Here is a 57,531-nt window from a genome sequence, read left to right as displayed (position 1 = left end):
GAGCAGGTTCGCGGTGGCCTCCGCGAACCGGGCGCGCCACTCCCGCGACATCGACGGGACCGTGCGCGCCCACAGGTCGGCGAGGCCCGCCTCGACCGGGTTCTCCGGCTCCGGTACGGGGGCGGCGGGGTCGAGCGGCATGAACAGGGGCAGCCGGTCGAGGTGGGCCCGGCCGCCGGCGCGGTCCCGGCCGCGCTTGAATGCCTCCAGGAAGTGGTCGTCGAAGAAGAAGACCCACACGTACCAGTCGGTGATCAGGGAGAGCGCCGGGCCGTCGCAGTCGGGGTGCGTGTACGCGCACAGCAGCCCGTAGTCGTGCGCGTCGAGGTCGGCCCGCTCCCAGACGCCGGACCCCTCCAGCATGCCCATGCCGCACGCCCAGGCGACGGAGTGGGCGCGGGCCTCGTCCAGGTGCGGGTTGAGCCGCGCGGGGTACGGCAGGTAGAAGTGCGGCAGACGGAACGGCTGTGTCATGGCCGGGCACTACCCGGGCCCCCGCGGGCGCATCCGGATCCCCGGACGGGCTCACACCATCGCGTGAATTCACGGCGGGGGCCCGCCCCAGCGCCCCTTCCGCACGTGTCGGGCCAGGTCACGCAGCGCCTCGCCGAGCGCGGCCACCCCTTGCGCGATCGCTCCGGGCGGGGTGGCCGCGTAGCCCAGGACGAGACCGGGGCGCACCGGACCATATGCCGGGCGGGCCGGGCCGGGCCGGTCCGGCTACGGACGGACCTGGATCAGCGCGTGCGTCCCGCTCGTCCGCCAGCGGTGTCCCTCCGCGGCGTCGAGCCGGGCCTCCGTGTCCGGGGTGAGGCCGGTGATCACGTCCGACTTGAGGGTGCGCAGGGCGGCGACCGGGCCGGGGAAGTACGCCGTCACCTCCACGTACGGCGTGGTCGGCGGCCACATCCGGTCACCCACCAGACGGCGGTAGTTGAGGTCGCCCTTCATGACGGTGACGTCCGCGGCGGCGAAGTCCGCGCGCAGGTCGTCCGGCATGTCCGCGTACGGCAGCGGGCCGCAGGAGAAGGGGTGGGCGCGCAGGGTGATCCGGCCGTCGGCCAGCGCGGACCACAGGCGGCGGCCCTGCTCCGTACCGGCGTCGGTCAGGTGCCGTACGGCGTCGACGACGTCGGCGGTCGTGGCGTCGGACACGTAGTAGGGGTACGGCTTCAGGTGCAGCACGGCCCGCCGGACGTGGCCGTGGAGCAGGAGGTGGTCGACGAGGAGCAGGTCGGGGACGAGTTCGCGGCCCGCGTTGTCGGCGACGAGGACCAGCGTCCCGGCCCCGTCGAGCAGCCGCCACAGCGTCCCGGCGTCGTCGGCGACGAGTTCGGCGGCGTTCGTCCCGTCGTCGTCCGCGTCGTCCTCGTCGGCCTGCTGGAGGCGGAAGCCGAGGTCGGCGCGGTTGCCCCAGAGCGAGCCGTGCAGCAGGGCCGTGCGCTGCTCCGCGGGGGCCGCGGCGGACAGCCGGTCCAGGGCGGCGATCTCCGCGCGGGCCTCGGGGCCGGCGAGTTCGGCGAGCTTGAAGGGCCGGAACGGGTCCACGCCCTGCCACGGGGAGGGCCCGAAGAAGCCGACGGCGTGCAGCAGCCGGCGGTAGAACCAGCTCTCGGACCAGAGGAAGGGCACCTCGAACCAGGACCGGCCGACGTACGCGTCCACACCCCACGCCCGCCACCACGCGTCACCGTCCAGTGCCTCGACCGTGCCCTCCACGGCGCTCTCCAGCAGGGCGTCCAGGGCACGGTGCCGGTCGGGGCCGTACGGGAAGGCGTCGCGCACCCGGCGGATGAGCGCGGGATGGCGTTCGGCCAGCACGCCGTACGGGAAGGACGCCGGGTCGGCGGCGGTGATCACGGGGGCGGCGGGCGCGTCAGGCATGGTCCGATACTCCCCCCGGTCGCGCCGGGCGGGCCGGAGGCAGGGCCACGTCCGCGGCCCGCTCGTCGAGTTCCTTCAGTTGCTCGTGGAACCCGGCCTCGGTCCACACGTACTTCTTGAACTGCTCGGGGGTGATCGGGTGGGGCCAGGGGTCACCGCCCGGGAAGAACACCGCCGCGCACCCGGAGCAGTAGGACGCCGAGCGCCACAGCGCGTCGGCGCGCGGCTCCCCCGCCGCCACCGCGCGCCGCTCGCGGATCTCGCCGACGACCACCTTGACCGTGACGGCGAACAGGAGCACCGCCAGCAGCGAGCCGCCGACCGTGTGCAGCGGCTTGCCGTGCTGGATGCCGTCGTGGGCGAGGGCGCCGCCCACCAGGGTCAGCAGCAGGCCCTCGACGGTGTGCAGGCCGGTGTCGAAGCGGGACGTGACGCCCGGCTGCCTCGCCAGCCGGTCGGACAGGCCGCCGCGCACCGACTCCGGGTCGGCGCAGGTCTCGGGGACCGTACGCACCTCGGCCCCGGACCCGCCGCATCCCGGACACACCGTCTCCACGGGCCCCGGGGCCCCTTCGCTCACCATGCGCCCACGCTAGCGGCCGACCGGCCGCCGGTGGCCCGCGGGAACCCCCCGGAGCGGCTCAGACCCGCTGTCCCGGGAACGCGCCCGCGGCGCTGCCCGAGCCCAGCCGTTCGAAGCGCTCCTGCACGTTGGCGGCGAACGCCTGCTGCTCGTGGCCGGCGAAGGGCTGCCCCGTGATGTTCATGGCCACGGTGAGGACGCCGCTGATGGGCGCGCCGGGCGAGGTGCGCACCGGGGTGCACAGGAAGCTGAAGTCCTGCGGCTGCGCGGAGTCGTACGTGCTGAGCTGCACCCGGGGCAGGGTGGCCGCGCGGCCGGTGTGGAAGGCCTCGTCCATGGCGTTGAAGACCCCGACGGACTCCAGACCGGGCAGCGCGACGCGGCCCGGGCTGAACTGCGGCACCATGCCGAAGGCGTTGCCCTGCTTGCCGTTGGCGTAGCGCAGCAGGTGGTTGGCGCCCTCGGTGAGCATGATGGGGAACGGGGCGCCGTCGAACACGGCGAACAGCTCCTGCTGCTGGGCGAGGAGGCTGTCGCGGAGCCTGAAGTCGGCGAGCAGGGTCTCGGAGAGCTCCTGCATGGCCTGGCGGATCTCGCGGTCCCAGACCCGCGGCTTCATGTCGGCGACGCACACGGTGCCGAGGATCATGCCGGAGTTGTCGCGCAGCGGGGTGCCCAGGTACGAGCGCACACCCATGTCGTTGACCAGCGGGTTGCCCTTGAAGCGCGGGTAGTCGAAGACGTCCTCGAGGGCGAGCTGGGACCCCTGGGCCACCACGTGGGGGCAGAACCCGTAGTCGTTGGGCGCCTCACGGGCGACGCTGCTGAGGTCGAAGACGATGCCGCCGCCCGCGGGGTCCGCCTTCTCCTCGGGCGACGCGGTGGGCACGTACATGCCGCGGAACATCTGCCGCTCGTCGTTGATGAAGTTCACCATGGCCAGCGGGGCTTGGGTGAAGCTGGCCGCAAGACGGGCGACGCGGTCGAACGTGGCCTCTGTTTCGACGCTGTTGAGGCCGAGAACCTGCAGCCGCAGCTTGCGCTGCTCGCTCGCGATGCGCGACTGCTCGGATGTCTTGAGGGGATCCATGAGGTCAGATGAAAGCAGAATATCGGACTCCGCGGATCACCCCTCCCGTGAAAACCCGTCTCGTTTCACACCCTCTGAACACCCGTACCGCGGAGCGGCCTTGATCACGTTTCCCACGTGAAGGGCCTGACGGCCACCACTTCCGCCCCATCCGTCACACGTACCCAATCTCGGAGTCTGTCTAAATATTTCCATGTTTCACATCGACCGATCACTTCCCGCCAAACCTGGGGCGGAATTCAAGCGGAAACGATTTTGCGTAGACAATCTTTCGGTGGGCTGGATTTCGGCGATCACGCGTGCGGTGCTCCTGGGAGGAAGAGCGGGGGCCGGTGTGCCAAGTGCGGTACGAGCTGCGGGCACCCCGCCGCCACGTGACACCGGGCACCGCGGCACCCCGGGCGATTTCACGCCAAGATCAACATCTTGGGCGGCTGCGAACGAGGATGACCCCGGTACGACGGCGTCCGGGGGTTCACCTCACACTCGTATCCCTGTCACCATCCGCCCCACGGGGCCTCCGACCCCCGGGCGGACGTCAAGCGCGCCACCCCCACACGCACATCGACGAAGCAGCGAAGGAGAGTTGCGTTGAAGAAGTCGGACGTGGACGCACGGTCGGTCGCGGTGATCGGCATGGCCTGCCGGCTGCCGGGCGCCTCCGGGGCCGATGAGCTGTGGTCCCTGCTGCGGGCCGGCGTCGACGCCACCAGCGAGACACCACCCGACCGGTACGGCGCCGACGCCCTCCACGACCCCCGCCCGGGTCCCGGACGGCTCGCCGGGCACCGCGCCGGACATGTCGCCGTGGCCGACTTCGACGCCGCCTTCTTCGGCATGTCCGCCACCGAGGCCGTCGAACTCGACCCGCAGCAACGGCTGTTGCTGATGACGGCCTGGGAGGCGCTGGAGGACGCCGGCCAGCGCCCCGACCTGCTCGCGGGCAGCCGCACCGGCGTCTTCGTCGGCAACGCCCGCGCGGACCACCTGGAGCTGGCGCTCCGCAGGGGACCGCAGGCGGCGACGGCGTCCCAGCTGCTCAACTTCCGTTCCCTGCTCTCCGCCCGGCTGTCGCACTTCCTCGACCTCCGCGGCCCCAGCGTCGTCGTGGACACGGCGTGCTCCTCGTCGCTCACCGCCGTGCACCAGGCGGTGCAGAGCCTGCGCGCCGGGGAGAGTCCGCTGGCCCTGGCCGCCGGGGTGAACCTCAGACTGCGCCCGGACGAAGGCGTCGTGATGACCGCGGCCGGGTCCATGTCCGCCGACGGCCGCAGCAGGTTCGGCGACGCGGGCGCCGACGGCCACGCGCCGAGCGACGCGGTCGGCGTGGTGGTGCTGAAACCGCTCCGGGCCGCCCTCGCCGACGGCGACCGGGTGCGCGCCGTCATCCAGGGCAGCGCCATCGGCAACGACGGCGGCACCAGCGACTCCGTCCTCAACCCCTCGCTCACCGGGCAGATCGAGGTGCTGCGCTGGGCGTACGAGGACGCCGGCCTCGACCCCGCCGAGGTGGACTACGTGGAGGCGCACGGGTCGGGCTCCCCCGTCCTGGACCCGCTGGAGCTGACCGCGCTCGGCGAGGTGCTGGGCGCGGGCCGTCCCGCCGACCGGCCCCTGCTGGTGGGCTCCGTGAAGACGAACGTCGGCCACGCCGAGGCCGCCGGCGGGCTCACCGGGCTGCTCAAGGCGGTGCTGTGCCTGGAGCACGGACAGGTGCCGGCCAGTCTGCACCTGCGCACCCCGAGCCCCCGGGTCGACTGGCAGCGGCTGCCGGTGGTGATCCCGCGCGCGCTCCAGGACCTGCCCGACCGGGGCCGCCCGGCCGTCGTGGGCGTCTCCGGACAGGGCTCCTCCGCGCTCAACGCCCATGTGGTGCTGCGCCAGGCCGACCCGCCGAGAGTCCGTGTCAAGGCGCTCAGGCCGCGCAGGGCGTACGTGCTCCCGTTGTCCGCCCGCACCCCCGCCGCCCTCACCGCCCTCACCCGCGCGTACGCCGAGTACCTGCGCCCCGGCGGCCCGGGCACGGCCCACGCGGTGCGCGACATCTGCTTCAGCGCGGCCACCCGCCGCCAGCACCACGCCTGCCGGCTGGCCGTCGTCGGCGCCTCGCACGAGGAGCTGGCCGCGGCGCTCACCGGTCCGCACGCCGGTCCGGTGCACACCTCGCAGGCCGCCGACCGCTACCGCGCCGGACTGGACGTGGACTGGGGCGCGGAGTTCGGCAAGCGCGGCCACTACGTGCCGCTCCCCCTCTACCCCTGGCAGACCGAGCGGTACTGGCCCGGCGACCGGCGCTCCGACGACGGCGGCGGCGACCTGTCCTCCTGGGTCCTGCGCGAGCACGCCCGCACCGGCTTCGACGACGGCTCCACCCTCACCGAGATAGGCATCGACTCGCTCGCCAGGCTGCGCATCGTGGTGGAGCTGACGAAGCGCTCCGGCCGGGAGATCGATCCCGAGGAGTTCGGCCGGCTGCGCACGGTGGGCGAACTGCGCGCGTGGACGCGGGCGCTGGGGGCCGCGGCGTGAGCAGCGGGACGCCGTCGCGCTGCGGCGAGGAGGACGGAGCCGGGGAACCGCTCGGCCCGGTGCGTCCGGGCCGGCCGCCCGAGGACCTGTACGCCTGGTTCGCCCGCTCCGCCGACGAGCTGGGCGACACCGCCGTCGCCCTGGAGATCGGCGCGGACCGGTACACCTACGCCGGGCTGCGGGACCTCGCCGAGCGGATCGCGGCCCGGCTGGCCGCGGCGGGGGCCGGTGTCCCGCCGCGGCGGATCGGCCTGCTGGCGAGCCGCTCGGTGCTCGCGTACGCGGGGTACCTGGCGATCCTGCGGGCCGGGGCGACCGTCGTCCCGCTCAACCCGGAGCACCCGGCCGGGCGGACCGCGGACATCGTGCGGGCGGCGGGCCTGGACCTGGTCCTCGCCGACACGCCGGGCCCCGCCCCGGTGGTCCCCCGGCTCGTCCTCACCCCCGACGACCTCGCGGCCCTCCCGGCCGGTCCGGTGGTCGGCGCCGACCACCCCCGGCCCGGCCCCGACGACCTCGCGTACATCATCTTCACCTCCGGCTCCACGGGCGCCCCGAAGGGGGTGCCGATCACCCACCGGAACATCGGCGCCAACATCGGCCACCTCGCCCCCCGGTACGGCATCGGACCCGGCAGCCGGCTCTCCCAGACCTTCGAGCTCACCTTCGACGCCGCGGTGCACGACCTCTTCGTGGCCTGGGCGGGCGGCGGGACGCTGGTCGTGCCGGCCCGCAGCCAGCTGCTGTCCCCGGTGCGGACGGTCAACGCGCTGGGCCTGACGCACTGGTTCTCGGTGCCGTCGCTGATCACCTTCGCCTCCCGGCTCGGCACCCTGGAGCCCGGCTCCATGCCGACGCTGCGGTGGAGCGTCTTCGGCGGCGAACCGCTCACCCTGGCCGCGGCCCGCGAATGGCGGGAAGCCGCGCCGCAGAGCGCTCTCGAAGTGCTGTACGGACCCACCGAGCTGACCGTCTCCTGCACCGCGTACCGCTTCCCCGCCGACCCGGCCGACTGGCCCGCGACCCCCAACGGCACCGCCCCCATCGGCCGCTGCCACCCGACGCTGGACTTCCTGCTGCTGGACGGGGACGGCCGGCCGGCCGACCACGGCGAACTGTGCGTGCGCGGCCCGCAGCGCTTCCCCGGCTACCTGGACCCGGTGAACAACATCGGCCGTTTCCTGGGTCTCGACGAGGCGCGCCAGCCCGACGGGACGGCCTGGTACCGCACGGGGGACCGAGTGGTCCTGCGTGAGGGCCAGTTGGTCCATCTCGGCCGCACCGACCACCAGGTGAAGATCAGGGGTCACCGGATCGAACTGGGGGAGATCGAGGCCATGCTGCGCGAACAGGACGGCGTGCGGGACGCGGTCGTCCTCCCCGTGCCCGCCCCGGACGGCGAGCCGGAGCTCCAGGCCGTGGTCAGCGGCGCCGGCTGCGTGCCCGACCGGATCTACGCGGGCCTGGGCGACCGGCTGCCGCCGTACATGCTGCCGCGCCGGATCTCCGTCCTCGACGCGCTGCCCCTGAACATCAACGGCAAGATCGACCGCCGGGCCCTGCTCAGCACGCTCTCCCGCTCCGTCTGAGCCGCCCCGCCGCGTCCCGTTCCTCCTCGTTCCCTCGCTCCTACCCGCAAGTGAGGCACTTCCCCATGTACGACGCCATCGTGGTCGGCGCGCGCTGCGCCGGGGCCCCCGTCGCCCTGTTGCTGGCCCGCGCCGGGCACCGGGTGCTCCTGCTCGACAAGGGCACGCTCGGCTCCGACGTCCTCTCCACCCACCTCGTCCACCAGCCCGGCGTCGCCGCCCTCGCCCGCTGGGGGCTGCTCGACGCCGTGCGCGCCTCCGGCTGCCCGCCCCTCACCCACGTCCGCTACGAGGTGACGGGCACGGACATCCGGCTGGAAGGGTGCGCCCGGGGCGTCGAGGGCCAGCGCGCCGGGTTCGCGCCCCGGCGGCCCGTCCTGGATCCCGTGCTGGTGCGGGCGGCGGTCGCGGCCGGCGCCGAGTACCGCGAGGGCTGCGCGGTGACCGGCCTGCTGCGCGACGACGCGGGCCGGGTCGTCGGCGTCGAGGGCAGGCACGCCGGACGGGCCTTCACCGAACGCGCCCGCCTGGTGATCGGCGCCGACGGCATGCGCTCCACCGTCGCCGGGCTGGCCGGGGCGCGGTTCACAGTGGAGGACGCCCGGCTGACCTGCGCCTACTACACGTACTGGACGGACGTCCCGGCCGGCCTCGAGCTGTACGAGGGGGTCGGGTCCTGGGTCGCGGCGGTCGCGACCAACGACGGCGCGACGCTGGTCCTCGCCTATTTCCCGCAGTCCCGGTTCGACGAGGTGCGGGCCGACGCGTTCACCGCGTACCTGGAGCAGATCCGCGTCACCGCGCCGGAGCTGTACGAACGGCTGCGGGGCAGGCAGCCGGTCGAGCGGCTGCGCGGGACGGGCGACCAGCGGAACTTCTTCCGGCAGGCCACCGGTCCCGGCTGGGTCCTGGTCGGCGACTCCGGGCACCACAAGGACTCCATCACCGCGCGCGGCATCAGCGACGGTTTCCGGCAAGCGGAATCACTCGCACAGCACACCGGACCCGTTCTGGGCGACGGTCCGGAACGGCTCGATGCGGCCCTGCGGGCGTTCGCCGACGACCGCGACACCGCGCTCGCCCCGGGCTACGAGGCCACGCTGGCGGCCGCCCGGCTCGACCCGCACGCACAGCGGTTGTCCCTGCTGAGAGCGGTACAGACGGACCCCGAACTGACATCGATCTACTTCGATGTGGTAGCCGGTATAGGGTCGGCCCAGGCACTTTACACCCCGAAACTACTGTCGCTCCTGTGATTGCCGTCAACTGGCCGGAACAGCACTTCAGTTGTGGTCAAGCGGATGCTGACGGTGAGCCGTGGGCCTGGTACGGTTCACACCGCCGCTGACATTTGCCAGGTCTGTGTCAAGGCGGCGCGCGGGGGATCTCGGGCACGCGCACCACCGCCCCTACCGTCACCAGTGTTCCGCTGTCGTACGAGGAATCAGATGCCAGGCACCCGCGACCGGCGGACACGTCATCGGTCCGCCTCTCGCAAGAATCTCCGGCTTTCGTTCGTCGTGCCGTTCGTCGTCCCCGCGGTCCTCGCCACCGGCGTGTGGGGCTACACGGCGGCCGGACTGATCGACGAACAGCTCCAGTTGCGGACCGAGTCGGACCGGGCCTCCTCGGTCGCCGGCCCGGCGCAGGAGCTCGTCACCCGGCTGCAGGAGGAGCGCCGCCACACCTCCGTCTGGCAGGGCGACCGCACCGGGGCCGCCCGCGAGGAGCTGGACGCGGCCCGGGGGGCGACGGACGATGCCGTCGCGGCGTACCGCGGCGCCGCCTCCACCGCCCTCGGCACCGCCGCGCTCAGCGGCGGCGGCGAGCGGCTCGGGCAGGCGCTGGACGAGCTCGCCGAGCGGCGTGAGGCCGTCGACGACCGCAGCCTGAACAGTGCGGACACCTTCCAGTTCTTCACCGGCGCCGTCGCCGGCGGCACCGATCTGATCGCCGCCGCGCTGCGCAGCGAGGACGCCGCCCTCGCCGGGACCGGTGCCGCCACCACCGCCCTGGTACGGCTCACCGAGATGCTCGCCCGGGAGGACGCGCTGATCTCCGGGGCGCTGCCCGCGGAGGAGATGAGCGACACCACGCGCTCCCGGTTCCTCCAGTACCTGGCGGTGCAGCAGGAGTTGCGGGCCTCACTGACCTCCCGTGACCTGCCCGCGGGCGGCGCCGCCGGCTACGGGGAGATCACCGGCAGCCGGCAGTGGACGTCCATCGGCGTCATCGAGAACGCCGTCCAGGACGCGGGCGGCACGGGTCTGCCGCTGCCCCGGCAGGCCTCGTCCTGGCCGGACGCCGCCGACAGCGTCGTGGGCGGTCTGCAGTCGCTGGGCGCGGACTCGGTGCGGGGCGTCTCCGACGAGGCCTCGGACCGGGCCGGCGACCTGCTGCTCGGCCTGCTGCTCGGCACCGCCGCCACCCTCGCCGCGCTCGTCGGCGGGGCGCTGCTGGCGCTGCGCGGCCGGCGCAGAGCCCTGGACCGCATCTGTGAGCTCCAGAAGAGGACCGAGGAGCTGTCGGGCGTCCGGCTGCCGCAGCTGATGTCCCGCATCGAGCGCGGCGAGCGCGTCGAACCGCAGCCGCTCGCCCCCGAGCAGCAGACCGCGGACGACGAACTGGCACGGCTCGGCGCGGCCATCACCCACCTGGGCAATGTCGCCGCCGACACCGCCGTACGGCAGAACCTCGGCCGCGAGGGGACCGAGAAGGTCTTCTCCCAGCTCATCCGGCGCACCCAGATCCTCATCCACCGCCTCATCTCGCTCCTGGACGACCTGGAGCGCAAGCACGAGGACTCCGACCTGCTGAAGGACATCTTCAAGGTCGACCACCTCGCCACCCGGGTCCGGCGGCACGCGGAGAACCTGGTCATCCTCTCCGGTTCGCCGCCGAGCCGCCGGATGACCGCCCCCGTCTCCATCACCGACGTGATGCGCAGCGCGGTCGCCGAGACCGAGTCGTACACCCGCGTCAAGGTGAAGAACCTGCCCGCGGACCTGCGTCTCGCGCTGACCGGCCGGGCCGTCGCCGACGTCACCCACCTGCTCGCCGAGCTCATCGAGAACGGCACCAGCTTCTCCCCGCCGGACACCCAGGTGTTCATCAGCGCCACCCGGGTGGCCAAGGGGCTGGCCGTGCACGTCGAGGACCACGGCCTCGGCATGCCGGAGGACCTGCGCGAGAAGGCCAACCACCTGCTCGCGCACCCGCCCAAGGTCGACATGACCGCGCTGGGCGAGGACCCGCGCCTCGGCCACTTCGTGGTGGCGCGGCTCGCCGAGCGGTACAAGATCAAGGTGGAGCTGCGCGAGTCGGTGTACGGCGGCACGCTCGTCGTCGTGCTGCTGCCGGCCGACCTGCTGGAGGACATCGAGTCGCCGGTCCTGGACCAGCTGCAGTCGGCGGCCGCGGCGCAGAACCGGGCCGTGCGGGAGTCCGGCGAGCGGACCGGCATACCGGCGGACGGGAGAACCGGCGCCCCGGCGGCCGCCGCGGCCTCCGCGGTGTCCGGAACGGCGCTCGCGGGCCCGGCCGTCGGTGCCGTCCCGGGTGGCGCGGGCACCGTGAGCGCGGGTACGGCCGCGCACTCCGGTACGAACGCGGGCTCCGGGGCGACCGCCCGGACGCCTGCCCCGGAGGTCCTGACGCACTCCCGGACGCCGGACCACAGCGGGTTCCCCGACTACGGGGGCGCGGGCCTGCTGCCGCCCGCGCCGGAGCACACGCCGGGCTCCCGAAACGTTTCCGCGGCCGCGTGGGCGGCGCCGCAGGAACACCCCGCGCACCGCGCCGAGTCCGGCGCGCGGGACGGCCGTACGTCCGCCCCCGCGGCGGCCCCGGGCACCTCGGCCGCACGGCCAGCCCAGGAGGCGACCGGTCCGCTGAGCACGCCCACGGTCCTGCCGCAGCGGACCCGGGGGGCCAGCCTCGCCCAGCAGTTGCGCAAGGAGGCGGACCACCAGAACGACAGCCCCGACAGGGCGAACGGCCTCTCCCCGGACGCCTCCGCCCGCACGATGCTCGCCATCCAGCAGGGGCTGAAGCGGGCCCGGTTCTCCGAGGACGGCGGGCCGGACGGCACGGACGACCGGAAGGCGCCGCGAGACCCTGGCGCTCACTGACGCGCGCCTGCGGGCGCCCTGACTCGGCGCACCTCACCCGATGCGCCGGCGGACCGGCGCACCCGCGGCGCCGACTAACTGTGAGGAAATTTCTAGGATGACTGAGCAGGTACACTCCGGTCCCCAGCTGGACTGGCTCCTGGACGGGCTGGTGGAACGGATACCGGAGATCCGCTGCGCCGTCGTGCTGTCCGGTGACGGCCTCCTCATCGGCAAGTCGAGAGACATCCGCCGGGACGACGCGGAACACCTCTCCGCGGTCGGCTCGGGCATGCACAGTCTGGCCCGGGGCGTGGCGCGGCACTTCCACGGCGGAGAGGTCCAGCAGACGGTCATCCAGATGGAGCGCGCGTTCCTCTTCGTCACCGCGGCCGGCCGGGGCGCGCGACTGGCGGCCATAGCCTCGGAGGAGGTCGACGTCGGGATGATGGCGTTCGAGATGGGCACCCTGGTCAAGCAGGTCGGCAAGTACCTGTCCGCCGAGCCGCGCGTGGGGACGCCGGCCGGGTACGCCCAGGATGCGTGAGCCTCGCTGGCTCGACGATGAGCAGGCCGGGCGCCACGTCCGGCCGTACGCCATCACCGGCGGCCGGACCCGGCACAGCCGGCACCACTTCACGCTGATCACGCTGGTCGTCTCGCGGCAGGAGCGCGCGTACGAACAGGACAATCTGGAACCGGAGTCGATGGCGATCCTCGCCCTGTGCCGCGATCGCGCGGTGGCGGTGGCCGAGATCGCCGGTCAGTTAGACCTGCCGGTCAGCGTGGTGAAGGTGCTCTGCGGCGACCTGCTCAACGCCGAGCTGATCATTGTCCAGTCCCCGCCCGAGCTGAGTGAGCAGCCGAGCGTGGAACTCATCGAAAGGGTGATGGATGGTATCCGTCAGCTCTGAACCGCTCCTGCCGACCGCCTTGAAGATCCTCATCGCGGGCGGGTTCGGCGTGGGCAAGACCACCATGGTGGGGTCGGTGAGCGAGGTGGCGCCGCTGGAGACCGAGGAGCGGATCACCGCGGCGAGCGTCGGTGTGGACGACCTGGCGGGCGTGGAGAAGAAGACGGCCACCACCGTCGCCATGGACTTCGGGCGCATCACGATCGCGCCCGAACTGGTGCTCTACCTGTTCGGCACGCCCGGCCAGGACCGCTTCTGGTTCATGTGGGACGACCTGTGCAGCGGGGCGCTGGGCGCCGTCGTCCTCGCGGACACCCGCCGGCTGGACGCCTCGTTCGCCTCGATCGACTTCTTCGAGGCGCGCGAGATCCCCTTCGCGGTGGGCGTGAACTGCTTCGACGGGCGCCGGGAGGCCACCGCCGCGCAGGTCCGCGACGCCCTCGACCTGGACCCGTCGACCCCGGTCGTCCTCTGCGACGTACGCGAACGGGCGTCCAGCAAGGAGGTCCTGCTGGCCGTCCTGGAGGCGGCCAGGAAGCAGGCGGAGGCCCGCCTCGCGACGACGGCCGGCAACTGACGCCCCGAGGACCCGTGTCATCCCCTCGGCCGGGCCCGCGCGGCCCGTGCGAGGAGCTCCTCCCGTGCGACGGGATGGGTGACGGTCGCCGGTACGGTGCAGGCGTGGGCCCCCGCGATCGCCCCGTACAGTCCGCACCGCGACGGCGGCTCGCCGGTCAGCATGCCGAAGAGGTACCCCGCCGCGAACGCGTCGCCGGCGCCGTTGGAGTCGACGACGCGAGCGGCGGGCTCGACGGCCGGGACATGGCTCAGTTCCCCGTCGACGAGCTGGTACGCCCCCTCGGCGCCGGCCGTGACGACGACCGTCCGGGCCCGGCCCCGCTCGGCGATCCGCCGCATGGTCTTCTCGGGCTCCGGCAGCGCGGCGGCCGACAGGAACACCACGTCGGCCGCGAGGGCGAAGGGCTCGTGGTACGGGTCCGCGCCGTCCCAGTCGTGCAGGTCCGTGGAGACGGTCGGCCCGGGGCCGCCCGTCCCGGCCGTCCCGGTCCTCAGCTCCTCCAGCAGCGGCAGGGTGTGGACGCAGGGCTGGGTGAGGGAGACGTGGACGTGGCGGGCGTTCACGGCGAGGGCCCGTACGGTGTCCGGCGGCAGCCGGTCCGCGTCCCGCGCGCGCGTGCTGTCGTACAGCGAAAGGCGCCGCCCGTCCGGCCCGACCAGGTTCACCGCGCGCTTCGTGCCGGCGGGCAGGAGCACCTCGGTGAGCGGGATGCCGCGCTCCCGGTGCAGCGCGCGGACCAGTTCGCCCTCGTGGTCGTCGCCGAGCATGTCGAGGTGGTGGGTGCGCAGCCCGAGCGCGTGCAGCCCGACGGTCACGAAGTCACCGGTCTGCCCGGCGCGGGTCTCGATGGCGGGCACCATGTGGCTGTCGGCGAGGGGCAGCGGCAGTTCGGGCACGTACACGATCGTGTCGACACCGGCCCCGCCGAGAACGAGCACGTCGATCCCGTCCCCGTCCCGCGCCGACGTCGTCCCCCGGTCGTCCACCGTCGCCGTCCCCCTGTCGTCCTCGTCCGCCTCGGCCACACACCAGCGTACGGTCGCCGCCCCCCGCTCAGGGACGTACGACCGGTCCGGGCGGTGACACGGTCTGCCACGGCGGCGGTCGGTGCGCCCCCGCCGACCACAGCGCGACCTCCCGCGACGGCAGCTCGGCGGCCCGCACCGGCAACGCGACCGCCGGCAGGGCGAGCACCGGGGAGGCAGCGGTCGTCGCGGGTGGTTCCGTCTCCACGGGGGACGGTCCGTCGTCCGCGCAGGCCAGTTCGGCCCAGACCACGTGTCCCGAGCCGTGGGCGGTGTCCCTGACGCCCCAGTTCCGGCTCAGCGCTCCGACCAGCACGAGCCCGCGACCGTTCTGGTCGTCGTCCCCCGGCTGCCGTCGTGCGGGGCGGGGTCCGCCGCCGTTCTGGTCCTCGACCTCGATGTGGAGCCGTCCGCCGGCCCGGTGCAGCCGGCACACGATCCGCACGCTGCCGGTGTGCGTCAGCACGTTGGTGACGAGCTCGGAGATCACCAGGACGGCGCCGTCGCCGGTGTCGTCGTCGACGCCCCACGCGTCCAGCAGCGCGCGTACGGCCCGGCGGGCCGGTCCCACCGAGGCGGGCGTCGCGGGCAGGTCGAACGTCCCGCTGTGACGGGTCTCCGGCGGGGCGGCCGGGATCCGCGGACCCGGTACCTGCGGCGGCACGGACGCGAGCGGGGCGGCCCCGTGCGGGCCGTCGGCCGATGACGGGCGGGACGCACCGGTCGGCCGGCCCGGCGGCCGGGGGAGGGAGGGCGGAGCCATCGCCGTTCGCCTTTCGTCAGCTCGCCGGCAGGGCGCGGGGCGCCGCGAGGACACCGCGGCGTTGCGGCGTCGCGGCAGCTCGGTGCGGGGAAGCGGCGCGGCACGGACCCGTCTCCCCCCACGGACCGGCCGTCCTCTTCGCTCACCGGGCAAGGCGGCACGACCACTCTGGCACCTGCCGACAAAGGCCCGCAACCGGCAAGTTGAAATTTGCACGGAGCCGGCCGCGGCGCCGGACGCAGGCTGCCCGCGACCGGCTCCCGGCGGCGGACGATCGTGACAGACTCTGGTCCCGTCACCCGGCGTGCGGACGTGAGGGGGGATGTGTCGTGACCGCGGAGACCGACTGGGGCGGCGCCCCCTCCGTGCTGCGCATGATCCTCGGCAGACAGCTGGGAGTGCTGCGCGGCCGGGCCGGTCTGACGTACAAGGAGGCGGGGGCGGCGATCGGCGTCAGCCACTCCACGATCCGCCGGATGGAGTCCGCCAAGGTGGCCCGGCTGCGGCTGCCCGACGTCGAGAAGCTGCTGCAGGTCTACGGCGTCGGCGACCGGCTGGAGATCGACACGTTCCTGACCTCGGTCCGCGAGGCGAACAAGCGCGGCTGGTGGCACACCTACCGGGACGTCCTGCCGGACTGGTTCGCCGCGTACCTCAGCCTGGAGCAGGCGGCCCTGACCATCCGCGCCTACGAGGCGCAGTTCGTCCCGGGGCTGCTGCAGACCGAGGCGTACGCCCGCGCCCAGTTGAGCGCCGGGGACCCGCAGGCGCCGCCTAAGGTCACGGAGCGCGGGGTGGCCCTGCGCATGCGGCGCCAGGAGTTGCTGTCCCGCCCGGTACCGCCCCGCGTGTGGGTCGTCCTGGACGAGACGGTGCTGCGCCGGCCGGTAGGGGGTGCCGGGGTGATGCGGGCCCAGGTGGACCATCTGATCGAGCTCGGCCGGCTGCCGCACGTCACCGTCCAGGTCATGCCGTTCGGGCACGGCCCGCATCCGGCACTGCGGTCCGGCGCGTTCCACCTCTTCCGGTTCCGCGCCCCCGAGCTGCCCGACATCGTCTACCTCGGCGGCCTGGCGGGCGCCGCCTACCTCGACAAGCCGGCCGACGTCATGGTCCACCGCGAGGCACTGGACCGGCTGAGCGCCCAGGCGGCACCCGCCCGGAGCACCGAGGACGTGCTGCGGGCGCTGCGCGAGGAGTGGTGAGCCGGTGGGCGCTCAGTGCGCCCGGCCGCCGCCGAGGATGCCCCGCTCGTACGCCGTCGCCACCGCCGCCGCGCGGTCGTTCACGCCGAGCTTGCCGTACAGGTGGGTCAGGTGGGTCTTCACCGTGGCCTCGCTGATGAACAGCTCGCGGGCGATCTCGCGGTTGGAGGCGCCCCGGGCCACCAGGGCGAGGACCTCCCGCTCACGGCCGGAGAGGTTCTCGTTGCCGGGACCGGTCGAACGGGGCGCGCGGACCGCCGAGACCAGGCGGGAGACCACGGCCGGGGACAGCACCGTACGGCCCTCCGCCGCCGCCCGCACCGCCGCGAACAGCTCGTCGCGCGGCGCGTCCTTCAGCAGGTAGCCCGTCGCGCCCGCCTCGATCGCGGAGAGGGTGTCGGAGTCCGTGTCGTACGTCGTGAGGACCAGCACCTTCGCGCGGGCGCCGCGCCGGGTGAGCTCGGTGATGGCGTCGACCCCGCCGCCGCCGGGCATGCGCAGGTCCATCAGGATCACGTCCGGGTCGAGCGAGGCGGCGAGCGCCACGGCCGCCACGCCGTCGGGCGCCTCCCCGAGGACCGTGAAGCCGGGCGCCGACGCGAACATGCCCCGCAGGCCGTCCCGTACGACGGGGTGGTCGTCGACGATCAGCAGGGAGACGGCCGCCTCGTCGGTCGCGTGATCAGTCATGGTGGACCAAGGGTACGCGCGCCGACACGGCCGTCCCGAAGCCCGGTTCGGACTCCACGGAGAGCGAGCCGGCGATGCGTTCGGCACGGGCCCGCATGCCGTCGAGACCGAAGCCGCCGGTGCCGGTGCGCGGCGGGAGGGCGAGCGGGTCGAAGCCCCGGCCGTCGTCGCGGACGTCCAGGGTGACCTCGTCGTCCATGAAGCTGAGCGTCACGCCGAGGCGGGTGGCGTCCGCGTGGCGTGCGGCGTTCGAGAGGGCCTCCTGGAGGATGCGCAGAAGTGTCGCCGAGACCTCCTCGTGCAGCAGCTCCGCCGTGCCGGTGAGCGTGAACTCGGCGCGTGCGCCGCTCCGTTCACCCCACTCGGTGACCGTCTTCTTCAGTGCCTCGGGCAGTCCGTCGTGCTCCAGGGCGACCGGCGCGAGGTTGTGGACGGAGCGGCGGGCCTCGCCGAGGCTGTGGCGGGCGAGGTCGGCCGCGCGGTCGGTGTGGACGCGTGCGGTCTCGGGGTCGGGGGCGTTCGCCACGACCTGGAGCTGGGCGATGATCCCGGTCAGCCCCTGCGCGATGGTGTCGTGGATCTCGGCGGCCATCCGGCGCCGCTCGTCGGCGACGCCCGCCTCCCGCGCCTGGGCGACGAGCTGGGCGTGCAGGGCCGCGTTCTCGTCGAGGGCCTGGTGCAGGGCCGCGTTGGTGCGTTCCAGCTCGTCGATGGTCCGCTGCCGGGCCTCGGACTGTTCCGCCTCCTTCTCGGCGAGGTGGGTGAAGACGAGGACGAGGAAGACGTGCGCGCAGAACAGCGCCCCGTACACCGCCAGGAGGCCCGTCGAGCGCAGTACGGAGAAGCCGCCGATGTTCGAACCGGCCATGACGGCCGCGGTGGCGAAGAGCCCCCACTTCGCCAGCCGCGGGGGCAGCAGCCGGTCGGCGGTGAAGTAGCCGAGGATGGCGTAGAAGCCGAGGAACGGGGCGAACCACGTGAAGGCCGCCGTGATCGCCCAGCGGGTGAAGAAGTACCAGGCTCCCGCGGCCGACGGCTGCGGCGCACCGCTGCGCTGCCAGACGAGCTGCAGGGCGAGGGCGGCGGCGGCCAGGACGGCGGTGGCGGTCCACTCGGCCCGGCCCATGCCCAGCTCGCCGCCGGTGACGCCGGTGAGGACCAGCCCGAACGCCAGGAGGAGGTACGGCCCCCAGTACTCCAGGAGCGCCCGGCGCCGTTCCACCTGCCACTCGTCCTTCATGGGCACAGTGTGCACGGGCCCCTCAGCTCCAGCGGAACCAGCGCACGGCCGCGGCCGTCAGGACGGCGGTCCACAGGGCGAGCACACCCAGGTGGGACCAGGCCGGCCAGTCGCCGGCCGCGGCCTGGGCCAGGGCCTGGGAGGCGGCGCCGAACGGGGTCGCCTCCACGATCCGGGCGAGGACGTCCGGCATGGTCTGCACGGGCATCCAGAGACCCGCGGTGAACATCATCGGGAAGAGGACGACCGAGCCGACGGCGGTCGCGATCTTCGTGGTGGGGCACAGCGCCGAGAGCAGGGCGCCCAGCGCGAAGGAGACGGCGAGCCCGAGCAACAGGGCCAGGGCGTAGCCGAACACCTGCCCGGGCAGCGCCACGTCGTACACCAGCCGGCCCACGGCGAGCGAGAGCAGCACCGAGACGAGGGCGGCCGTCCCGAGCAGACCCGTCTGGGCGGCGAGCAGCGCGGAGGGCCGTACGGGCGTCGTGGACATGCGGCGGAGGATGCCGCGCTCGCGGTAGGTGGTGACGACCGGGGGCATGGCCTGGCAGCCGGCGACGATCATGCCGAGCAGTACGGCCACCGGAACGTACATGTCGATGACCCGCAGGCCGGCGAACGAGTCCTGTGCCTCGCGGTAGGACGGGATGGCGCCGAGGATCGCCAGGAGCAGGGTGGGGAACCCCAGCACCCAGAAGAGGATGCCGGGTTCGCGGCCGAAGAGGCGGGCCTCGGTCTTCAGCACGGCGGTGGCGGCCGTCCTGGAACTGTGCTGCGTGACGGTGCTCATCGGGCGGCTCCGGGGACGGTGGCTTCGGTGGTGGCGGTGAGGTCGAGGAAGGCGTCGTCCAGCGTGGCGTCGGTGACGCGGAGCTGGTGGGCCGTGACGCGGCTGCGGGCGAGCAGGGTGATGACGGCGTTGACGGTCTCGTCCGTGCCGGCGAGCGTGATCCGCCCGTCCTTGTGCTCGACGGACGTCACGGCGGGCAGCGCCGACAGTTCGGCGTCGTCCAAGGGCGCCGACGGGGTGAAGCTGATGACCGTCGCGCCGGCCGAGCGGCGGATCAGCCCGGCCGGGGTGTCCAGTGCGGCGACGCGTCCCCGGTCGATGACCGCGATCCGGTCGCACAGCCGCTGGGCCTCCTCCATGAAGTGCGTGACCAGCAGCACGGTGACGCCGCCCGCCCGCACCTCCTCGATGAGCTCCCAGGTGTCCCGGCGGGCGCGCGGGTCGAGCCCGGTGGTCAACTCGTCGAGCACGACGACCCTCGGGTTGCCGATCAGGGCCAGCGCGATGGACAGGCGCTGCTTCTGACCTCCGCTGAGCTTGGCGAAGCGCGTACCGAGCCTGCCGGTGAGGCCCAGCCGCTCGGCGAGGACGCGCCAGTCGGCGGGTTTCGGGTAGAAGGCGGCGTACAGCTCCAGCGCCTCGCGCACGGTGAGCTTCGCCTGCAGCTCGCTCTCCTGGAGCTGGCTGCCGAGGACGTGGGTCACCGCCTCGTGGTCGGCGACCGGGTCGAGCCCGGTGACCCGGATGCGTCCCGCGTCGGGGACGCGCAGCCCCTCGACGCACTCGACGGTGGTGGTCTTGCCGGCGCCGTTCGGGCCGAGGATGCCGAAGATCTCCCCCTCCTCGACGGCGAACGAGACACCGTCGACGACGGCGCGGCCCCCGTAGGACTTGCGCAACTCACTGACTTCTATGACCGACATGCCAGGAGCCTCCCGTGCGGGCGGGGGTCCGCACATCGGCCGTCGCGCTCGAAGGGGCATCAGCCGATCGGTTGATGCGGGGGGCGTACGACGGGCTCCCCGCGCGTCCTGCGCCCCGCACCGGCCCGCCGCCGCGTCTTGTGAAGATCTCACTTCCCCGCACCGCGCCGACCTGGTCCGATGAGGTCCGACGATAGAGAGGAAGGATCGGTGAAACCGTTCGACGTGCTCATCCTCGTGGGCATCGTGGCGGTGGGCGCGGCCCTGGCCCTCCGGCTCGGCGACGGCCTCCCCGCCCGGGCAGCGCTTGCGCCGGCCGCCGGCGGGGGCGGTGCCTTCGTCGGCACCACCCGCATCAGGAACCGGAGATCCGGAAAGCACGCATGAAACACCTCGACCCTTACGCCCTGAGCCACGTCATCGCCATGGTCTGGGGCCTCTACAGCCTTCTTCTCGTGGTGACGTGGAATCGGTGGACGGCCGCAGAGGTACCCACCACGCCCAAGGTCCTTCTGTGGGTCGCCTGGCTGACCCTCGTGGGACTGATGCTCTACGTACGCACAGCGGGCGGCATCTGGTGACCGGGCGGGCACGCACGAGAAAGCGAGACGCAGCCGTACGCGGCATCTGCTCCGGGCTCGTTCTCAGGGCTCTCCTGTGGTGTGGCGCGGGGACGGTCCTGTTGCTGACTCTGCTGCGCTTCGGTGTTGTCCCCAGTGACGCCCCTCACAAAGGCGCCGTCGTCTTCGCAGTGACTTCCGTGGGCACCCTCCTGAGCGCTCACCGGATACGGAGTCCCAGGCAGGGCCCCTGCTCTTGTCACCGGGCCGGCCCGGGCCGGCCGGGGCAGGAGAACGTGAAGGCGGGGACATGCGGTACAAGTTGACCTCCCTCCTCTTTTTCGTGCCCTTCATGCTCTCGAGCGGATGGGGGAGGCTTGACGAGGGGAACTGGTTCGCGCTCGTGGGAGTGCTCGAGATCGCTCTGGGTGTCGGCATCGCGGTCGGCTCCGCGAACGAGATCAAGGAGGGACGGAGAAGACGGCGAACAGAAGATCGGACCTGAAACGGGACCGCAGCGCACCCCGTAAGCTGCGGACCTTGTGATCAGGATCCTCGTCGTGGAAGACATGCAGGTGGTGCGCGCCGGCCTGGTGGCCCTGCTCGACGCCGAGTTCGGCCTGGCAGTGGTGGGCCAGGCGGCGGACGCACACGCTGCACTGGAGGCCGCCGAGCGGAACGCGCCGGACGTCGCCCTCCTCGACATCGACCTGCCCGGCATGGACGGACTGGCCCTGGCCCGCGAACTGACCACCCGGGCACCGGCCTGCCGCACCCTCATGCTCACGGCCTTCGACCGGCCCGGATACATCGCGCGTGCCCTCGACGCGGGGGCCTCGGGCTACCTGCTGAAGAGCGTCTCGCCGCCGAGGCTCGCGGCAGCGGTCCGCACGGCCCACGCGGGCGGCCGGGTCTTCGAACCCGCCGGGCTCGCCGGATCGGCGGGCACGCTCACCCCGCTGACGGCCCGCGAGGCGGAGGTGCTCCGGCTCACCGCCCAAGGGGCCGACGCGCGCGCCATCGCCAGTGACCTGTTCCTCGGCGTGGGGACGGTACGCAACCGCCTGTCCGCGGCCGTCGGCAAGCTACACGCCCGTACCCTCGTCGACGCCGTCCGCATCGCCGAACGGCACGGCTGGATCTGACGGATCTGACGGGAGCTCTGCCGTCAGCACGAGGCCGTCGCCGCCGACCTCCGTGCCGTGCCCAGGCCGTGCACGCGCCGGCCGTCGGCGGGGGCGGCGCGCGTGTCGGCAACCGCAGCAAGGACCGGAGGAAGCTCAGCAGCCCGCGGAAACTCCCTGGACGACGGACCGGGGGCTCGCGGGCAAAAGGTGAAGATCTCACTTCTTCGCACGTCGCCGTACTGGTCGGATGGGGCGCCCGTACGTTCTCGATCACACAGGGGAACCATCCGATGACACGATCCGCGCCCCCGCCCGAGGGGCCGAAGGGATGGGCGGGCTTCTCCCCCGCCTTTCACCGGCACAGACGCACCCTGCCCGGAATAGCCCTGGGCGCGGCCATGCTGCTGGCGACGGAGGCGGCGTTGCTGGTCGCCGGCTCGGGTGAGGCGGTGGCGTCGAGCCTCGACGGCCGCGCCCGCACCGCCGCCCCCGCCGCACCCGGGAAGCCCGCCGTCCGGGAGGCCGAGGACATCGCCTCCGCCCGCGTCGCCGCCCGGCTGTCCGGCCACCGCGTGGAGGCGCTGAGCGAGCGCGCCGAGACGTCGACCACGTGGGTCAACGAGGACGGCAGCCTCACCACCGAACTCGCCGCCGGTCCGGTCCGGTTCGAGCGGGACGGGCAGTGGACCGACGTCGACGTCGAGCTGCGGGAGGTGACCGGCGGGATCGAGCCCAAGGCGCACCCGGAGGGCCTGCGCCTGGCCGGCGGGACCGGCACCCCCGCTAAGTCGCTGAAGGCCGCGGAGAAGGCCAGGGCGACGGACCTGGTGACCCTCGGCGAGGGCGACCAGCAGATCACCCTGCAGTGGAAGGGCGGCCTGCCCGAGCCGGAGCTGGACGGCACGCGCGCGCAGTACGTCGACGCCGTGCCCGGCGCGGACGTGGTGGTCGAGGCCACGCGCACCGGCTTCGAGCAGTTCGTCGAGATCAAGAAGCGCCCCGAGACGGCCGGCTACTCCTACACGCTGCCGCTGAAGGCCAAGGGGCTGACGGCCAAGCAGCAGCCGGACGGCAGCGTGCTGTTCACCGACGCCAGGAACAGCACCCAGGCTGTCATGCCCGCGCCAGTCATGTGGGACGCCACCGTCGACGAACGCTCCGGTGAGCACACCCGCAAGGTGAAGGTCGACATGGAGGTGGTGCAGAAGGGCTCCTCCGTCGACCTGGTGGTCACCCCGGACGCCGGCTTCCTCGCCGACCCCGGGACGAAGTACCCGGTCACGGTCGACCCCTCCACCTCCGCGCTGTCCAACGTCTTCGACACCTACGTGCAGCAGGGCGAGACCGTCGACTGGTCCGCCGACACCGAACTCGACTTCGGCAACCCGGGCACCAAGAACGCCAACGGCACCCCGCGCACCGCGGAGTCGTTCATCACCTGGAACACCGCGCCGGTCCAGGACGCCCTCGTCCTCGACGCGAAGCTGTCACTGTGGAACTTCCACTCGGGCAACACCGACTGCAGGCTCCACCCGTGGGAGGTGTGGTCCTCGCCCGCCGCCTCCACCTCCAGCCGGTGGACCAACCGCCCGGTCATGACAGCGCTGAAGGCCACCTCCACCGAGACCCGCGGAAACGCCGGCTGCGCCGCCCAGCCCGACGGCTGGATCAACGCCGACGTCACCGGCCTGGTGCAGGAGTGGGCCTCCGCCAAGGCCACCCGCGGCCACATGGGCATCCGCGCCACCAGCGAGTCGGTCCTCGCCCAGTGGAAGCGCGTCAACTCCGCCAACGCCGCCTCCAACCCGCCCAAGCTGACCGTCACCTACAACTACCGGCCGCGCACCGGCACCCAGCAGGAGGCCGGCCCGCCGTACTTCTCCTACAGCGGCGCCTACCTGGTCAACACCACCACGCCCACCCTGCGCGACACCTTCGTCGACGCCGACGGTGACCAGGTCAACGGCACCTTCCAGATCTTCGACAGCGCCACCGACAAGCAGGTCGGCAACGTGCTGGTGTCGAAGTACGTCCCCTCCGGTCAGGTCGCCTCGGTGACCGTGCCCTCCGGGCTGCTCAGCGACGGCAGGACGTACAAGTTCCGCACGTCGCCGTACGACGGCACGCACTACAACAACGGCTGGTCGGCCTGGAAGACCTTCACCGTCGACACCAAGGCCCCCACCGCGCCCACCAGGATCGTTTCCACGGACTACCCGGCCGGGCAGTGGGTCAAGGGCGCGGGCCAGGCCGGCACCTTCACCGTCGCCCCGCCCTCCGGCACCGACCACCACTGGCTGGAGTGGTCACTGGACGGCGTCACCTGGACCAAGGTCGCCACCAACGGCGCGAGCGCGGCCAAGGCGCTCTCCGTCGCCCCGCCGAAGGACGGCACCCACACCCTCCAGGTGCGGGCCGTGGACAAGGCCGACAACAAGTCCGACGCGATCGAGTACACCTTCCACGCCGGCCCCGGCGGCTTCGTCCAGCCCGGTGACGGTGAGCGCACCGCCCGGCGCGTGGCCCTGGTGGCCGACGCGGACGGCACCAAGTACCACGCCGTCTCCTTCTCCTGGCGCCGCTCCGAGGCCGACCCGTGGGTGCGCATCCCGGCCGGTGACGTCACCTCCGGCGGCACCGCGCTCACCGCGTGGCCGGTTCCGCTGACCGGCGGCAGGAACGCCCAGCTGGTGTGGGACGCCGCCAAGACCGTGGACCCCGACGGATCGGTGCAGATCAAGGCCGACTTCACGGGCTCGGGCAGCACCTCGGGCAGCACCGAGCCGCTCACCGTGGTCGTCGACCGCACTGCGGGCGGGGCCGCGACGTCCGACGCCGGTCCGGGCTCGGTGAACCTGCTGACCGGTGACTACACCCTCTCGGCCACCGACGCCTCCGCCTTCGACCTCTCCGTCTCCCGCACCGCCTCCTCCCGCGTCCCGGACAAGGGCGCCACGCAGGAGGGCCAGGCCCCCGTATTCGGCAAGGAGTGGGTCGCGGGCACGGCGGCCGAGCTGACGGACTCCGACTTCAACCATGTCCGGCGGATCTCCGACACCGCGGTGGCCGTCGTCGACTCCGAGGGCGAGGAGACGCACTTCACCGCCGACGCGGCGAAGACCTCCTGGGTCCCCGAGCCCGGTTCCGAGGACCTCACCCTCAAGGGGAACGTCAGCGGCAGCTTCACGTTGAGCGACACCGAGGGCACGGTCACCGAGTTCACCAAGCCTGACCCGACCGCCACCACCTGGCAGGTCTCCAGCACCCTGCTCGACGGCCTCTCCCACTCCACCACCACCGTGATCTCCGAGACGGTGACGGTGGACGGCAAGAAGCTGGCCCGGCCGAAGCGGGTCATCGCGCCCACCTCCGCCGCGACGGCCGCCGCGTGCACGTCGGCCCCGTCCACCAAGGGCTGCCGGGTCCTTGAGTTCGTGTACGCGACCTCCACCACCGCCACCGGCAGCTCGTACGGCGACGTGAGCGGCCAGGTGAAGGAGATCCGTCTGTGGTCCACCGTGCCCGGCGCGTCCGCGGCCGCGTCCAGGTCCGTGCAGATGTACCTGTACGACGGCGCCGGCCGGCTTCGCCAGGTGTGGAACCCGCAGATCAGCCCCTCGCTCAAGACCGAGTACGCCTACGACGGCGCGGGCCGCGTCACCCAGTACACCTCCCCCGGCGAGCTGCCCTGGACGTTCACCTACGGCAAGGCGGGCAACGCCGCCACCGCCGGTGACGGGATGCTGCTCAAGGCCTCGCGCTCCGGTCTCGAGCAGGGCACCACGGACGTGCAGGAAGGCACGGCTGCCACCAGCGTCGTCTACGACGTGCCCCTGACCGGCGCCACCGCCCCGTACGGGATGGGCGCGGCGGACGTGAAGGCATGGGGCCAGCTCGACGCCCCGACCGACGCCACCGCCGTCCTCCCGGCCGACGCCGTCCCGGCGTCGCACTCGGGCGGCTCGCTGACCGCGACCGCATACGAGCGGGCCGAGGTCCACTACCTCGGCGTCTCCGGGCGCGAGGTCAACACCGCCACTCCGGGCGGCCACATCACCACCACCGAGTACGACCGCTTCGGCAACACGGTCCGCGAACTGACCGCCGCCAACCGCGCCGTCGCCCTCGGCACCACCGCCGACGACCGGGCCGTCCAGGCCGACCTCGGCATCGCGCGGCTCAGCGGCGCCGAGCGGGCCGACCTGCTGGCCACCCGCTCCGTCCACAACGACAACGGCACCCGTGAGCTGGAGGAGTTCGGGCCGCTGCGCCGCATCGACCTGACCGCCGACCTCAAGCAGGGCACCACCACCCTCGTACCGTCCGGCACCTCGGTCACCGCCCGCGCCTGGAAGGTCAACGAGTACGACGCCGGCCGCCCGACCGACGGCACCGCCACGGTCAAGGACCAGATCACCAGGACCACCACCGGCGCCCAGGTGCGCGAACACCCCGCCGCCCAGGGGGAGGTCCGGGCGGTCCAGACCGTGTACGACTGGGTCAAGGGCCTGCCGACGAAGACGGTCAAGGACCCCGGTGACCTGGCGATCACCGAGATCACGGAGTACGACGCACAGGGCCGCACCGTCAGACAGCTCCTGCCCGGCGCGACCGGCACCGACGCGGGCACACGGGTGACGGCCTACTGGTCCGCGACCGGCACCGGCGCCTGCGCCGGGCGCCCGGAGTGGGCCGACCTGGTCTGCTCGGTCTCCGCGGGCGGGACAGTTACCGGCGGCGGATCCAACCCGACCGGACTGTCCACGGCCACCACCGAGTACGACTGGTGGGGCAGCCCGGCCAAGGTCACTGAGGTGGCCAATGGCGTGACCCGCACGACCACCACCACCTTCGACGGCGCCGGCCGTCAGACGAAGGTCGCCATCACCGGCGGCACGGGCCAGGCGGTTCCCGAGACCACCACCGAGTACGACCCGGCCACCGGCCAGGCGGTACGGACGACCTCGCCGACCGCCGGCACCATCACCAAGGCGTACGACAAGCTGGGCCGCCTGATCTCGTACACCGACGCCGACAACGGCAGGACCACGACCGAGTACGACCTGCTGGACCGCCCGGTCAAGGTCACCGACACCGTCCCGTCGACCGTCACCCACACCTACGACCACACCGCCGAACCCCGCGGCCTGGCGACCTCCACCACCGACTCGGTGGCCGGCACCTTCCGGGCCACCTACGACGCGGACGGCTCGGTGGCCACGGAGAAGCTGCCCGGCGGCTACACCCTCACACAGACGGAGGACACCACCGGCTCCACGGTCGCCCGCACCTACACGCGCGACAGCGACGGCACGACCGTCTACTCCGACACCACGGCCGAGTCCGTCCACGGCCAGGTCATCCGGCACGCGGGCTGGTCGGACCAGACCTACCGGTACGACGCCACCGGCCGTCTGACCACGGTGGAGGACACGTCCGCGACGGTCTGCACCCGCCGCGCGTACACCTTCGACGCCCGCACCAACCGCACGTCCCTGACCACCGCGACCGGCACCCCGGGCGCCGACTGCCCGGCCACCGGAGGCACCACCGCCCACTCCACCTACGACAGCGCCGACCGCATCGTCGGCTCCGGCTACACCTACGACGCGTTCGGCCGCACCACCGCCCTCCCCGGCGGCGGCACCGTCGGCTACTACGCCAACGACCTGGCCCACCAGCAGACCGCGGACGGCAAGCGCCAGACCTGGCAGCTCGACGCCGCCCTGCGCTTCCGCTCCTGGACGGTGGAGACCGGCGGCGGCAGCACCTGGACGCGGACCGCGTCCAAGCTGAACCACTACGACGGCGACGGCGACAACCCGCGCTGGATCGTCGAGGACACCACGACCGGAGCCCTCACCCGCAACGTCGACTCGGCCTCCGGCGACCTCACGGCCACCACGGGCAGGACTGGTGACAGGGTCCTGCAACTGACCACCGTCCACGGCGACGTGGCCGTGCAACTCCCGCTGGACATCGGCAAGGCCCCGGTCGCCCTGGACTCGGACGAGTACGGCAACCCGCGTGCCGGGCAATCCGTCGCACGGTACGGCTGGCTCGGCGGCAAGCAACGGTCCGCGGAGACGATGACCGGCCTCGTCCTGATGGGCGTGCGGCTCTACAACCCGCGTACCGGCCGCTTCCTGTCCATGGACCCGATTCACGGCGGCAACGCCAACGCCTACGAGTACGTTCACGCCGATCCGCTCAACCGCTACGACCTCGACGGGAAATGGAGCTGGAAAAAGGCCTGGCGGAAGACGAAGAAGTTCGTCAAGAGGCACCGGGTGGGGCTGGCCTCCGGTGCGGCGGGCCTGGCGTGCGGTGTCTTCTCCGCCGGTGCCGCAGCAGCCCCATGTGCGATGATCGCCGGCGGCATAGCCGGGGCCGTGGCCAAGAAATGGGGTAATCGCAGGGCGTCCTGGGGCAGTGTGGCACGAGCTGCGATCTACGGAGCGGGAACCGGCGGAGCCCTCGGTGTCGGAATCGGGGCACTTGCTCGAGCCGGGGCGGTCAGATATGCCACGAAGCGGTGGCCCGGTAGCGGCAGACATCGCGCCACCAGCCCCAAGTCCCATCGCAAGTCCCGGTGGCGCAGGTAGTCACGAAGTAACCGTCCCAAGAGAGAGACAGAATGAAAACCGAAATGGAGAAGACCTCGCGTGCGCTCTTCAGCGTCGGACTCCTGGCGCTGATACTGGGCCTCATATCGGGCTTCGTCTGGGGATCACGCGATGCCGCACGCATCTTTTTCTGCGCCTCAGTAGTGCTCGCCGCAGCATGGACATTCGGCTACCTCAGCCGTAAGAACACCTGAGACATGGGAATGGTCGTGGGCCGCGGCGCCGGAAGCACCGAGCGCCGCTGACCCGAGTTGACCGAAGGGCGCTTCGCCCGGCACTGGACATCCCGAGGGAAGGCACAGCGCCGGGCGGGGCGTCACCTCGGGACCTTTGTGATCAGGATTCTCGTCGTGGAAGACATGCAGGTGGTGCGCGCCGGCCTGGTGGCCCTCCTCGACGCCGAGTTCGGCCTGGAAGTGGTGGGCAGGCGGCGGACGCGCACGCCGCGCTCGAGGCCGCCGAACGCGGCGCGCCGGACGTCGCCCTCCTCGACATCGACCTGCCCGGCACGGACGGCCTGGCCCTGGCACGCGAACTGCCCACCCGGGCACCGGCCTGCCGCACCCTCATGCTCACGGCCTTCGACCGGCCCGGGTACGTCGGGCGCGCCCTCGACGCGGGGGCCTCGGGCTACCTGCTGAAGAGCGTCTCGCCACCGAGACTCGCGGCAGCGGTCCGCACCGCCCACGCAGGCGGCCGTGCCATGCGCTGCTGCTGAGGGCACGAACCGAAAGGGGGTGCGTGCGTGTCGCGCGGCACCCCACCTCCTGGAGTACACCATGCGCTATCGCGGACGACACCTTGCTCGCCGGCTTCGCCATCGTCGCCCTGGCTCTGTTCCCCGTTCGGTGCTTCATCCGCATCGGCGTTCAGCCGCTGCTCGTGTGCGAAGAAGGCTGGGTGACCGTTCACGATCCCCTGCGCACCCCCTCGGCCCGCGTCCCCCGCCGGCCGCCGACTGCGCCGGAGTCCGGCGGACGTTCCGCTCCTGCTGCCCCTGGCCATCCTCTTCTGGAACATCTACGACGTCCTGCTGAACGGTTGATCGCGACGCGCAGCCGACGGCGCGGGAGCCCGCTGGGCCAGAAGGCGAAGCGGCGCGGAGGCCGACGTGAAGCAGGAGGCTGGTGCTTCACGTGCGCACGGCGGGCGGCATAGGGTGACCGGGCGGGAGCTACACGCCCGTACCCTCGTCGACGCCGTCCGCATCGCCGAGCGGCACGGCTGGATCCAACGGGAGTTCAGCGGTCAGGACAAAGCGGTCGCGGTCGGCCTCCGTACGGAGCGTGCCGCCCAGGGCCAGCACACGCCAGCGCAGGTTCGCCAGGCCGTTGCCGGAGCGGGTGCCGGCGGGAGCCGGTGCCGGGGCGTTGTTGTCGAGGGAGAGGCGGACCCGGGAGCGGTCGGCGCTCACCTCGATGCCGCACTGGGTGGCCCGGCTGTGCTGCAGCACGTTGCCGACGCCCTCACGCAGGACGGCGCCCAGGCAGTGGTTCACCGTCTCCGCGAGGTCCAGGCGGTGCTGCGGGATGGCAGTCCGGGTGACGATCCCGGCGTGTGACAGGAGCCGCTGGGCGTGGACCAGTTCGGTGCGCAGGTCGGCGGCGGCGCGGTTCTCGGTGATGCTCCGGACGTCGGCGTGGGAGCGACGGGCCATGAGCGCGATCTCCTCCAGCGCATCGCGCTCCGGCGAGGAGGGCGCGGCACGCAGGAGGGCGCTCTCGCTCCGTACCGCGATGGCCACGAGCGAGGACCCCACCAGGTCGTGCAGGTCCTGCGCCATACGGGCGCGCTCGCGGTGCTCCGCGAGGCGGGCCGCCTGGCTGTGCGACGCCTGGAGCCGCGCCGCCAGGAGGGCGAGGTGGACCACCCCGTACACGGCGCCGCCGGTGATGACGGTGGAGAGCAGCACGCTCAGACCGCTGCTCCGCGTGCTCACCAGGCTGCTGTTCACCAGCAGCGGGCCGCTCGCCGCGACCGCCGCCGCGACGACGAGTGACGCGGGACGCGGCACCGTCAGCAGCACGGCACCGGCCAGGAACCCCAGCAGGCTCAGCCAGCGGTACTCGAAGACCAGGACGGGCAGGTAGGTGAGGAGCACCTGCACGCCGAGCAACCCCCACCGCCACCGGTACGGGAGACGGTAGGGCGGCGGGGCGTACTGGCCCAGCAGGACGGCCGGCAGCAGGATGAGCGGGATCAGCCCGGTGATGAGCGTTCTCCTGCTCAGCGGCTGCGCCAACACGTCCGCGGCCAGCAGGACGATCGGGCCGATCACCAGGAACGCCAGGGCGACCGAGGCGATCACGGTCGCCTGGCTGATGCGTGTGCGTGTGCGACGCCTCACGCCGAGCTCGAGCCCCCTTCGCGCGGGGAGCCGTCCCCCGGCCCCCCGCTCCCCCGTTCCCCGCTCAGCCCTCGCTCGGCGTCAGCCGCATCGAGATCGAGTTGATGCAGTACCGCTGGTCCGTCGGCGTCGCGTACCCCTCACCCTCGAACACGTGCCCGAGGTGCGACCCGCAGCGGGCGCAGCGCACCTCCGTGCGGACCATGCCGTGGGAGCGGTCCTCGATCAGCTCCACGGCGTCCGAGTCCTTCGGGTCGTAGAAGCTGGGCCAGCCGCAGTGGGACTCGAACTTGGTGGTCGAGGTGAAGATCTCGGCGCCGCAGGCGCGGCAGGAGTAGACGCCCTCGGTCTTGGTGTCGGTGTACTCACCGGTGAACGCGCGCTCGGTGCCGGCCTGGCGCAGGACCGCGTACTCGGCCGGGGACAGCTCCGCCCGCCACTGCTCGTCCGGCTTCTCGACGTCGTACGACATGGGAAATCAGCCCCTCACTGCTACTGCTGCTACTACTGCTGCTTCAGGCGGTCCAGGATCAGCGGGCCGAGGTCGGTGACGTCGCCCGCTCCCATGGTGAGAACCAGATCGCCCGCCTTCGCCATTCCCGCGAGCACGGCGGGGGCCTCGGTCTTCTCGTGGACCGCCGTCACGTCCGCGCCCGCCGCGCGCGCCGCCTCGATGATCAGCTCGCTGGTGATGCCGGGGATCGGGTCCTCGCGCGCCGGGTAGATGTCCAGGACCACGGAGGCGTCCGCCAGGGCCAGCGCGTCGCCCATCTCCTTGCCCAGTTCCTGGGTGCGGGAGAACAGGTGCGGCTGGAAGAGGACCAGCAGGCGGGAGCCGTCGGCGGCGGCGCCGCGCATGGCCTCCAGGTCCGCGGTCATCTCGGTCGGGTGGTGGGCGTAGGAGTCGATCACCTGGACGCCCGCCGCCTCGCCCTTGGGCTGGAGGCGGCGCTTGACGCCCGTGTACGCGGCCAGGGCGGGGGCCAGTTCCGCCGCCGGGACGCCGAGCGCGACGCCCGCCGCGAGCGCGGCGACCGCGTTGTGCGCGTAGTGGCGGCCGGGCACGGAGACCGTGAAGGTGAGCGGCGTCCCGTCCAGTTCGACGGTGACCTCGCTCTTGAGGCCCTGGGGCACGGCGGAGGTGATGCGCACGTCCGCGTCCGGCGACTCGCCGTACGTCACCGTCCGCAGCGCATCCCGGCCCGCGTCCGCCAGCCGCCGCGTCAGCTCCTGCGCGCCCTCCTGGTCCGCCGCGATCACCAGGGTGCCGCCGGGCACGATGCGGTCCGCGAAGGTCTCGAAGGACTCGTGGATCTCGTCCATCGAGGCGTAGTTGGCGTGGTGGTCCAGCTCGACGTTGAGGACGATGGCGACCTCGGGGGCGTACTTGTGGAAGCTGCGGTCCGATTCGTCCGCCTCGGCGACGAAGATCTCGCCGGTGCCGTGCAGCGCGTTGGAGCCGGGGGCGTCCAGGTCGCCGCCGATCGCGTAGGACGGGACCAGGCCCAGCTCGGTCAGGGCGACGGCGAGCATGGACGTCGTGGTCGTCTTGCCGTGGGTGCCGGCCACCGCGATCGGGCGCAGGCCGTCCATGAGGCGGGCCAGGGCGTCCGAGCGGTGGACGACGGGGATGCCGAGCTCCGCCGCGCGGGCCAGCTCGGGGTTGTCCGCGCGGATCGCGGAGGAGACGACCACGCAGCTCGCGTCGTCCGCGAGGTGCTCCGCCGCGTGCCCGATGTGCACGGTGGCGCCGAGCGCGCGCAGGGCCTCGGCGGTCGCGGACTCCTTGGCGTCGCTGCCCGCCACCCGGGCCCCGCGCTGGGCGAGGATCTTGGCGATGCCCGACATTCCGGCGCCGCCGATGCCGATGAAGTGCGGTCGGTCCATGGCGGTGGGCAGGCCGGGTGCCATGCGTCTCTCCTGGTGTGCGTACGGGTGCGGCGGACGTTCAGCCGCCCAGCCTATGCCCCCGCGCACGGGGGTCCGTACCCGTACCCGTACCGGCCGCGATGTGCCAGGTCACGCGTCCTTGTCCGCCTTGGCGTGCGAGAACAGCTTCAGCACCGGCACCCCCACCTTGTTCCGCGCCCGGGACGCCCAGTCGCGGTGGAAGAACTCCTCCACGTAGTGCGGGTCGGTCAGCACGATGACCTCGTCGGCGCCGACCTCGTCGACCAGTTCCCTGAGCTCGTCCAGCGGGTGGTCCTCGATGAGCCGGCCGCTCGCCTCGCTGCCGGCCGCGTGCAGGGCGACCAGGGAGACGTCCAGGGCCTGCTGCCCCGGGCCCTTCGCCTCGTCGCCCTCGGGCGTCTCCCCCTCCCGGACCGCCTCGTCCAGCTCGCCGAGGGCGACGTCGTCCATGGCGCGCAGCAGGCGGTCGGCCTGGTCGCCGCGGGGCTGGAGCAGTACGTGGAAGGAGACCGGTTCGTCGCCGTGCAAGGTGGTGACGAACTCCACGTCGACGGACGTCAGGGCCTTCTCGATCATCAATACGCTCGTGAACACGGCTGGCGCCTTCTCCTCCGAGGGCCCGGGGCCCTCATTCCTCCACGGACCGCACGGCCCTGCGGAAACCATCCTGCCCCGTGATCGCACGAAGCTCGCGTACCAGGTACCCCGTGGGCCCCGTGTCAGCGCCTGCGGTAGCGGCTGAACAGGAAGCCGTCCTCCTCCAGCAGCGACACCAGCTCGAAAGCGCGGGGCGCGGCGACCGGTGGGCCGCCGGCGATGCGCTGCGCATCCCCCGCGGTGAGCAGCGGGGAGACCGTCAGGCACAGCTCGTCCAGTACGCCGGCCGCCACCAGCAGGCCGAGGAGGCGCGGGCCGCCCTCGGTCAGCAGCCGGGTGTGACCGAGACCGGCGAGGGCGCGTACGGCCCGCTCGGGGTCCACGTCCGTACCGTCCCCGGCGATCACGACCCGGGCGCCGGCCCGCTCGGCGGCGGCCACCCGGTCGGGAGGCGCGCAGGCGCCGGTGAGCACGAGGGTGGGGACGAGCGGCGAGGTGAACAGCGGCAGCGAGAAGTCGAGCTCCAGACCCGCGCTGACCACCGCGACGGCGGGTGCGGGGCCCTGTCCGGCCGCCTTCCTGCGGGCCGCGAAGTCCTCCCGCGCGCGGGCCGGGCGGTAACCCTCCCGGCGTACCGTCTCGGCGCCGACGACCACCACGTCCGCGAGCGCCCGCAGTGTGCCGAAGACCCGCATGTCGGTCGCGTTGGAGATCGGGTGGGAGCGTCCCTCGTGCTGGGCGGCGCCGTCGAGGGTGGACACCATGTTGGCCCGCAGCCAGGGCCGGGAGGCGGCACCGCGGGGCGAGGGCGCGGCGTGGCCGGGATAGGCGTACGCCTCCGCCAGCTCCTCGAGTCCCCACTCGCGGTCCGTGGCGTCCGCGGCCCCGCGGGCCGCTGTCTCTTCGGTCACAGGGAACAGGCGTCGCATGTCGTGCAGTGTGACACGGCCCTTAGAGTGGTCGATCGTGTCGTCGTCCTCCTCCGTGTCCGGAAACCGTCCGCTCTCCGAAGCGGCCCCGCTGTCCCTGTGCGCCCGCGAGCCCCGCGTCCCCGCGGACCGGCTCGTCGCCGAGATGGTGCCGCCGCCGCGGTTCGACGGGGTGCGCTTCGACACCTACATACCGGACCCGAACCAGCCCAGCCAGACCGAGGCCGTACGGGTCCTGAGCGCGTTCGCGGCGGGCCTGGACGGCGCGTCCGCGGGCGGCGGGGCCGGGCGGCGCAAGCTGTTCGGCTTCGGCAAGGCACCGAAGAAGGTCCCCTCCGGCCCGCGCGGCGTCTACCTCGACGGCGGGTACGGCGTGGGCAAGACCCACCTGCTGGCCTCCCTCTGGCACGCGACGCCGGCCGCGCCCGAGCTGAAGGCGTTCGGCACCTTCGTGGAGCTGACGAACCTGGTCGGCGCCCTCGGCTTCCAGCAGACCGTCGCCACGCTCTCCGGCCACCGGCTGCTGTGCATCGACGAGTTCGAGCTGGACGACCCGGGCGACACCGTCCTGGTGTCGACCCTGCTGGGCAGGCTGGTCGACGCGGGGGTCGCCCTCGCCGCCACCTCCAACACGCTGCCGGGCAAGCTCGGCGAGGGCCGGTTCGCGTCGGCCGACTTCCTGCGCGAGATACAGGGCCTGTCCGCGCACTTCCGCGCCCTGCGCATCGACGGTGAGGACTACCGCCACCGGGGACTGCCCGAGGCCCCGGCGCCGTACGCGGACGAGCAGGTGGTCCGGGCCGCGCGCGCCACCGCGGGCGCCTCCCTCGACGCCTTCCCGCAGCTCCTGGAGCACCTCGCGCGCGTGCACCCCAGCCGGTACGGCGCCCTCACCGACGGGGTGAGCGCGGTGTGCCTCACCGATGTGCGCCCCGTCCCGGACCAGTCCACCGCGCTGCGGCTCGTCGTGCTCGCCGACCGGCTCTACGACCGTGAGGTGCCCGTGCTCGCCTCCGGACTGCCCTTCGACCGGCTGTTCAGCGAGGAGATGCTGAACGGCGGCTACAAGAAGAAGTACTTCCGCGCCATCTCCCGCCTCACCGCGCTCGCACGCGACGCGAAGGGTCTCGTCGAGCGGGAGTGACCCGCGCCGCCTCCGCACACCGAGCCCCCTGGTCGTCCCGGACGCCAGGGGGTTTCCTCATGCGCGAAATAGTCGATCGACTCGCAGGCGTCAAGGGTCTGTTCAAGCCAGACAGACCCTCACTTTCAGGCTGTCTTCAGCTCGCAACGCTAAGTTAACCCTGCAAACAACTTCGGCAGGTTAACGTTCTTCTTGACCCGTTGTTGACTAACTGTTGACACCGGCAAAAGACGGATCACAGCTCGGGGGAGGCATGTTGCGAGGTAAGACGGCCCGTTCCGCGGCCAGGCTGCTCGCCGCCGTGCTGCTCACCCTCCAGTTCTTCGCACCTTCGGCGTCCTTCGCATCCGCGCATACTCCCCGTCAAGCTGAGGCCAAAGCCGAGCCCGGAAACGACCCCACGGGTACGCCGGTGCGCGACGAGTCCGTCACCCACCGCGGCTGCGGCCTCCCGGGGGACCCTGCCGACCCCCTGCGCCGCCACGAGCGGTTCCGCGCCGGCACCGCCGTCTCGACGCCACTGACGGCCGATCGTCCGTCGCGGGGGGTGAGCGGCCCGATGGCTGATCGCCCGGCGACGCCCCCCACCGCCTCGCACCATCCCGCGAGAACCTGGACGGCTCACTCATCGGCCTTACTCCAGGTGTTCCGCTGCTGAGCCGAGAGAGTCAGCCCCCCACACTCTGTCTTGTCAGCCCGACGCGCCGACACGGCGCGCCAGGAGGAGTCCCCACATGCAGCCCCTCATCGACAACGCCCGTACGTTCGGACAGCGCCCTGAGGAGTTCGCCGCTCTGGCGGCCGGGCAGTCGCCAGACGTCCTGTTCATCACCTGCTCCGACTCACGGGTCGTCCCGGCCCTGATCACCGGCGCCCGCCCCGGCGAGCTCTTCGAGCTGCGCACCGCGGGCAACGTCGTCCCCCCGTACGGCGCCGGCACCCCCACCGGCGAGGCGGCCACCATCGAGTACGCCGTGGAGGTCCTCGGCGTCAAGGACATCGTGGTCTGCGGCCACTCGCACTGCGGCGCCGTGGGCGCCCTGGTCCGCGGCGACGACCTGACCGCCGTCCCCGCCGTGCGCGACTGGCTCGCGCACTCCTGCGACCACCCGAGGACCGGTGACGCCGGCGACCCCACCGTCGCGGAGGCCGTGCAGCACCACGTCCTGTCGCAGCTGCTCCGGCTGCGGTCCTACCCCTGCATCGAGAAGCGCCTGAACGAGGGCACCCTCGGACTGCGCGGCTGGTACTACGAAGTGCACACCGGAGCCGTGCGCGAGCACCGCGCGGACACCGACACGTTCCAGTCCCTGTGAGCGGCGCGATGACTACGACCACCAACGCGCCCCGGCCCACCACCGAGGCATCGCGGAAGCCCCGGTTCCCGCACTGGAAGCAGGACTTCACCGCCTCGCTCGTCGTGTTCCTGGTCGCCCTCCCGCTCTGCGTGGGTGTGGCCGTCGCGTCCGGTGTGCCGGCCGAACTCGGCCTGATCACCGGCATCGTGGGCGGTCTGGTGACCGGTTTCCTGCCCGGCAGCAGCCTGCAGGTGTCCGGACCGGCCGCGGGTCTCACCGTGCTGGTCTTCGAGGCGGTCCGCGAGTTCGGGCTGCCCGTGCTCGGTGTGATCGTGCTGGCCACGGGCCTGCTCCAGCTCGCCATGGGCGCGCTGAAGCTGGGCCGCTACTTCCGGGCCATCTCCGTGTCCGTGGTCGAGGGCATGCTCGCCGGCATCGGCCTCGTGCTCATCGCGGGCCAGCTGTACTCGGCGGCCGGTCTGGAGGCGCCCGCCTCCGGTCTGGACAAGATCCTCGGCCTGCCCGGGGCGGTCGTGGACGCCGTGGGCAGTACGACGGCGCTCGCCTCGCTCGCGGTCGCCGCGGGCACGATCGCCGTGATGGTGTTCTGGAGGAAGCTGCCCAAGGCCGCGCAGACGGTGCCGGGAGCACTCGCCGCGGTCGTGCTCGCGACCGTCGTCACGCTGGTGTTCAGCCTGCCGGTGGCCACCGTCGAGGTGCAGGGTCTGCTGGCGTCCATCCAGCCGCCCGGCCTGGAGGCCTTCGGTGAACTGGCGAACGTCGCCCTGCTCGACACCATCCTGGCCTTCCTGCTGATCGCGTCCGCCGAGTCGCTGTTCAGCGCGGCGGCCGTGGACCGGCTGCACGACGGTCCGCGCACCGAGTACGACAAGGAACTGATGGCGCAGGGCGCGGGCAACACCGTGTCGGGTGCACTCGGCGCGCTGCCCATGACCGCGGTGATCGTGCGCAGCTCCGCCAACGTCGCGGCGGGCGCCCGCACCAAGGCCTCGCGGGTGCTGCACGGTGTCTGGCTGCTGCTGTTCGCCGCGCTGCTGCCGTCGGTGCTGGCGTACATACCGCTGCCGGCCCTGGCCGGCATCCTCGTCCACGCGGGCTGGAAGCTCATCCCGTTCAAGGGTGTGGCATCGCTGTGGCGGTCGCACCGGGGTGAGGCGCTGATCCTCGTCGTCACCGCCGTCGCGATCGTCGCGGTGAACATGTTCGAAGGTGTCCTGATCGGTCTGGCGCTGTCCGTGGTCAAGACCGCCTGGGATGCCTCGCACGTCAAGCTGGAGGTCATCGACAAGGGTGCCGGTCCCGTCCAGGTGTACCTGTCGGGCAACGCGACCTTCCTCAAGCTGCCGAAGATCCTCGACAGCCTGGAGGCGCTCCCCCAGGACCGTCCGATCGAGCTGCACCTGGGCGGAGTGCACCACCTGGACCACGCCTGCCGCACGGCCCTGGAGAACTGGGCGGAGCGCCACAGTGCGACGGGTACGGAACCGGTGCGGGTGAAGGAGCCGCAGCCGACGGAGGCCGCGGAGGCTGCGGAAGCGGCCGGGGAACCGGCGGAGGAACCGGCGACGGTGGAGTCGAAGAGGCCGTAACACGGACTCGGGCGCGTTCCGGACGCCCGCAGTCACCGGGCCGTGGCCCCTCGAGGTGAACACCCCGAGGGGCCACGGCCCTCGACGTCCCGTACGGTGACGGTCCCCGCGCATCCCCGCGCGCGTGGTTCCCGCGCCCCGGGTCGCGTGATACATACATCCGGGTCACATCCTGTCCGCCAGCAGGAAGGTCACCCATGTCTGCCACACGACGAGAAGTACTCGCCCGCTCCGGCGCCCTGGGAGCGGGCATCGCCTTCTCCGGAGCGCTCGCCGAACTCTTCACCGGAACGGCCGCCGCGGACGGCCTCGGCCACTCCGGGTACGGCCCGCTGGTCCCCGACCCCGACGGACTGCTCGACCTGCCGAAGGGTTTCCGCTACGAGGTCCTCTCCCGCGAGGGCGACCGGCTCCGCTCCGGCGAGGGCGACGTCCCGGGCAACCACGACGGCATGTCCGCCTTCGACGGCAGACACGGCCGCGTCCACCTGGTCCGCAACCACGAGAACCGGGTGACCGCCCGGAGCGGCGTACCGACGGTCGAGGGCCTGACGTACGACCCGGTGGGCAAGGGCGGGTGCACTGCCCTGACCCTGGACCGGCACGGTGAGGTCGTCGGCGAGCGCGTCGCCATAGCCGGTACGGCGGTCAACTGCGCGGGCGGCCCCACCCCTTGGGGCACCTGGCTGACCTGCGAGGAGACCGAGGACAAGGCGGGCACCAACGGGTACACCAAGGACCACGGCTTCATCTTCGAGGTCGACCCGGTGGACCCGCACCGTACCGGGGCGTACCCGCTCACCGCGATGGGCCGCTTCCAGCACGAGGCGATCGCGGTGGACCCGGGGCGCGGCATCGTCTACGAGACGGAGGACGCCTTCGACAAGCCCTTCGGCCTCTTCTACCGCTTCCTCCCCGCCCGGCCGCTGGGCGGCACCGGCTCCCTGCGCGCGGGCGGCCGACTGCAGGCGATGCGCGTGCCGGGCGTCCCCGACCTGTCCTCCATCCAGGAGACGGGCGCGACGTTCGACGGGATCGAGTGGGTGGACGTCCCCGACACCCAGGCCGTCCACACCCCGATCCGCCTCCAGGACTTCGGCAGGCGGGGCATCACGCACGCGCAGAAGCTGGAGGGCTGCTACTGGGGCGGCCGGTGCGTGTATTTCGTGTCCTCCTTCGCGCACAGCGCGCAGGGCTCGGCGGCGGACCACTACGGCCAGATCTGGCGGTACGACCCGGAACGGCACCGCCTCACCCTGGTGATCGTCTTCGGCCCCGCCACGGACGTACGGCTGCCGGGCGAGTCCCCCGACAACATCTGCCTCGCCCCCGGCGGCGGCCTCATGGTCTGCGAGGACGGCGACGGCGCACAGCACGTCTACGGCGTCACCCGGCGCGGCGAGGTGTACGCCGTGGCCCGCAACGCCCAGAACACCGGCACCCCCGAGGCCCCCGAGTACGGCGAGTTCGCGGGCGTCACGTTCTCCCCGGACGGCGGGACGATGTACGTCAACTGCTACGCGCCGGGGACGACGTTCGCGGTCACGGGGCCGTGGCGGAGGAGGTAGGGGTCAGCTTGCGACGGCCGGCGGTTGCCGGGGCGGGCGGGTGCCCGCCCCGGCCCCGGCCCGTCCCCGTGACGGGCGCGCCGGGCGGAGCGTCGTCAGGTGCAGACGGGGTCGACGGCCTGGCCCGGTAGGTACGTGGACCGTTCCTCACGGGTGAGGTCCCGGCGAAGGGCTGCGCAGATCTTCTCCTCAGCCTTCTTCACGCTGTCGAAGTGACGCAGGGTCCACAGTCGCGCCGTCTTGTCGTTTCCGGCAGTGGCGAGGGTCCTGCCGTCGGGGCTGAACACCACCGCGCGCACGGTGCCGGTGTGGCCGGTCAGGGTCACGCGGGGGGTGCCGGTGGCCGCGTCCCACAGTTTCACCGTCTTGTCGTTGCTGACGGTGGCGAGGGTGCTGCCGTCGGGGCTGTACGCCACCGCAAGCACAGAGCCGGTGTGGACGGTGAGGATCCTGCGGGGTGTGCCGGCGGCCAGGTCCCACAGCCGCACCGTCTTGTCCGCGCCGACGGTGGCGAGGGTCTTGCCGTCCGGGCTGTACACCACCGCGTTCACGGCGTTCGTGTGGCCGGTGAGGATCCTGCGGGGTGTGCCGGCAGTCGCGTCCCACAGCCGCACGGTCCTGTCCTCGCCGGCGGTGGCGAGTTCCTTGCCGTCCGGGCTGAACGCCACCGTGTACACGACCTCGGTGTGACCGGTGAGGGTTTCGCGGGGGGTGCCGGTGGCCGCGTCGCGCAGGATCACCGTCTTGTCCTCGGCGGTGGCGAGTTCCTTGCCGTCGGGGTTGTACGCCACCGCGTACACGACCTCGGCACGGCTGGTGAGGGTTCTGCGGGGGATACCGGTGGCCGCGTCCCACAGACGCACCCTGCCGTCGCCGCCACCGGTGGCGATCGTCTCCCCACCGGGGCTGTACACCACCGCGTTCACTGTGCCGGTGTGGCCGGTGAGGGTCCTGCGGGAATCGCCGGTGGCCGCGTCCCACAGACGCACCCTGCCGTCGCCGCCACCGGTGGCGATCGTCTCCCCACCGGGGCTGTACACCACCGTGTACACGGTGCCGGTGTGGCCGGTCAGGGTCGCGCGCTGGGCGCCGGCGATCACGTCCCACAGCCGCACGGTCCTGTCCTCGCCGGCGGTGGCGAGGGTCTTTCCGTCAGGGCTGTACACCGCCCAGTTCACGGTGTCGGTGTGACCGGTCAGGGTTTCGAGGACGGTGCCGGTGGCCGCGTCCCACAACCGCACCGTGCCGTCGCCGCCGCCGGTGGCGAGGATGGCTCCGTCGGGGCTGAACACCGCCGCGTACACGGTGCCGGTGTAACCGGTGAGGAACTTCTTGCTGCGCTGGGTGCCGGTGGCCACGTTCCACAGCCGCACCGTCTGGTCCGTGCTGGTGGTGACAAGAATCTTGCCGTCAGGGCTGAACACCACCGCGTACACGGCATCGGCGTGACCGGTCAGGGTCGCGCGACGGGCGCCGGTGGCCGCGTCCCACAACCGCACCGTCCTGTCCTCGCCACCGGTGGCGAGGGTCTTGCCGTCGCGGCTGTACGTCACCGCGTACACGTGGCCGGTGTGGCCGGTGAGCGTTGCGCGACGGGCGCCGGTGACCGCGTCCCACAACTGCACCGTCCTGTCCCCACCTGCGGAGGCGAGCGTCCTGCCGTCGGGATCGAACGCGACCGCGTTCACAGTGCCGGTGTGGCCGGTCAGGGTCACGCGGGGGGTGCCGGTGGCCGGGTCCCACAGGCGCACCGTGCCATCGCCGCCGCCAGTGGCGAGCGTCCTGCCGTCGGGGCTGAACGTCACCGCGTTCACGGTGCTGGTGTGGCCGGTGAGGCGGTGTTTGAGGGGGGACGCGGCAGCCGCGTAGAGGCTGGTCGTGGCTTCGATGGTGGGGCTGGAGCGGTGGGCCTGGATGGCCAGCAGCGCGGCGAGGTCGGTGTCGGTGTCGAACAGTGCGGTCGACTGGGCGGCCAGCTGCCGTGACTGTGCCTCGCGGCGCGCCTCGACTGCGGTTCGCTGCTGCCAGAAGGCCACGCCCGCGGCGCACAGGGCGAGGACGAGGAGGCCGGCCAGGGAGAGGGTGATGCGCCGGGCGCGGCGGGCCACAGCCTGTTGCCGTTTTCGGCTCTCTGCCAGCAGGGTGGTGATGTCCGTCGGCAGGGAGCGCTGCCTGGCCCAGTCCTGGCCTTCTGCCAGGGCGCTGCCGCCCAGGAGGTCTTCCGGCAGACCGCTTGTGGCGTGGCGTGCCGCCTGCTCGGTCGTGCGGTGCAGCCAGCGCTGGAAACGCTGGTCCCGCGCCACCCAGTCGTGCAGAGCGCCCCAGTCCCGTATGAGGGCGTCGTGAACGAGTTCCGCGATCGCCTCGCACGGGACGTCGTCCGGCCGTGCCGCGGTACGGGTGATGATGACGCGGTGGCGGGTCAGGGTGGCCACGACCTCGTCGAAAGCCGCCTCGTCCACGGCGCTCGGCCCGGTGTCGGCGCTGAGGGTGCGCAGGCGGGTGAGGGGAATCTGCTGGCGGGTGGCTGGGACGGCGTGGGCCTCGTCGGCGGGGCGGACCAGCGCGGTCAGCAGGCGCTGGGCGATCGCACGGCGCGGGGCGGACAGCCGGCGGAGGGCGGTGTCGCACCATGAGGTCAGGCTGCCGGTTATCTCGCCGATGTTCTGGTAGGCGTGGTGGGTGAGCCGACCGTCGTCCAAACGGTCCCACAGCTGGCTGAGCGCCACTTCCAAGGGCGGGAGCAGAGTGACGGGCGCCTGCCGGGCGGGGTGGCCGGTGAGGACGTCTTCGATGATGCGTTCGGGCAGTCCGTCCTCGAACCGGGCGCCGGCCTCTTCGGCGGGGCGGGTGACGATGGTTCGCAGTTCGACGGCGCTGAGGGTGGCGGGGATGTTGAGCAGGGCGGTGGCTCGCAGCAGTCGTGGAGCCACGGCGGCCAGCCGGGAGTAGAAGTCGTCCCGCATGACCAGCAGGATGCTCAGGGGGGCATGCGCGCCGACGGTCGATATCAGATCGTCCACGGCGGCCAGGCACCGCTCGGCTGCTGGACTCCCCGCCGGTCCGGGCTGGGTGAAGAGTTCCTCCAACTGGTCGATAACAAGAATCAGACGGTCGTGGTCGGACGTACCGGCCAGGCGGCGTTCCACCGCGGCCGTCAGACCGCTGACGGCCCCGGACAGGCCGGCACCCTCCAGTTCGGCCGGCAGATCGTGTCCCGGCCGGGCGAGCACGGGCAGCCAGCGCTCACTGCCGGGCACCGCCCCCCTCCTCAGCGCGGGCAGCACACCGGCCTGGACGAGGGAGGACTTCCCCGCACCGGACGGACCCAGCAGGAGCAACAGCCGCCGCTGTGCGCGCAGTTCCCCCAGCAGGTTCTGCACGGCTGCCTCCCGGCCGTGGAACCACCGGGCGTCCTCCGCGGTGAACGGCTCCAGGCCCCGGTAGGGACGCAGGCGGTGCACGGCCAGTTCGGGCCGCACCTGCCGCAGTACCTCGGTGGGGGTGGCGTAGGCGATGCCCAGGCCCTTCAGGTGGGTGTCCGGGGAGGTGATCGCGGTGACCATGCCGATCACCAGGCCGGTCACCTCGTCCAGCACGGGACCGCCGCTGAACCCGGTCGTCAGGTCGTTGGCCTCGTACAGCTGCAGCAGCACACCCGTGTCGCTGCCGTCGGGCAGCAGGTCGCCGGCCTTGCCGTAGCCGAAGTGGCCGCCCCGCGGGGCCTGGGTGGGAAACCCGAATGAGGCGACCCGGTGCCCGCGGCACCCCGCCGCCGCGCCCACCGCCAGCGCCCCCGCCCCCGGCGGCACCCGCTCCAGCCGCAGGACGGCGACGTCCTCGGACTCCGGCGCCCGCCACTGCCCGGCCAGCACCGTACCTCGTGTGCGGGGTGCTCCGGGCAGATGCGGGAAAGCCAGGCCGACCCGGCCGCCGGGGTGTTGCCCGGCGGCACGCACCACATGCGCACAGGTGACCGCGGTGTCCTCCCCGACCAGGAAACCGGTGCCGGCCACCGCGCCGCCGGCCACCGCGCCGCCGGGCGCGAGCACCTGGACGACTGAGGCCGGCAGCGCGGAGCGGCGCCCGCCGCCGACGGGGTGCGCAGGAGGGGCGGCCGTGTCCCCGGCCCCCTCACCCGGCCGGGGGGAGACACCTTCCGTCGCCATGGTGCACCGCCTTCACCCAGATCCTGCTTGCGCGGGAACACTGTCCTGCGCGGAGTCACCGTTCTGCCACTGGACGCGGATTACCAGATGTGCCTCCGTCGTGCCCTTGGCGATGACGACACCGGCCTGCGCCGACAGCGTCACCGCGAACTCCGCCTCCACCCCGTCCGGGCCGGCCTCGCGCACCGCGTCCAGCACCGCCCGCGCCATCCTGCTGACCGGCTCCAGACATTCCTGCAAGGTCTGCGGCAGCTCCCGGAGCGCGTCCCCGACCCTTCCCGCCTTGACCGGGCCACCCGCCCCCGGCCCGGCCGCCTCGAACGACATGGCCCCGCCGCCTTGCAGCGGCACCGTCACCACGTTCTCCATGGTTCGCACCCCCACCTGCCAGCCTGCACCCGGCGCGGCCGCCCACCCAGCCCGCCGACAGCCGAAATGTCCTCCATCCCGTGCACCCGACGCCCTGGACGAACCACACGACGCCGACTCGGCCGACCGATGAGTTGGGACCTGTCCGGTGCCGTAGGCGCCATCGGCAGCCGGACACGACGCCCTCACGCCTGTACCGACCGGCCTGGACTCGGCCTGATCGAGCTGCCCCGGTGGGGGTACTCGGCGCCGCATGGACAGCACTCAGGGCTCGTACTGGATCGAGACGGCACCGGGCAAGGCGTACGCGCCCCTGGGCGGGGACCTCGACGTCGACGTGGTCGTGGTGGGGGCCGGCATCGCCGGTATCAGCACCGCCTACGAGGTCGCGCGGCTCGGGCGGAGCGTGGCCCTGCTGGAGGCCGGGACGGTCGCCGGTGGCGTGACCGGGCACACGACCGCCAAGGTGAGCGTGTTGCACACACTGGTCTACGACAAGCTGCGGCGGACCCGGAACGAGGAGGCCGCGCGCCTGTACGCCGTGTCGCAGAGCGCGGCCGTGGAGCGGGCCGCCGAGCTCGTCGACGAGCTCGGCATCGCCTGCGACTGGGAGCGCCGGGACTCGTACACCTATGTGCACGATGCCAAACAGGTGTCCTCGGTACGGGCCGAGGCGGAGGCGGCGCGCGCGGCGGGGCTGCCCGCCGCGTTCGTGACGGAGACGCCGCTGCCGTATCCGGTCACCGGGGCGGTGAGGGTCACCGGGCAGGCGCAGTTCCACCCGCGCAAGTACCTCCTCGCCCTCGTCGACGACTTCGTCGCCCGTGGCGGACAGGTGTACGAGCACACGCCGGTCGTCGGGCTGCGGGAGGGCGAGCCCTGCCGCGTCACCACGGAGAGCGGGGCGACCGTGACGGCCCGGGACGTCGTCGTGGCCACGCACTACCCGATCTTCGACCGGTCCATGGCCTTCGCCCGGCTCTCCAGCCACCGCGAGCTGGTCGTCGCCGGTCCCATGGACGCCGACCGCGACCCCGACGGCATGTACATCACCCCGGACGAGGGCAAGCGCTCGGTGCGCACCGCGCCGCTGGCGGACGGCCGGCGGCTGCTCATCATCACCGGCGAGGGCTTCACCCCCGGCACCGCCGACACCGACGAGCGCTTCGAGCGGCTCTCCGCCTGGGCCGCCGAGCGCTTCCCCGGTGTCCCCCTCACCCACCGCTGGGCCACCCAGGACAACAGCCCCACCGACACCGTGCCGCTGGTCGGCCCCCTCCACCACAAGGCCGAGCACGCGTACGTCGTGACCGGCTTCGGCGGCTGGGGCATGAGCGGCGGCATCATGGCGGGCCGCCTCCTGGCCGACCTGCTGACGGGCGGCCGCCCGGCGTGGACCGATCTGTACGACCCGCGCCGCCTGCGCACCGTCGTGCGTGAGGCCCCCGCGTTCCTCCAGCACCAGGCCCAGGTGGGCAAGCACTTCGTCGGCGACCGGCTGCACGCCCTCACCTCCGCCGACGAGATCCCCCCGGGCGGCGGGGGCGTCGTCCGCACGGGCGGCAAGCAGACCGCCGTGCACCGCGACGACAGCGGACAGCTGCACGCCGTGTCCGCCCGCTGCACGCACCTGGGCTGCATCGTCGCCTTCAACTCGGCCGAACGGTCGTGGGACTGCCCGTGCCACGGCTCCCGTTTCGACGTGGACGGGAAGGTCATCCAGGGCCCGGCGACCAAGCCCCTGGAGCAGCGGGAGGTGTGAGCCCTGGCTCCTGTCACCGCCGCCCGGACCGCTCCTCCACCGTCCACGCGACACGCTGAGCCATAGGGGTGGCATGACATCCGAAATAATCTGTTAATCACATTTATCCGGTTACCGTCATTTGGTGATCCTCCACGTCCGGCACCTCACCGCGGCCTGCGCCCTCTGCGCCGCCCTCACCGCCTGCGGCACCGCACCGGCACCCCCGGCGCCGCAGGCGACACGCCGCCCCACCCTGGCGGCGCCCGCACGGCCACCGGCCCTCGCGCCGGTCGTCGAGCACGGCTCCCGCACGCGGGGCAGAACCGTGGCGCTCACCTTCGACGCCGACATGACCGCCGGCCAGGGGGCACGCGCGGCCGCGGGCGAGCGGTTCGACAACCCCCGGCTGATCGCGACGCTGCGCCGCCTCGCCGTCCCGGCCACCGTCTTCATGACGGGACGCTGGGCCGAAGAGTACCCGGCCCAGGCCAGATCCATCGGCGGCCACCCGCTCTTCGAGGTCGCGAACCACTCGTACAGCCACCACGCCTTCACCGACGACTGCTACGGGCTGCCGAGCCTCCCCCGGAAGCGGATGCGCACGGACGTCGAACGAGCGTTCACCGCCTTCCGCGAGGCAGGGGTACGGGACGTCGTGCCCTACTTCCGCTTCCCCGGTGGCTGCCACGACCGCGGCACCCTGCGGGCCCTCGCGCAGACCGGAGTCACCGTCGTGCACTGGGACGTCGTGAGCGGCGACGCGTTCGCGACGGACGCGGACGCGGTGGCGCGGCAGGTGCTGGACGAGGTGCGCCCGGGCTCCGTGGTCGTCATGCACTGCACCCGCAGCGCCGCCCCGGTGACCGAACGCGCCGTACGGAAGATCGTGCCGACGCTACGGAAGCGCGGGTACCGGTTCGTGAAGGTGTCCGAGCTGATCGGGGCGGCCGCACGGCGGTGAGCGGGGCGGGCGGGAGAGGTGGGCGACAGACCTACGCTGGACGCATGAGTGACTACTGCGCCACCGGTCCGGAGGACGGGGACGAGAAGGGCCGGCCGGCCGCGGCCGACGGCCCGCCCTGGGCCGAGTGCGTGCTGTGCCGGGAGCCGACGGAGTACCCGGAGTCGTACAAGGGCGTCACGCTGTGCCCCAGGTGTGAGTGGCAGGAGGCGCAGCGGGCGGCCTGTTCAGGGTGAGCGGCGGGTGGTGAGCGCGCAGGCGGCGGCCGTGGCGGCCGTCGTCACCGGGGCGGCCGACAGCACCGGCAGAACCGGTACAGGGACAGTGGCCTGGGCCGCCGCCACGGGCCGCGCGGGCGCTGGGTGCTGCGCGGGGTCGACGTGACCGTGGCGCGGTGCGGACGGCGGTCGACGCGCTGGTGACCGGCTCCCAGGACCGTCCAGCCGGATCCGTAACCCGCTGCTCGCCCCGCTCCCCATGCGCCTCATCCTCGTCATCCTCGGCTTCCCCGTCATCCCCGCCATCCCCGCCATCCTCGTACGGATGTACGGGCACGCGCAGGAGTCCCGGTCTTCTGCCTGGCAGACTGGGACATGTGACCGTTGATGCTCGTCCGAGCCCCGCGACCAGCCCGTTCCGCCATGAGGAGATCTCCCGCGACGAGGAGGTCTCCCGCGACGAGGCGCCCCAGTTCGTGCTGCCCCTGGTGGTGCGGATCGAGAAGGCCGCTCCCCCGGCGCGTACCGACGCGCTGGAGACGGCGGCCCGGGCTGTGCTGGTCATGCTGAGCGACGAGCGGTCCGTGGACGAGGGCGAGTGGGCGCGGGCGGTGCGGGACTGGCAGGACGCCCGGATCCGCAAGGTGGTGCGCCGGGCGCGCGGTGCGGAGTGGCGGCGCGCGGAGGCGCTGCCCGGGATCACGGTGACCGGCGGGTCGGCGGAGGTGCGGGTGTTCCCGCCGGTGCCGCTGGACGGCTGGCCCAAGGACCTGGCGAAGCTCCAGGTCTCCGGCACGGACCTCGACGACCCCGAGCCCCCGGGGCAGGCGGACCCGTCGGCGCCCGTGCTGTGGCTGAGTCCGGACGTGGAGATGTCGGCGGGCAAGGCGATGGCCCAGGCGGGGCACGGCGCCCAGCTGGCCTGGTGGGAGCTGTCCGACGAGGAGCGCGCCGTCTGGCGCGGGGCGGGTTTCCCGCTCGCCGTGCGCACCGCCGGCCCCGCGCGCTGGCGCGAGCTGACCGTCTCCGGGCTCCCCGTGGTCCGCGACGCCGGCTTCACGGAGATAGCTCCGGGCTCCTGCACTGTGGTGGCGGACCATCCGGCGCTGCGCCGGGGCTGAACCGGCTCCGGGGCGCGCCCCGGAGTGGAACGAGGGGCGCGCAGGAGGCGCGCGGACGTCCCCACGCATCCACTTGAACATCACAGCCGCTTCACACGTATCTCCCGGTGCTGGCCAAGTATCAGATCCCAACGACCAGTTGGTTTCCCCGGGAGGCTCCACATGCGGCGCATCAACGGCTCCGTCCTCGTCAGCCTGGCACTCATCGGCACCGTCGGCGCGCTGGCGTTCCCCGTGTGGTCGTACGCCGACCGGTCGGGCACCGAGCAGGCCAACGTCGCCGCCGGCACGGTGAACACCCGGTGGGGTCCGCTCACGGCCCAGGACCGTGATCTGATCGTGCGCGTCCGGCTGGCCGGCCTGTGGGAGCTGCCCGCGGGCCAGCAGGCCCTGGAGCGCGCGCCCACCGAGGCGATCAAGGAGGCCGCCGACCACCTCGTCGTCGGCCACACCGACCTCGACAACCGCGTACGGATCGTGGCGGAGCAGCTCGGCGTCGAACTGCCCAACGTGCCGACCGAGCAGCAGCAGGGCTGGCTGGACGAGATGACGCAGGCCCAGGGCGCCGAGTACGAGTACAAGTTCGCCAACATCCTGCGCGCGGCCCACGGCAAGATCTTCCCGGCGATCGGCGCGGTGCGGAACAACACCCGCAACACGCTGGTGCGCCAGCTGGCCTCGGACGCCAACCAGACCGTGCTCGACCACATCACGGTGCTGGAGCAGACGGGCCGGGTCGACTTCGACGCCATCGCCAACGACACCGCCGCCGGTTCGACCGCCAGCCCGACCGGCCCGCCGGCCCCCCGGCCCGGCTTCTCCGCGCCCGCCGCGCCGCCGGCCGAGGCGACCGGTGACGTCAGCGTGACCTCGCAGCCCTCACCCGGCGAGCCCGGCACGGTCAACACGAACCGGCCGGAGGCGACGGTGCCGGACCTGCCGCAGCAGACCGAGGGCCAGATCGGCTGAGCCGAAGCTCAAATGTTCCTCTGAAGGTCCGGCCCCCGCGGTTCGGCGCCGTCGCCCGGGGCCATCACTCCGGCACGCGGTGACGCGGGGGCGCGGGAGCACGAGGGGGAACGATGGAGCAGTCCGTACGGCTGGGGACGGGCATCGGCTGGCGGCCGGAGATAGCGGACGCCGTGGAGCGCATGGCGGGCACGGCGGGCATCGACTGGGTCGAGGTCGTGGCGGAGAACGTGTGCCCGGGGCACCTCCCCGAGTCGCTGACCCGGCTGCGCGAGCGGGGCGTCACGGTCGTACCGCACGGCGTCTCGCTCGGCCTCGGGGGCGCGGACCGCCCCGATCCGGAGCGGCTGCGGGCGCTGGCCGAGCGGGTGCGGGCACTGGGGTCCCCCCTCGTGACGGAGCACATCGCGTTCGTCCGGGCGGGCGGCCCGCCGACCGGGGCGCCGGCGCTGGAGGCGGGCCACCTGCTGCCCGTCCCGCGCACGCGCGACGCGCTGGACGTGCTGTGCGAGAACGTGCGCATCGCCCAGGACGCCCTGCCGGTGCCGCTGGCCGTGGAGAACATCGCGGCGCTCCTGTCCTGGCCGGGCGAGGAGCTGACGGAGGGTCAGTTCCTGTACGAGCTGGCCGACCGTACCGGGGTCCGGCTGCTCATCGACGTGGCCAACCTCCACACCAACCACGTCAACCAGGGCGAGGACCCCGCCCGGGCGCTCGACGAACTCCCGGTCGAGGCCATCGCGTACGTCCATGTGGCGGGCGGCTTCGAACGGGACGGCGTCTGGCACGACAGCCACGACCGCCCCGTGCCCCCGCAGGTCCTCGACGTCCTGGCCGACCTGGCCTCCCGGGTGGTCCCGCCGGGCGTCCTCCTGGAGCGGGACGAGAACTTCCCCGACGAACCGGCCGAGCTGGAGCGGGAGGTGACGGCGATACGGGAGACGGTACGGGGTGCCTCCGGCCGGGGTGCGGTGCCGAAGGGCACCTCCGGACGGGGCGCCCCCGGGCGGGGCGCCCCCGAACGCACCGGTGCGGCCATCGGCTCCAGTGCGGACACCGGCTCTCCCTCGGTCACCGACTCCGCGGACACCGGACCCGCCCGGCAGCGTCTCGCGCTCGGGCAGGCCGCCCTGCTGTCCGCGCTCGTCGCCGGGGCGCCCGCGCCCGCGGGGTTCGACCCGGAGCGGCTGGACGTGCAGGCGCGGGCGCTCGCCGGCAAGCGGGCGGACGTCGTGGCCAAGGTCGCGCCGGAACTGCCGGAGATCCTCGGCGGGTCGTACCGCCCGGCCTTCCTCGGGTACGCGCGGGAGCACCCGATGACCGGCGGGTACCGCCACGACGCCCTGGACTTCGCCGAGTACCTGCTGCGCGCCGGGCGGGTCGAGGACGCCGGGACGCGCCGGCAGGTGCGTGCGTGGTGGCTGGAGCGCTCGGGGCCCGCGCCGCGCTCCGCGCGCAGGAGCGTGCGCCTGGCGCGCACGGCTCGCCGGGTGCTGCTCGGCCGCTGAGCGTACGGCGGCCCGGGGCAACCGGGCGCTCCCGGCGGCCCGGTTGCTTTACTTCCCCCACCGCCGCTCGAAACATCCCTTCTGTACCACCGTGCACCACGAAGGGATACGCGATGAGAGCCGCCGCCGTCCATGGGGCCGTCGGGTCCTTGCTGCTGACCGTGCTGACCGCCGCCCCCGCGGGCGGCGACACCAGCCGGTGGCCGGACGCCCGCAACGCCGCCGAGGCACACGGCACGGCGGTCGCCGAGGAGCAGGGCACCGCCGTCGCCGCCCGGCGCGCCGCGACGGCGGGCATCCGCTTCGGCGCGTGCCCGAAGGACGAGGCCCTCCCGGCGGCCCTGCGGTGCGGGACCGTCACCGTGCCGCTCGACTACGCCCGCCCGAACGGGAAGAAGATCAAGCTGACGGTCAGCCGGATCGGGGCGACCGGCGAGGGCGGTGAGGAGGCCGGTGGGGCGACCGGTGGGAAGACCGGCGGCGAGGCCGACGGCAGGGCGAAGGTCGCGCGGCAGGGCGCCCTCGTCTACAACCCCGGCGGACCCGGCGCCTCCGGAATGCACTTCCCGCTGATCGGCCACCTCCCCGAATGGCGGCGCATCGCGGGCGCGTACGACCTCGTCGGCTACGCCCCGCGCGGGGTGGGCCGCTCGGCGCCGCTGTCCTGCCGGGACCCGCAGCACCTGCTGAAGGGGCCCTCGCAGGAGCCGACGCACCCTTCGGAGTCGTACAAGCGGGAGCGCGTCGCACGGGCCAAGGCGTACGCGCGCGGCTGCGCCGAGCGGGGCGGCAGCGGGCTGCGGCACTACCACTCGCTCAACAACGCACGCGACCTGGACGTGCTGCGCGCCGCGCTCGGCGAGGAGCGGCTCACGTTCATGGGTGCCTCGTACGGCACGTACATCGGGGCGGTGTACGCGACGCTCTTCCCCTCGCACGTGCGCCGCATGGTGTTCGACTCGGCGGTGAACCCGGACCCGGAGGAGGTCTGGTACGGCAACAACCTGCGCCAGTCGGCCGCGTTCGAGCGCCGCTGGGCGGACTTCCGCGCGTGGACGGCCCGGCACCACGCGGTGTACGGGCTGGGCCGGACCGCGCGGGAGGTGCTGCGCAGTTACGAGCGGGCGCGGGCGCGGCTCGCCGCCGAGCCCGCGGGCGGCAAGGTCGGGCCGGGCCAGCTGCAGGCCGCGCTGCTGCAGGCCGCGTACTTCGACGACCACTGGCCGCAGCGCGCGCTGGCCCTGTCCCGGTACCTGAAGGGCGACCCGGAGCCGCTCGTGCGGCAGGCGGCGCCGAGCACGGAGGGGGCCGCCGAGGCGGAGAACGGCAACGCCGTCTACACGGCCGTGGAGTGCAACGACGCCCCCTGGCCCACCGACTGGCGCACCTGGGACCGCGACAACACGCGGCTGGCCCGCACGGCGCCGTTCGAGACCTGGGACAACGTGTGGATGAACCTGCCGTGCGCGTACTGGCAGGTGCCCCGGCAGCGGCCGCTCGACGTGCGCACGGACCGGGGCGCCCTGGCCCCGACGCTGATCATGGCGGCGGAGCGCGACGCGGCGACCCCCTACGAGGGGGCGCGGGAACTGCAACGGCGGCTGTCCGGCTCGGTGCTGGTCACCGAGCGGAACGCGGGCTCGCACGGTGTGGCGGGCGGCCGGAACGCGTGCGTCAACGCGTACCTGGAGGCCTACCTGCTGGAGGGGCGGCTGCCCGCGCGGCACGCGGCGTGCGCGCCGCGCCCGGAGCCGCGGCCGGCGGCGTCGGGCGACCGCTCCGCCGAGGAACGGGCCGCCCGGCTGCTGCGCTGACCGGCCGGGGCCTGTGCCGGATCAGGGCCCGTGTCAGGCCAGGCCCTCCACCAGCTCCGCCACCGACCTGCGGCGGCCGGTGTAGAACGGCACCTCCTCGCGGACGTGCCGCCGGGCCTCGGAGCCGCGCAGGTGACGCATGAGGTCGACGATGCGGTACAGCTCGTCGGCCTCGAAGGCGAGCATCCACTCGTAGTCGCCGAGGGAGAACGAGGCGACCGTGTTGGCGCGCACGTCCGGGTAGCCGCGGGCCATCTTGCCGTGGTCGGCGAGCATCTTGCGGCGCTCGTCGTCGGGCAGCAGGTACCACTCGTAGGAGCGGACGAAGGGGTAGACGCTGATGTAGTCGCGGGGCGTCTCGTCGGCGAGGAACGCCGGGATGTGCGAGCGGTTGAACTCGGCGGGGCGGTGCAGCGCCATGTTCGACCACACCGGCGTGAGCGCGCGGCCGAGCTTCGTGCGGCGGAAGAGGTTGTACGCCTCCTGCAGCTCGTCGCTCGTCTCGGCGTGCCACCAGATCATGAGGTCGGCGTCGGCGCGCAGGCCCGACACGTCGTAGGTGCCGCGGACGGTGACGTCCTTGGCGGCGAGCTGGTCGAACAGCTCCTGGACCTCGTCGGCGTAACCGGCGCGGTCCTCGGGCAGCACGTCCTTCAGCTTGAAGACCGACCACAGGGTGTACCGGATGACCTCGTTGAGGTCCTTCGCCAGCTTGCCCTTGTTCGGGATGCGGGCAGGGTCGGTGGCAGTGATGGGTGCGTCGTCACTCATGGGTTCATTCTCCCGCTCCGTCCCGCGGCCCTCGCACCGGGTCGGCGGTGAGCCGCCGCACACCGCGCGGGTCATGGCCGAGGGCGTCGTCCACCGCCGCGTACGCGCTCGCGATGCTCGCCGGGACGCCCACGCCGTCGTACGCGGCGCCGCACACGGCGAGGCCCGGCAGCTTCGCCACGTGGTCGCGGACGCGGGCCACGCGCGCGTGGTGGCCGACCGGGTACTGGGGCAGACCGTCGGTCCAGCGGGTGACGCGGGTGGCGACGGGGGCGGCGGCCAGGCCGGTGGCCTCGCGCAGGTCGTGCCGGGAGACGTCCACGAGGTGCTCGTCGTCGTGGCCGAGGATCTCCGTCTCGCCGTACCGCCCGACGGAGGTGCGGACGACCAGCAGGTCCGGGTTCTCGTCCGCGATCCAGCCCCACTTGCGGGACGCGAACGTCGACGCCTTGATGGTCCGCCCGTCGACCGGCGGCACGAGGAAGCCACTGCCCTCGGGCAGGTCCGCCTCCGCACGGCGGTAGGCGAGGGTGACCAGGGCCATGGAGGCGTACTCGACGGCGGCCAGCTCGGACGCGGCGGCCGGGGCCTCGGCGCGCAGCAGCCCGGCGGCGGCCGGGGCGGGCACGGCCACGACGACCGCGTCGGCGTGCAGCACGCGGCCGCCCGCGACGACGCGCCAGGCACCCGCGTCCGCGTCCGTCGTCCCCGTCCGGCGCAGCTCCGTCACCGGGGTGCCGGTCAGGATCTCGCCGCCGCGGGCGCGGACGGAGTCGGCGACGGCGAGCGGCAGCGTGCCGACGCCGCCCTCGACGCCCATGAACACCGGCCCGGCCGGTGCCGGTGCCGCGGCGGTCCGGCCCTGGATCGCGCGGACGGCCGCCGTCAGCGAGGTGTGCGTGCGGGCCGCCTCGAAGAGCTGGGGAACCGCCGAGCGCATCGAGATGCGGTAGGCGTCGCCCGCGTACACCCCGCCCAGGAGGGGTTCCACCAGGCGGTCGACGACCTCGCGGCCGACGCGCGCCGCCACGTACTCCCCCACCGCCACGTCGTCGCCGATCTCCGTGCGGTCCAGGCCGGTGTCGCGCTCGACGCGCGCGAGACCCTCCTCGGAGAGCACCCCGGCGACGGCGGAGGCGGTCCCGGGCACGCCCATGACGTGTCCCTTGGGCATGGGCCGCAGGGCACCCCGGGTCCAGATCGAGGCGGAGGCGGTGGCGGGCGGCCCGAGGCGGTCGCCGAGACCCACCTCGCGCGCGAGGCCGACCGCCTCGGGGCGGCGCGCCAGCAGCGACTCGGCGCCGAGGTCCACGCGGGCACCCGCGATCTCCCCGGCCAGCAGCTTCCCGCCCAGCCGCGCCGAGGCCTCCAGCACGGTCACCCGCGCGCCCCGCTCCAGCAGCCGGTGCGCGGCGGCCAGCCCCGCGATGCCGCCCCCGATGACGATGACCTGCCTGGTGTCCGCACTTACCGCACTAGATCCGCGCATGGAACCACCCTCTCAGACACCACTGACAGTCACCGACGCCGGTCACGGTGTCCGGTCCGCGTCCCGACCGTGACCTCTTCGGGACCCGGTCCCGCCAACGTCCCGGCCCCCTGCGGCGTCGTAGGAGCGTCCGTCACGTCCGTCACGAACGACCAACGGGGGAACCGACATGGCTCCAGGCACCACCGGGACGACACGCGCACCACGGTCCGGGCCGGCGGTCCGGCTCGTGGCGGCCGGGCTCCTCGCCGCCGCGCTGGCCCTCACCGGGTGCGGCGCGTCCGACAGCGGGGGCGGCTCCGAGGCGGCCGACGCCCCGGCCGTCCAGCGGGCCGAGCCCGGGACCGGCGCGGAGGCCGCGGAGGCCGGCGCCGGGAGCGGTGCCGACGAGAGCACCGGAGACGAGGACAACGGGGACGAGAGCGGCAGCGACGGGAGCAGCGGCGACAAGGCCGCCGAGGCTCCCGGCCTGACCGCGCAATCCGTCATCCGCACCGCCTCGCTCACCGTGCGGGTCAAGGACGTTCCCGAGGCGCTGGCCGCGGCCCGCGCCGCCACCGAGGACGCGGGCGGGTTCGTCGGCGAGGAGACCACCGGCCGCGACGCGGAGGGCTCTGGGCACACCCGTGTCGTCCTGCGCGTCCCCACCGACGCGTACCAGGAGGTCCTCGCCTCCCTGGAGGGCACCGGCGAGCTGGTCGAGCGCGGGGCGAAGGCCCAGGACGTCACCGACCAGGTCGTCGACGTGGAGAGCCGCATCACGTCGCAGCGCGCGAGCGTGGCCCGGATCCGCGAGCTGATGGACCGGGCGACCGGGCTCACCGACGTCGTCACCCTGGAGGGCGAACTGAGCAGCCGTCAGGCCGATCTGGAGGCGCTGCTCGCCCGGCAGGCGTCCCTGAAGGACCGCACCGGCCTCGCCACCATCACCCTGCACCTGTCCGACGCGGCGGCGGACCGGGAGGGCGGGGACGGCGAGGACGGGCAGCCGGGGCTCGTGGACGCGCTCACGGGCGGCTGGGACGCCTTCGTCGCCGTGCTCCGCTGGTGCGTGATCGTGCTCGGCGCGGTCCTGCCCTTCGCCGCGTCCCTGGCGCTGCTGCTGTTCCTGTGGCTGCGGCTGGTACGGCCCCGGCTCCCGCACCGGCCGGCGACGGACGGCCGGCGGGACCCGCGGGGGCCCGCCGGACCCCCGGCCCCGTAGCGTGGCCCCATGGTCAAGAGCCGTGGGAGAGAACGACTGGTCGTGGTCGGCGGCGATGCGACGGGCATGTCCGCCGCGTCGCAGGCGCGCCGGCTGAGAGGACCCGACGAGCTGGAGATCGTGGCGTTCGAGCGGAGCGGCTTCGCCTCCTACTCGGCGTGCGGGATCCCGTACTGGGTGGGCGGCGACGTCACCGAGCGGGACCACCTGATCGCCCGCACGCCCGAGGAGCACCGGGCCCGGGACATCGATCTGCGGATGCGCACCGAGGTCACGGAGATCGACGTCGAGAAGGGGCGCGTCCGCGCGCGGGACGTCGGTTCCGGGGACGAGTCCTGGACGTCGTACGACAAGCTCGTCATCGCCACCGGTGCCCGGCCCATCCGCCCGGCGCTGCCCGGGGCCGACGCCGCCGGGGTGCACGGGGTGCAGACCCTGGACGACGGCCAGGCCCTGCTGGACACCCTCGCCGCCACCGAGGGCCGCCGTGCGGTGGTCGTCGGGGCGGGCTACATCGGCGTGGAGATGGCCGAGGCGCTGATCTCGCGCGGGTACGAGGTGACCGTCGTCAACCGGGGCCGGGAGCCCATGGCGACGCTCGACCCGGACATGGGCCGTCTGGTGCGCGAGGCCATGGAGGGCATGGGCATCGGCATGGTGAACGACGCCGAGGTCACGGAGATCCGCACCGACGACGAGGGGAGGGTCCGCGCGGTCGTCACGGCGGACGCCGAGTACCCGGCGGACGTGGTGGTCCTCGGCATCGGCGTGCGCCCCGAGACGACGCTCGCCCAGGAGGCGGGGCTGCCGCTGGGCGGGGCCGGGGGGCTGCTGACCGACCTGGCGATGCGGGTGCGCGGCCACGAGGACATCTGGGCCGGCGGCGACTGCGTGGAGGTGCTCGACCTGGTCTCCGGCCGCGAGCGGCACATCGCGCTGGGCACGCACGCCAACAAGCACGGGCAGATCATCGGCATGAACGTGGGCGGCGGGTACGCCACGTTCCCGGGCGTCGTGGGAACGGCCGTGAGCAAGGTCTGCGCGCTGGAGATCGCCCGCACCGGACTGCGCGAGAAGGACGCGCTACGGGCGGGACTGCGTTTCGAGACGGTGACGATCGAGGCCACCAGCCGGGCCGGCTACTACCCGGACGCGGCTCCCATGACGGTGAAGATGCTCGCCGAACGCGGCACGGGACGCCTCCTCGGGGTGCAGATCGTCGGCCGTGAGGGCGCGGGCAAGCGCGTGGACATCGCCGCGGTGGCGCTGACCGCGGGGATGACGGTGGAGCGGATGACGACCCTGGACCTGGGGTACGCGCCACCGTTCTCCCCGGTGTGGGACCCGGTGCTGGTGGCGGCGCGCAAGGCGGTCGGCGCGGTGCGGCGCGCGGGCGCGTGACGACCGGGCGCCGGGCTGAGGGCGCGTGACGACCGGGCACCGCGCGCCGTACGCCGCCCGCCCGCCCGGGGTTCGTCCACCGGCTCCTACGCCGAGCCGTTGATCCGCTCGATGGCCTGGCGGGCCTGCTCGGCCGGGGGCCGCGGCGGCAGGGAGGAGACC

General features: G+C 73.2%; 48 protein-coding genes (1 of these 48 only partly in view). 28 read left to right on the top strand and 20 right to left on the bottom strand.

Going from position 1 to position 57,531, the window contains the following annotated elements; genetic code table 11:
- From cyc2 to UW392_RS58440, 5 genes are all read right to left on the bottom strand, one after another.
- Positions 1–474 carry the 5' portion of a germacradienol/geosmin synthase Cyc2 gene (cyc2, locus tag UW392_RS58460; RefSeq protein WP_320783648.1) on the bottom strand. 1,776 nt of this gene lie to the left of the window's left edge, so 474 of the gene's 2,250 nt are visible here — the first part of the coding sequence; it begins with the start codon at positions 472–474; the stop codon falls past the left edge of the window.
- 69 nt (positions 475–543) lie between these two features.
- Positions 544–681, bottom strand: a complete 138-nt coding sequence (locus UW392_RS58455) for a hypothetical protein (protein ID WP_320783698.1) — start codon at positions 679–681, stop codon at positions 544–546.
- Between the two features lie 39 nt (positions 682–720).
- Positions 721–1,884 (bottom strand): damage-control phosphatase ARMT1 family protein, encoded by a 1,164-nt coding sequence (locus UW392_RS58450; RefSeq protein WP_320783647.1) that lies wholly within the window; start codon positions 1,882–1,884, stop codon positions 721–723.
- Entirely contained in the window at positions 1,877–2,467 is a 591-nt protein-coding gene (locus tag UW392_RS58445) for a hypothetical protein (RefSeq protein WP_320783646.1), read from the bottom strand. The genes UW392_RS58450 and UW392_RS58445 overlap by 8 nt, the downstream gene beginning before the upstream one ends.
- 58 nt (positions 2,468–2,525) lie before the next feature.
- Positions 2,526–3,557, bottom strand: a complete 1,032-nt coding sequence (locus tag UW392_RS58440; protein WP_320783645.1) for a GAF domain-containing protein — start codon at positions 3,555–3,557, stop codon at positions 2,526–2,528.
- Between the two features lie 591 nt (positions 3,558–4,148).
- On the opposite strand from UW392_RS58440, the gene UW392_RS58435 reads away from it, so the two are divergent.
- The 7 genes from UW392_RS58435 (at position 4,149) to UW392_RS58405 (ending at position 13,275) form a co-directional block, all read left to right on the top strand.
- Positions 4,149–6,086, top strand: coding sequence for a beta-ketoacyl synthase N-terminal-like domain-containing protein (locus UW392_RS58435; RefSeq protein WP_320783644.1), 1,938 nt, complete (start codon positions 4,149–4,151; stop codon positions 6,084–6,086).
- Positions 6,083–7,675, top strand: a complete 1,593-nt coding sequence (locus tag UW392_RS58430; protein WP_320783643.1) for an amino acid adenylation domain-containing protein — start codon at positions 6,083–6,085, stop codon at positions 7,673–7,675. The genes UW392_RS58435 and UW392_RS58430 overlap by 4 nt, the downstream gene beginning before the upstream one ends.
- A gap of 65 nt (positions 7,676–7,740) precedes the next feature.
- Complete coding sequence (locus tag UW392_RS58425; RefSeq protein WP_320783642.1) at positions 7,741–8,931, top strand: NAD(P)/FAD-dependent oxidoreductase; 1,191 nt, start codon at positions 7,741–7,743, stop codon at positions 8,929–8,931.
- Positions 8,932–9,195: 264 nt separating this feature from the next.
- The gene (locus UW392_RS58420; RefSeq protein WP_320783641.1) at positions 9,196–11,805 is read left to right on the top strand and encodes a nitrate- and nitrite sensing domain-containing protein; all 2,610 of its coding nucleotides are present in this window, start codon (positions 9,196–9,198) and stop codon (positions 11,803–11,805) included.
- A gap of 97 nt (positions 11,806–11,902) precedes the next feature.
- Positions 11,903–12,331 carry a roadblock/LC7 domain-containing protein gene (locus UW392_RS58415; protein WP_320783640.1) on the top strand — a complete coding sequence of 143 codons (429 nt, stop codon included), beginning with the start codon at positions 11,903–11,905 and terminating at the stop codon, positions 12,329–12,331.
- Positions 12,324–12,698 (top strand): DUF742 domain-containing protein, encoded by a 375-nt coding sequence (locus UW392_RS58410; RefSeq protein ID WP_320783639.1) that lies wholly within the window; start codon positions 12,324–12,326, stop codon positions 12,696–12,698. The genes UW392_RS58415 and UW392_RS58410 overlap by 8 nt, the downstream gene beginning before the upstream one ends.
- Positions 12,679–13,275: a GTP-binding protein gene (locus UW392_RS58405; RefSeq protein ID WP_320783638.1), complete on the top strand. Its 597-nt coding sequence runs from the start codon at positions 12,679–12,681 to the stop codon at positions 13,273–13,275. Before UW392_RS58410 ends, UW392_RS58405 begins: the two co-directional genes overlap by 20 nt.
- A gap of 17 nt (positions 13,276–13,292) precedes the next feature.
- Here the strand turns inward: UW392_RS58405 and UW392_RS58400 are convergent, their stop codons facing one another.
- Together UW392_RS58400 and UW392_RS58395 are read right to left on the bottom strand one after the other, a co-directional pair.
- Positions 13,293–14,264 (bottom strand): adenosine kinase, encoded by a 972-nt coding sequence (locus UW392_RS58400; protein WP_414497588.1) that lies wholly within the window; start codon positions 14,262–14,264, stop codon positions 13,293–13,295.
- 67 nt (positions 14,265–14,331) lie between these two features.
- On the bottom strand, positions 14,332–15,066 hold the full coding sequence (locus UW392_RS58395; protein ID WP_320783637.1) for an ATP-binding protein: 735 nt from the start codon (positions 15,064–15,066) through the stop codon (positions 14,332–14,334).
- Between the two features lie 329 nt (positions 15,067–15,395).
- Here UW392_RS58395 and UW392_RS58390 point away from each other — a divergent pair, with 329 nt between their 5' ends.
- A complete protein-coding gene (locus tag UW392_RS58390) occupies positions 15,396–16,271 on the top strand; it encodes a helix-turn-helix transcriptional regulator (protein ID WP_320783636.1) in 876 nt (291 codons plus the stop codon).
- Between the two features lie 12 nt (positions 16,272–16,283).
- Here the strand turns inward: UW392_RS58390 and UW392_RS58385 are convergent, their stop codons facing one another.
- From UW392_RS58385 to UW392_RS58370, 4 genes are read right to left on the bottom strand one after another with little or no spacing between them, the layout of a single operon-like run.
- Positions 16,284–16,961 carry a response regulator transcription factor gene (locus UW392_RS58385; RefSeq protein WP_320783635.1) on the bottom strand — a complete coding sequence of 226 codons (678 nt, stop codon included), beginning with the start codon at positions 16,959–16,961 and terminating at the stop codon, positions 16,284–16,286.
- The gene (locus UW392_RS58380) at positions 16,954–18,201 is read right to left on the bottom strand and encodes a sensor histidine kinase (RefSeq protein ID WP_320783634.1); all 1,248 of its coding nucleotides are present in this window, start codon (positions 18,199–18,201) and stop codon (positions 16,954–16,956) included. Before UW392_RS58380 ends, UW392_RS58385 begins: the two co-directional genes overlap by 8 nt.
- 22 nt (positions 18,202–18,223) lie before the next feature.
- A complete protein-coding gene (locus tag UW392_RS58375) occupies positions 18,224–18,991 on the bottom strand; it encodes an ABC transporter permease (protein WP_320783633.1) in 768 nt (255 codons plus the stop codon).
- Positions 18,988–19,914, bottom strand: coding sequence for an ABC transporter ATP-binding protein (locus UW392_RS58370; protein ID WP_320783632.1), 927 nt, complete (start codon positions 19,912–19,914; stop codon positions 18,988–18,990). Before UW392_RS58370 ends, UW392_RS58375 begins: the two co-directional genes overlap by 4 nt.
- Positions 19,915–20,124: 210 nt before the next feature.
- Between UW392_RS58370 and UW392_RS58365 the strand changes: the two genes are divergently transcribed.
- The 7 genes from UW392_RS58365 (at position 20,125) to UW392_RS58335 (ending at position 28,945) form a co-directional block, all read left to right on the top strand.
- Entirely contained in the window at positions 20,125–20,301 is a 177-nt protein-coding gene (locus UW392_RS58365; RefSeq protein WP_320783631.1) for a hypothetical protein, read from the top strand.
- The gene (locus UW392_RS58360) at positions 20,298–20,495 is read left to right on the top strand and encodes a hypothetical protein (protein ID WP_320783630.1); all 198 of its coding nucleotides are present in this window, start codon (positions 20,298–20,300) and stop codon (positions 20,493–20,495) included. Before UW392_RS58365 ends, UW392_RS58360 begins: the two co-directional genes overlap by 4 nt.
- Positions 20,496–20,784: 289 nt before the next feature.
- The gene (locus UW392_RS58355; RefSeq protein ID WP_320783629.1) at positions 20,785–20,979 is read left to right on the top strand and encodes a hypothetical protein; all 195 of its coding nucleotides are present in this window, start codon (positions 20,785–20,787) and stop codon (positions 20,977–20,979) included.
- 55 nt (positions 20,980–21,034) lie between these two features.
- Positions 21,035–21,619, top strand: coding sequence for a response regulator transcription factor (locus UW392_RS58350; RefSeq protein ID WP_320783628.1), 585 nt, complete (start codon positions 21,035–21,037; stop codon positions 21,617–21,619).
- 380 nt (positions 21,620–21,999) lie between these two features.
- The gene (locus UW392_RS58345) at positions 22,000–28,206 is read left to right on the top strand and encodes a DNRLRE domain-containing protein (RefSeq protein ID WP_320783627.1); all 6,207 of its coding nucleotides are present in this window, start codon (positions 22,000–22,002) and stop codon (positions 28,204–28,206) included.
- Positions 28,207–28,250: 44 nt separating this feature from the next.
- Complete coding sequence (locus tag UW392_RS58340; RefSeq protein ID WP_320783626.1) at positions 28,251–28,421, top strand: hypothetical protein; 171 nt, start codon at positions 28,251–28,253, stop codon at positions 28,419–28,421.
- Positions 28,418–28,945: a response regulator transcription factor gene (locus tag UW392_RS58335; RefSeq protein WP_320783693.1), complete on the top strand. Its 528-nt coding sequence runs from the start codon at positions 28,418–28,420 to the stop codon at positions 28,943–28,945. Before UW392_RS58340 ends, UW392_RS58335 begins: the two co-directional genes overlap by 4 nt.
- Positions 28,946–29,401: 456 nt before the next feature.
- On the opposite strand, the gene UW392_RS58330 is transcribed toward UW392_RS58335, so the two are convergent.
- From UW392_RS58330 to UW392_RS58310, 5 genes are all read right to left on the bottom strand, one after another.
- The gene (locus UW392_RS58330) at positions 29,402–30,574 is read right to left on the bottom strand and encodes a sensor histidine kinase (protein WP_320783625.1); all 1,173 of its coding nucleotides are present in this window, start codon (positions 30,572–30,574) and stop codon (positions 29,402–29,404) included.
- Positions 30,575–30,638: 64 nt separating this feature from the next.
- On the bottom strand, positions 30,639–31,046 hold the full coding sequence (gene msrB / locus UW392_RS58325; protein ID WP_320783624.1) for a peptide-methionine (R)-S-oxide reductase MsrB: 408 nt from the start codon (positions 31,044–31,046) through the stop codon (positions 30,639–30,641).
- A 32-nt stretch (positions 31,047–31,078) separates the two neighbouring features.
- Entirely contained in the window at positions 31,079–32,485 is a 1,407-nt protein-coding gene (murC, locus tag UW392_RS58320; protein WP_320783623.1) for a UDP-N-acetylmuramate--L-alanine ligase, read from the bottom strand.
- Between the two features lie 108 nt (positions 32,486–32,593).
- The gene (locus UW392_RS58315) at positions 32,594–33,079 is read right to left on the bottom strand and encodes an indole-3-glycerol phosphate synthase (protein WP_320783622.1); all 486 of its coding nucleotides are present in this window, start codon (positions 33,077–33,079) and stop codon (positions 32,594–32,596) included.
- Between the two features lie 125 nt (positions 33,080–33,204).
- Entirely contained in the window at positions 33,205–34,011 is an 807-nt protein-coding gene (locus UW392_RS58310; protein ID WP_320783621.1) for a pyrimidine reductase family protein, read from the bottom strand.
- Between UW392_RS58310 and zapE the strand changes: the two genes are divergently transcribed.
- The 4 genes from zapE to UW392_RS58290 all read left to right on the top strand — a co-directional run bounded on the left by zapE (position 34,010) and on the right by UW392_RS58290 (position 39,631).
- The gene (gene zapE, locus UW392_RS58305; RefSeq protein ID WP_414497587.1) at positions 34,010–35,155 is read left to right on the top strand and encodes a cell division protein ZapE; all 1,146 of its coding nucleotides are present in this window, start codon (positions 34,010–34,012) and stop codon (positions 35,153–35,155) included. The two genes, UW392_RS58310 and zapE, sit on opposite strands and share 2 nt — an antisense overlap.
- Positions 35,156–35,889: 734 nt before the next feature.
- Complete coding sequence (locus UW392_RS58300; RefSeq protein WP_320783619.1) at positions 35,890–36,471, top strand: carbonic anhydrase; 582 nt, start codon at positions 35,890–35,892, stop codon at positions 36,469–36,471.
- Positions 36,472–36,479: 8 nt separating this feature from the next.
- Positions 36,480–38,063, top strand: coding sequence for a SulP family inorganic anion transporter (locus tag UW392_RS58295; RefSeq protein WP_320783618.1), 1,584 nt, complete (start codon positions 36,480–36,482; stop codon positions 38,061–38,063).
- 197 nt (positions 38,064–38,260) lie between these two features.
- Positions 38,261–39,631 (top strand): alkaline phosphatase PhoX, encoded by a 1,371-nt coding sequence (locus UW392_RS58290; RefSeq protein ID WP_320783617.1) that lies wholly within the window; start codon positions 38,261–38,263, stop codon positions 39,629–39,631.
- A 95-nt stretch (positions 39,632–39,726) separates the two neighbouring features.
- Here the strand turns inward: UW392_RS58290 and UW392_RS58285 are convergent, their stop codons facing one another.
- Complete coding sequence (locus tag UW392_RS58285; protein ID WP_320783616.1) at positions 39,727–43,683, bottom strand: trypsin-like peptidase domain-containing protein; 3,957 nt, start codon at positions 43,681–43,683, stop codon at positions 39,727–39,729.
- Positions 43,684–43,812: 129 nt separating this feature from the next.
- Positions 43,813–44,169: a CU044_2847 family protein gene (locus UW392_RS58280; protein WP_320783615.1), complete on the bottom strand. Its 357-nt coding sequence runs from the start codon at positions 44,167–44,169 to the stop codon at positions 43,813–43,815.
- A 253-nt stretch (positions 44,170–44,422) separates the two neighbouring features.
- On the opposite strand from UW392_RS58280, the gene UW392_RS58275 reads away from it, so the two are divergent.
- The 7 genes from UW392_RS58275 (at position 44,423) to UW392_RS58245 (ending at position 52,504) form a co-directional block, all read left to right on the top strand.
- Entirely contained in the window at positions 44,423–45,931 is a 1,509-nt protein-coding gene (locus UW392_RS58275; protein WP_320783614.1) for an FAD-dependent oxidoreductase, read from the top strand.
- A 124-nt stretch (positions 45,932–46,055) separates the two neighbouring features.
- Positions 46,056–46,874, top strand: coding sequence for a polysaccharide deacetylase family protein (locus tag UW392_RS58270; RefSeq protein WP_320783613.1), 819 nt, complete (start codon positions 46,056–46,058; stop codon positions 46,872–46,874).
- A gap of 44 nt (positions 46,875–46,918) precedes the next feature.
- Positions 46,919–47,110, top strand: coding sequence for a hypothetical protein (locus UW392_RS58265; protein ID WP_320783612.1), 192 nt, complete (start codon positions 46,919–46,921; stop codon positions 47,108–47,110).
- A gap of 359 nt (positions 47,111–47,469) precedes the next feature.
- Entirely contained in the window at positions 47,470–48,213 is a 744-nt protein-coding gene (locus UW392_RS58260) for a peptidyl-tRNA hydrolase (RefSeq protein ID WP_414497586.1), read from the top strand.
- Positions 48,214–48,375: 162 nt separating this feature from the next.
- On the top strand, positions 48,376–49,182 hold the full coding sequence (locus UW392_RS58255) for a DUF4142 domain-containing protein (RefSeq protein WP_320783611.1): 807 nt from the start codon (positions 48,376–48,378) through the stop codon (positions 49,180–49,182).
- A 113-nt stretch (positions 49,183–49,295) separates the two neighbouring features.
- Positions 49,296–50,690: a DUF692 domain-containing protein gene (locus tag UW392_RS58250; protein WP_320783610.1), complete on the top strand. Its 1,395-nt coding sequence runs from the start codon at positions 49,296–49,298 to the stop codon at positions 50,688–50,690.
- A 113-nt stretch (positions 50,691–50,803) separates the two neighbouring features.
- Positions 50,804–52,504 carry an alpha/beta hydrolase gene (locus tag UW392_RS58245; RefSeq protein WP_320783609.1) on the top strand — a complete coding sequence of 567 codons (1,701 nt, stop codon included), beginning with the start codon at positions 50,804–50,806 and terminating at the stop codon, positions 52,502–52,504.
- A 33-nt stretch (positions 52,505–52,537) separates the two neighbouring features.
- On the opposite strand, the gene hemQ is transcribed toward UW392_RS58245, so the two are convergent.
- Both hemQ and hemG read right to left on the bottom strand, forming a co-directional pair.
- Positions 52,538–53,275 carry a hydrogen peroxide-dependent heme synthase gene (gene hemQ / locus UW392_RS58240; protein WP_320783608.1) on the bottom strand — a complete coding sequence of 246 codons (738 nt, stop codon included), beginning with the start codon at positions 53,273–53,275 and terminating at the stop codon, positions 52,538–52,540.
- Positions 53,276–53,279: 4 nt separating this feature from the next.
- Positions 53,280–54,764, bottom strand: coding sequence for a protoporphyrinogen oxidase (hemG, locus tag UW392_RS58235; RefSeq protein ID WP_320783607.1), 1,485 nt, complete (start codon positions 54,762–54,764; stop codon positions 53,280–53,282).
- Positions 54,765–54,933: 169 nt separating this feature from the next.
- Between hemG and UW392_RS58230 the strand changes: the two genes are divergently transcribed.
- On the top strand, positions 54,934–55,968 hold the full coding sequence (locus tag UW392_RS58230) for a DUF4349 domain-containing protein (protein WP_320783606.1): 1,035 nt from the start codon (positions 54,934–54,936) through the stop codon (positions 55,966–55,968).
- A 9-nt stretch (positions 55,969–55,977) separates the two neighbouring features.
- A complete protein-coding gene (locus tag UW392_RS58225) occupies positions 55,978–57,369 on the top strand; it encodes an FAD-dependent oxidoreductase (RefSeq protein WP_320783605.1) in 1,392 nt (463 codons plus the stop codon).
- Positions 57,370–57,531: the final 162 nt, after the last annotated feature.

The sequence above is a fragment of the Streptomyces sp. CRN 30 genome, from assembly GCF_034105845.1.
This window is presented reverse-complemented; position numbering and strand designations above follow the sequence as displayed.

What these genes read in the sequence shown, in the direction of transcription:
- UW392_RS58425 (WP_320783642.1), top strand. Translation starts at nt 7,741, where the DNA reads ATGTACGACGCCATCGTGGTCGGCGCGCGCTGCGCCGGGGCCCCCGTC.
- UW392_RS58355 (WP_320783629.1), top strand. Translation starts at nt 20,785, where the DNA reads ATGCGGTACAAGTTGACCTCCCTCCTCTTTTTCGTGCCCTTCATGCTC.
- zapE (WP_414497587.1), top strand. Translation starts at nt 34,010, where the DNA reads ATGTCGTGCAGTGTGACACGGCCCTTAGAGTGGTCGATCGTGTCGTCG.
- UW392_RS58415 (WP_320783640.1), top strand. Translation starts at nt 11,903, where the DNA reads ATGACTGAGCAGGTACACTCCGGTCCCCAGCTGGACTGGCTCCTGGAC.
- UW392_RS58450 (WP_320783647.1), bottom strand. Translation starts at nt 1,884, where the DNA reads ATGCCTGACGCGCCCGCCGCCCCCGTGATCACCGCCGCCGACCCGGCG.
- UW392_RS58245 (WP_320783609.1), top strand. Translation starts at nt 50,804, where the DNA reads ATGAGAGCCGCCGCCGTCCATGGGGCCGTCGGGTCCTTGCTGCTGACC.
- UW392_RS58380 (WP_320783634.1), bottom strand. Translation starts at nt 18,201, where the DNA reads ATGAAGGACGAGTGGCAGGTGGAACGGCGCCGGGCGCTCCTGGAGTAC.
- UW392_RS58440 (WP_320783645.1), bottom strand. Translation starts at nt 3,557, where the DNA reads ATGGATCCCCTCAAGACATCCGAGCAGTCGCGCATCGCGAGCGAGCAG.
- UW392_RS58280 (WP_320783615.1), bottom strand. Translation starts at nt 44,169, where the DNA reads ATGGAGAACGTGGTGACGGTGCCGCTGCAAGGCGGCGGGGCCATGTCG.
- UW392_RS58295 (WP_320783618.1), top strand. Translation starts at nt 36,480, where the DNA reads ATGACTACGACCACCAACGCGCCCCGGCCCACCACCGAGGCATCGCGG.
- UW392_RS58230 (WP_320783606.1), top strand. Translation starts at nt 54,934, where the DNA reads ATGGCTCCAGGCACCACCGGGACGACACGCGCACCACGGTCCGGGCCG.
- msrB (WP_320783624.1), bottom strand. Translation starts at nt 31,046, where the DNA reads ATGTCGTACGACGTCGAGAAGCCGGACGAGCAGTGGCGGGCGGAGCTG.
- hemG (WP_320783607.1), bottom strand. Translation starts at nt 54,764, where the DNA reads ATGCGCGGATCTAGTGCGGTAAGTGCGGACACCAGGCAGGTCATCGTC.
- UW392_RS58405 (WP_320783638.1), top strand. Translation starts at nt 12,679, where the DNA reads ATGGTATCCGTCAGCTCTGAACCGCTCCTGCCGACCGCCTTGAAGATC.
- UW392_RS58290 (WP_320783617.1), top strand. Translation starts at nt 38,261, where the DNA reads ATGTCTGCCACACGACGAGAAGTACTCGCCCGCTCCGGCGCCCTGGGA.
- UW392_RS58310 (WP_320783621.1), bottom strand. Translation starts at nt 34,011, where the DNA reads ATGCGACGCCTGTTCCCTGTGACCGAAGAGACAGCGGCCCGCGGGGCC.
- UW392_RS58265 (WP_320783612.1), top strand. Translation starts at nt 46,919, where the DNA reads ATGAGTGACTACTGCGCCACCGGTCCGGAGGACGGGGACGAGAAGGGC.
- UW392_RS58255 (WP_320783611.1), top strand. Translation starts at nt 48,376, where the DNA reads ATGCGGCGCATCAACGGCTCCGTCCTCGTCAGCCTGGCACTCATCGGC.
- UW392_RS58250 (WP_320783610.1), top strand. Translation starts at nt 49,296, where the DNA reads ATGGAGCAGTCCGTACGGCTGGGGACGGGCATCGGCTGGCGGCCGGAG.
- UW392_RS58340 (WP_320783626.1), top strand. Translation starts at nt 28,251, where the DNA reads ATGGAGAAGACCTCGCGTGCGCTCTTCAGCGTCGGACTCCTGGCGCTG.
- hemQ (WP_320783608.1), bottom strand. Translation starts at nt 53,275, where the DNA reads ATGAGTGACGACGCACCCATCACTGCCACCGACCCTGCCCGCATCCCG.
- UW392_RS58410 (WP_320783639.1), top strand. Translation starts at nt 12,324, where the DNA reads ATGCGTGAGCCTCGCTGGCTCGACGATGAGCAGGCCGGGCGCCACGTC.
- UW392_RS58395 (WP_320783637.1), bottom strand. Translation starts at nt 15,066, where the DNA reads ATGGCTCCGCCCTCCCTCCCCCGGCCGCCGGGCCGGCCGACCGGTGCG.
- UW392_RS58370 (WP_320783632.1), bottom strand. Translation starts at nt 19,914, where the DNA reads ATGTCGGTCATAGAAGTCAGTGAGTTGCGCAAGTCCTACGGGGGCCGC.
- UW392_RS58345 (WP_320783627.1), top strand. Translation starts at nt 22,000, where the DNA reads ATGCTGCTGGCGACGGAGGCGGCGTTGCTGGTCGCCGGCTCGGGTGAG.
- UW392_RS58360 (WP_320783630.1), top strand. Translation starts at nt 20,298, where the DNA reads ATGAAACACCTCGACCCTTACGCCCTGAGCCACGTCATCGCCATGGTC.
- UW392_RS58445 (WP_320783646.1), bottom strand. Translation starts at nt 2,467, where the DNA reads ATGGTGAGCGAAGGGGCCCCGGGGCCCGTGGAGACGGTGTGTCCGGGA.
- UW392_RS58275 (WP_320783614.1), top strand. Translation starts at nt 44,423, where the DNA reads ATGGACAGCACTCAGGGCTCGTACTGGATCGAGACGGCACCGGGCAAG.
- UW392_RS58225 (WP_320783605.1), top strand. Translation starts at nt 55,978, where the DNA reads ATGGTCAAGAGCCGTGGGAGAGAACGACTGGTCGTGGTCGGCGGCGAT.
- murC (WP_320783623.1), bottom strand. Translation starts at nt 32,485, where the DNA reads ATGGCACCCGGCCTGCCCACCGCCATGGACCGACCGCACTTCATCGGC.
- UW392_RS58300 (WP_320783619.1), top strand. Translation starts at nt 35,890, where the DNA reads ATGCAGCCCCTCATCGACAACGCCCGTACGTTCGGACAGCGCCCTGAG.
- UW392_RS58375 (WP_320783633.1), bottom strand. Translation starts at nt 18,991, where the DNA reads ATGAGCACCGTCACGCAGCACAGTTCCAGGACGGCCGCCACCGCCGTG.
- UW392_RS58385 (WP_320783635.1), bottom strand. Translation starts at nt 16,961, where the DNA reads ATGACTGATCACGCGACCGACGAGGCGGCCGTCTCCCTGCTGATCGTC.